Source organism: Streptomyces sp. NPDC031064, assembly GCF_055570965.1.
In genome coordinates this window covers 562,991-608,589 of the sequence record NZ_JBVIGF010000005.1, presented here as the reverse complement: position 1 = coordinate 608,589, position 45,599 = coordinate 562,991, and the positions used below count along the sequence as shown (strand labels likewise).

The window sequence follows — 45,599 nt, the reverse complement described above, 5'->3', positions numbered from 1 at the left end:
GGTTACATTCCGAACCCGGAAGCTAAGCCTTTCAGCGCCGATGGTACTGCAGGGGGGACCCTGTGGGAGAGTAGGACGCCGCCGAACAATTATTGTGGGAGAGCCCCGCACCTTATGGTGCGGGGCTTTTCTGCGTTCTAGGAAGGGCTCACCAGGCGGGCGTCGTACGCCAGGATGACCGCCTGGACGCGGTCGCGCGCGCCCGTCTTGGCGAGGATGCGGCTCACGTGCGTCTTCACCGTCGACTCGGCGAGATGGAGGCGCTCGGCGATTTCCGTGTTCGTCCAGCCCTGGCCGATGACCGTGAGGATCTCCCGTTCCCGGTCGGTGAGCCGGGCCAGGCGAGGGTCGGGGGTGACCGGGGCCGGAGCGCCGGGGGTGGGCGGGAGATGGTGGACGTAGGCGTCGAGGAGGCGGCGCGTGAGGGCGGGGGCCACGACCGCGTCGCCGCTCGCGACCGCGCGGATGCCCGAGAGGAGCTCGCCGGGCAGGGCGTCCTTGACGAGGAAGCCGCTTGCTCCGGCGCGGAGGCCCTCGTACGCGTACTCGTCGAGGTCGAAGGTCGTGAGGATCAGGACCCGGGTGCGGTCGCCCGTGGCGACGATGCGGCGGGTGGCGTCGATGCCGTCCATGCCCGGCATGCGGATGTCCATGAGGGCGACGTCCGGGTGGAGTTGGGCGGCCAGGCGTACCGCGTCAGTGCCGTTGCCGGCTTCGCCGACGATCGTCATGTCGTCCTGGCTCTCCAGCAACATGCGGAAGCCGAGGCGTTGCAGGGGTTGGTCGTCGACGATGAGCACGGTGGTCACTGGGGGCTGTCCTTCGGTATGTGCAGGTGGACGCGCCAGCCGCCGGGCGGCTGGGGCAGGGGGCCGGCGTGGAGGGTGCCGTTGTAGAGGGCGGTGCGTTCGCGCATGCCGGTGAGGCCGCGGCCTCGGCCGGTCGCGGGGCCGCCGTGGCCGCCGTGGCCGGTGTCGGTCACCGTGACGGTGACACCGTCCTCGTACACGAGGTCCACGGTGGCGGTGGCGGTCGGGCCGGCGTGCTTGAGGGTGTTGGTGAGGGCTTCCTGGATCACGCGGTACACGGTGAGCTGTTGCCCGGCCGGGAGGGCGTCCGGGGTGCCGTGGATGGCGAGGCGGACGGGGAGGCCGGCGGCCCGGACGCCGTTCACGAGGTGGTCCAGGTCGGTGAGGGTGGGCTGCGGGGAGCGGTCGGGGGCGGTGCCCGGAGGCTCGTCGCGGAGGACGTCCAGGAGGCGGCGCAGTTCCGTGAGGGCCTGACGGCTCGTCGTGGCGATGGCGCCGAGGGCCTGGGCGGCCCGCTCGGGGGACTTGGCCGCCGCGTAGGCGCCGCCGTCCGCGAGGCCGGTGATGACGGACAGGTTGTGGCCGATGATGTCGTGCATCTCCCGGGCGATACGGGTGCGTTCGGCGGCCGCGGCCAGCCTCGCCTGCTGGTCGCGTTCGATCTCCAGGCGGTGGGCGCGCTCCACCAGGGAGGCGGTGTACTCCTGGCGCGTACGGACGACGATGCCCAGCAGCGTGACGAGCGTGAAGGTCCACAGGGACGGCACGATCTGCTGGTCCCAACTGCCTTGCGGGTAGCGGATCGCCGCCAGCAGGTTGGGCCCCGTCACCAGGGCGGCGGCCCACCACAGCATCTTCGGCGGCAGCCGCAGCGCGATGTTGAAGACGACGATGTGGACGATGAGGCCGGCCTGGAGCATCGCGCCCGTCCAGCCACTGGCCAGGATGACCGGGGCCATGACCGCGAGGACGCGGACGGGGTGGCTGCGGCGCCACAGCAGGGGAACGGTGAAGCCGAGGCTCATGGTGAGGATGAGCCACTGCGGTACGTCGGTGTTCCGGGCGATGTTGCGCCATCCGCCGCCCGCGTCGACCAGCGCGGCCACCGTGAAGAACCCGGTCAGCAGCAGGTCCCAGACCGCCGGGTGGCGCCGGTCGACGTCCCGGACGCGCTGCACCGCGCCCTGGACGAGCGCGGTGAGCGGCTGCTGCGGCGTGGTCATGCGGTCATCCTCGTACGGGAAGTGCTCATACGTCCCGGCGTTTCAGCAGCAGCACGGCCGTGACCAGGGACGCGCCCGCCCAGAGGCACAGGGCGAGGAGCGCTTCGCCGGGGGCGGCCGCCCCGGGGAGCGGGGTGGCGGAGCCGAGGGCGCCGAACGCCTGGGTGGGGAAGTAGGCGATGGCGGTGTCGACGGCTTCGTACGGGAGCATCGCCAGGATCTCCGGGACGATCATCACGCCGCCGACGAAGGCGCCGATGCCGCCGGGGATGGAGCGCAGCGATGCGCCGAGGCCGAGGGCGATCAGGCTGATGAGGGTGAGCCCGGCGGAGTTGCCGGCGATCGCGCGGAGGACGCCCGGGTCGGTGAGGGAGGCCGCCTGGTCGGTGTCGGAGAGGAAGAGCTGGGCGGCGAGGAAGGTGGCCAGGGCGGTGGTGAGGCTGAGCGTGAACACCGTGGCCGCGAAGACCGCCGCCTTGGCCCACAGGACGGGCGAGCGGCGCGGTACCGCGGTGAGCGAGGCGCGGATCATGCCGGTCGCGTACTCGCCCGCGGTGACGAGGATGCCGAGGACCGCGAGGCAGATCTGGGACAGCATCGTGCCGTAGAGGGTGAGGACGACCGTGTCGATGTCGGAGTCGCCGCCGTCGGCCGTGTACGTCGCGCCCATGATGAGGCCGACGCCGAGGACCAGGACGCTCGCGGAGAGAGCGGTGATCCATGTCGAGCGCAGCGTCCACAGTTTGTGCCACTCGGAGCGCAGGACGCGGACCGGGGTCACCGCGTAGGTGTGGGTCGTCATGCCGCGGCTCCCGTGAATTCGACCGCGTCATGGGTGAGGTCCATGAAGGCCTGCTCCAGGGAGGCGGTCTGCGGCGTCAGTTCATGGAGGGGGATGGCGTGGGCGGCGGCCACGCCGCCGATGTGCGGGGCCTCCACGCCACGGATGTGGAGCGTGTCGGGGGCGTCGGAGGTCAGCTCCACCCCGGGTGACGCGGCGAGGAGGGCGCGCAGCTCGTCCGCCCGTGGCGTGACCACCTTGACGCTCGCCGCCCCCTTGTCCCGTACGAGGTCGGCGACCGTCGTATCGGCGAGGAGGCGGCCCCGGCCGATGACGATCAGGTGGTCGGCGGTGACGGCCATCTCGCTCATCAGGTGGGAGGAGACGAGGACCGTACGGCCTTCGGCGGCCAGCGACTTGAGGAGGGTGCGGATCCAGAGCACGCCGTCCGGGTCGAGGCCGTTGACCGGCTCGTCGAGGATGACGGTGGCCGGGTCGCCGAGGAGGGCGGACGCGATGCCCAGGCGTTGGCCCATGCCGAGGCTGAAGCCCTTGACGCGCTTGTGGGCCACGTCGGTCAGGCCGGTCATGGCGAGGACGCCGGTGACGCGGCCGCGCGGGATGCCGTGGGTGTGGGCCAGCGCCATCAGGTGGTTGAAGGCGGTGCGGCCGGGGTGGATGGAGCGGGCCTCCAGCAGCGCGCCGACCTGGGTGAGGGGCGCGGGGTGGGCGGCGTACGCGCGGCCGCCGATGGTGGCGCGGCCCCGGGTGGGGGCGTCCAGGCCGAGCAGCATGCGCATGGTGGTGGACTTTCCGGCGCCGTTGGGGCCGAGGAATCCGGTGACGGTGCCGGGGCGGACGGTGAAGGTCAGGTCCTGGACGACGGTTCGGCCGCCGTACCGCTTGGTGAGTTCGTGGGCGCGGATCATGCCGTCGACGCTACGGAGCGGGGCGCGGGCGGGCGTCCGACCGGGGACGGGAGGTGGGGGAGGGGCGTAGTACCGGGGTACGACGCGGAGGCGTGGCCTCACGGAATTGCGTTGACCGGCGTGAGGGTGGCACTGGACGATCTGGTCATGGAACACGTGATACGCCCCGTGCGCGCCGACGAGTGGCGCAAGGCCCGTGAGATCCGGCTCGCCGCCCTCCAGGACCCGGCCGCGCCCCTCGCCTTCCTCGACACGTACGAGGCGGCCGTCGCCCGGCCCGACGAGCACTGGCAGGAGCGGACCGCCGGGGCGGCGGAGGACAGCGAGAGCGCCCACCAGTTCGTCGCCGAGGCACCGGACGGGTCGTGGGACGGCACGGTGACCGTGCTCGTGGAGCGCCCGGGCGGGGAGATCCGGTTCGGTGAGGCGCCGGTGGTCGACCAGACGCACGTGGTCGGCGTGTACGTACGGCCCGGGGCGCGGGGCGCCGGGCTGGCCGACGCGCTGTTCCGGGCGGCCGTGGAGTGGTCCTGGTCGCTGCCCGGCGACCCCGTCCAGCGCGTACGGCTCTATGTGCACGAGCGGAACGGGCGGGCCGAGGCCTTCTACCGGAAGGCCGGTTTCGTGCCGACCGGGGAGAGCCTGCCCGTGGAGGGTGACGCCAGCGGGGCGCGCGAGGTGGAGTTCGAGGTACGGCGGCCCGTCACGGTGTGAGCGGCCGGTCCGGCCAGCGGGCGCGGCCCTGCTCGGCCGAGCGGAGCAGGACGTGGGCCGGCAGGCCCCGTTCGTGGCCGTCCGCCAGCAGCTCCGGGAGCCGGGGCAGCGGCGCCACGGCCGCGACGTCGTCGAGGACGAGCGTGAGTGGTGGGTCGAGCCGACCGTCGGATGACCGTGCGGCCATGCGGCGGCCGTGCTCGACCACGTCTGAGGCGAGCGCGGTCAGCAGGGGCATCGCGCCCGGGTGGGTCCTCGGGTCTTCGATCGGTTCACCCACCACATAAAGGGTGCCCCCTTCGGCGATGAATGATTCCAGCGCCAGCGAATCCGTTCGATTCGGTGTGCAGGCCTCGCGGATGTGGACCGAGGACAGCGACGACAGCGCCCGTACGGTCAACTCCTGGGCGACCTCGCGCCGTTCCGGGTACGCCGTGAGCGCCGATTCGAGCAGGCCCGCGTGGCTGTTGGTGGCCTTGGGGTGCGTACGGAGTATGCGTACCGGCTCGTGGGCGCCGTTGTTCTGCGCCCAGCGCTGGACCTGCTTGAAGGGGCGCCCGTCCACGGCCGCGGCGTGCAGCCAGCAGCGGAGCAGCGTTTCGGCGGTGTCGGCGACGGCGGCGTCCATCCGGGCCCGGGGGCGTACGGGCGCGAGGAGCGCGGCGGCCCGGGCGGCGGCCGTGGCGGTGTCCTCGCAGCCGTGCGTGGGGGACCAGTGCAGCCGGGCGGGCGTGTCGCACAGGTGGCCGGGGTCGTAGACGAGGACGGGGCCGAGCTTGGCGCGGGCGTCCTTGGTGTCGGCCCACACCGCCGGGTCGGACGTGACGACGAGGGCGGGGCCGTCGGCCTCCTCGATGGCCTGGCGGGCCACGGGGTGGCGGGCGGCGGCGTTGCCGTACAGGAGCCGGGGGACGGGGGCGGGTTCCGGGAGGGGCTGCGGCGCGGGAGCGGCGTCCGGACCGGGCGGGGCTGCGGGGACGGGCTGCGGCCCGGGAGTGGGGGCGGTTCCGGGCGTGGCATCCGGGCCGGGCGCGGGCTGTTGCTGTGGGGCCGGGTGCGGGTGTGCGTCCGGCTGTGAGTGCGGGGCCGGTTGGGGCGCCGTGGCGGCCGGCGCGGGCGCCTGGGCGGGGACCGGCGTACCGGCCTGGGCGTGGGCGTGGGCGTGGGCCTGACCCTGAGCCTGGCCCTGGGACGGCACCGGCGCCTGGACCGGCGCCTGCACCGGCCCCCTGAGCAGGCCCCGCCGTACCGCGCCCGTACCCGCGCCCGCGCCCCCGCCCGTACCCGTCGCCTGGGCCGCCCGTGCCTTCCCCGCCGCGCGCACCGCACGCCAGCGGGCCAGCGTGCCGAGCACGAAGACGGCCAGCACCACCAGCACCAGCAGCTCGCCGATGAACAGGCCCCAGAACAGCCCGTACCCCGACAACTGCCCAGCCGGTGTGGCCGGCCACGCCCCGGCCAGGTCGTGCGGCTCCGAGACCAGGCTCCGTATCGCCAGCGGCGCCTGAGAGAACGTCACCCCGTCCGGCCACGCCCCGTGCGCGAACAGCCCCGCCAGCCCGGTCGCCGTCCACACCAGCAGCGTCACGCCCAGCAGGAACCCCAGCAGTCCCACCAGCAGTCCGTCGGGGATGCCGCGCTCCGCACCACGTGCCTCGGTCCTGCGGTCCATGTCACGCCACCGTCGACTGAGAGGACTCGTTCATCTGCTGCTCGATGAGGGCCGCGCGCTGCTCCGCCTCCCATTCCGCGGCCTGGATGTCCTCCGGTACGTCCGGTGCCGACGACTCCGTCATCGCCCGGTCGGTGTAGACCAGCGGCCGTTCCGCCTCGGTGACGAGGTGTTTGACCACCTGCACATTGCCGTTGACGTCCCAGACCGCGATACCGGGCGTGAGCGTGGGGATGATCTCCACCGCCCAGCGCGGCAGGCCGAGCACCCGGCCCGTCGCCCGTGCCTCGTCGGCCTTCTGGGCGTAGATCGTCCGGGTGGAGGCCATCTTCAGGATCGCCGCCGCTTCCCGCGCGGCCGCCCCGTCCACGACGTCGGAGAGGTGGTGCACCACCGCCACGAACGACAGGCCGAGCCGTCGCCCGAACTTCAGCAGCCGCTGGAAGAGCTGCGCGACGAACGGGCTGTTGATGATGTGCCACGCCTCCTCCACCAGGAAGATGCGCTTCTTGCGGTCCGGCCGGATCCAGGTGTGCTCCAGCCACACGCCGACGATCGCCATCAGGATCGGCATCGCGATCGAGTTGCGGTCGATGTGGGAGAGGTCGAAGACGATCAGCGGGGCGTCCAGGTCGATGCCGACGGTCGTCGGGCCGTCGAACATGCCCCGCAGGTCACCGTCGACCAGCCGGTCCAGGACCAGGGCGACATCCAGGCCCCAGGCCCGTACGTCGTCTATGTCGACGTTCATCGCGGCCGCCGACTCCGCCTCCGGGTGGCGGAGCTGCTCGACGATGTCGGTGAGGACGGGCTGCCGGTCGGTGATGGTCTCGTTGACGTACGCGTGCGCGACCTTGAGCGCGAAGCCCGACCGCTCGTCCAGGCCGTGCCCCATGGCGACCTCGATGATCGTCCGGAGCAGCGCGAGCTGACCGGTGGTGGTGATCGCCGGGTCGAGCGGGTTGAGCCGGATGCCGTCGTCGAGGGCGGCCATGGGGTCGAGGCGGATGGGAGTTATCCCCAACTGCTGTGCGATCAGGTTCCACTCGCCCACCCCGTCCTCGCCCTGCGCGTCGAGGACGACGACCTGGCGGTCACGGAAGCGCAGTTGGCGCAGGACGTACGTCTTCTCCAGCGCCGACTTGCCGTTGCCGGACTCGCCGAGGACCAGCCAGTGGGGGGCCGGGAGCTGCTGCCCGTACAACTGGAAGGGGTCGTAGACGTACCCCTTGCCGCTGTACACCTCGCGCCCGATGATCACGCCGGAGTCGCCGAGACCGGGCGCGGCGGTCGGCAGGTAGACGGCCTGGGCCTGGCCGGTCGACGTACGGACGGGAAGCCGGGTCGTCTCGACCTTCCCGAAGAGGAAGGAGGTGAAGGCCTCGGTGAGGACTGACAGCGGGTCTCGCATCAGAATCAGGCGCCCCTATCGGCGGATGCCGGTCGCGAACGGCAACGTGTTCACAAAGGCCCGGTGGTGCTCGCGGTCGCACCACTCCAGCTTCAGATACGACTTGCCGGCCGAGGCCCTGATCGTCCGCTTGTCCCTGGCCAGGGCTTCGGGCGTACGAGACGACACAGTGATGTACCCGACGAGGTTCACTCCTGCCGCGCCGCTGGCGAGATCTTCACCCCGCTGGTCGAGCCTGCCGTGGGCGGCGATGTCCCGCGGGTCGACGGTGCGGTTCAGCTTGGCGGCCCGGCTGGCCTCCGCCTCGTCGTTGGTCTTCTCGGTCAGCATGCGCTCGATGGCGACCTCGGTGGGCTCCAGGTCCATGCAGACGGCGACCGTGCGGATGACGTCGGGGGTGTGGACGAGGAGGGGCGCGAGGAAGTTGACGCCGACGGGGGTCATCGGCCACTCCTTCACCCAGGCGGTGGCGTGGCACCAGGGCGCGCGGGTCGACGACTCCCTCGTCTTCGCCTGGAGGTACGTCGGCTCGACGGCGTCCAGCTCGGCGGGCCAAGCGTTTCGTTTCGTCATCGCCTGGATGTGGTCGATGGGGTGGTCCGGGTCGTACATGGAGTGCACGAGGGACGCGAGCCGGGACTGCCCGAGGGGCTGCCGGACCCGGATGTCCGCCTCGGCCAGCCGGGCGCAGATGTCGGTGAGCTCGCGGGCCATGACGACCGCGAGGCCGGCGTCCTTGTCGAGCTTGCGGCCGCCGGTGGCCTGGCGGGCGGCGCGGGCCATGGCGTGGGCCTCGGCGGCCAGTTCGCGGGTGTAGTGCATGCAGGCGACGAGGTACGCGCGGTGCTGCTCGCTGGAGGTCGACACCATGGACTGGAGCTGCTCGTAGGAGTCGCGGAGCCAGGCGGGGGCGTTCGGGTCGCCGCGCTGGGCGACGTCCTTGGCGTGGGCGTCGGGGTCGGCGGGGAGGGTGCGGGCGAGCATCTGGAGGCGGGTCACGAAGCCGTCGCCGTTGGCCACGTGCTTGAGGAGGGTGCCGAAACGGTCCACCAGGGCTTCCTGGTCCTCGCTGTCGCGCAGGCCGACGCCGGGCCCCTCGATTTCGATGGCGGCGGTGACGGTACGGCGGTCGGCGTGGAGGAGTACGGCGATCTCGTCGGGCCCGAAGGGCGCGGAGAGCCAACTGATGCGGCCGATCCCGGGCGGCGGGCCCACCTCGACCTCACGGCCGTCGAGCCTGGTGCCCGCCTCCATGGCGCTGGAGCGGTACGTGGTGCCCTGGCGCAGCGTGCGCTTGTAGGTGCGGTTGATCTCGAACCACTTGTAGAAGGTGCGGCCCTTGTACGGGACGTACACGGCGGCCAGCGCGAGCATGGGGAAGCCCATGAGCGTCACGATCCGCAGGGACAGGACGGGGACCAGCAGCCCGCTCATCATGCCGAGGAACGCGCCGGCGATGATCAGCGCGATCTCGCCGGTCTCGCGGTTCTTGCCGACGATCGCGTTCGGCCGGGCCCGGCCGATGAGATACGTGCGGCGGGGCGTGATCGGGTGGGACTGGGTCGTCAACGCCCTCCACCTCCTGTGTTTCCTGTGCTGCTGCCTGTGCCTGTGTTGCTCTTACGGTGGGTGTGCGGCGTGCCGCTCGTACCCGGGCTGCGGGGCGGGGGTGCGGCGGAGGGGACGGATCCGCCGCCGGCCCCGCCACCGGTGCCGCCGCCGGACGGCTGGTTGCGGGAGCTGTGGGCCGCGACGCCGCCGGAGACGGCGTTCGCGGGCTGGGCGCTGCCGCCGCCCCTCTGGTGGCCGCGGCTGCTGTGGGTCTTGATGCCCTGCGAGACGAGCGCGGCCGGGGACGAGATGACGGCTGCGGCCTGGGCGCCGTCGGTGGCCTGCTTGCGGTTCGTACGGGCGGAGGCGATCTCGTCGCCGAAGCCGGGGACGAAGCGGTAGATCATCGCGGAGGCGAAGATGGCCAGCAGGATGATCGCGAGGCCGGACACGACGGCCGAGAAGGCGTCCGGCCCCTCCTCGGAGGACAGCGCCCCGGCGAGGCCGAGGACGATGACGATGACCGGCTTCACCAGGATCACCGCGATCATGATCCCGGCCCAGCGGCGGACGTGGCCCCACATGTTCTTGTCGACCAGCCCGGCGTACACGACGGTGCCGAGCAGCGCGCCGACGTAGAGCAGGGCGGCCCGGATGACGAGCTCCAGCCACAGGATGCCGGCGGCGAGGATCGACACGAGCGACACGACGATCAGCATGATCGGCCCGCCGCCGATGCCCTCGCCCTTCTTGAGCGCCTCGGCGAACGTCCCGAAGAACGCGTCCGTCTGCCCGCCGCCGCCGCTGGCGATCACCTCGGTGACGCCGTCGGTCGCGGAGACGACGGTGTAGAGGACGAGCGGAGTGAACGCGGACGCGAGCACGGTGAGCCACAGGAACCCGATGGCCTCGGAGATCGCCGTCGCCAGCGGCACGCCCCGGATGGCCCGCTTGGCGACGGCCAGCAGCCACAGGACGAGGGTCAGGATGGTGGAGGCGGCGAAGACGACGGCGTACTGCTTGAGGAACGTGGGGTTGGTGAAGTCCACCTCGGCGGTGCTCTTCACGGCCTCGCTGAGCTTGGTCACGATCCACGCGGCGGCGTCGGCGCAGCCGCGGGCGAGGGAAGCGAGCGGGTCGAGGGCGGTGGTGGGGTCGGCGGGGGTGGAGCGTCCACCCCCGCCGCCGTTGGCGGCCTTCTCGCCGTCTTCGCAGTAGTCCCTCGCGAGACCGACCACCAGGTCGCACGGGTTGTTGCTGCCACTGGGGGACGGCGAGGGCGCGGCGGGCGTGGGCGTGGGCGCCGCGGCGGCGCGTGCCGCGAAGAGCAGGAGCGCCGTCTGTACGGCCGCGAGTGCCGCGACGGCGGAGCGGGTGCGACGGCTACCGTGCATAGGTGAAGCCTCCGTAACCGGCGACGGCACCGGCGATCTCGTCTGCGGTGGAGGCCCGATTGTCGCCGTTCACCGGCGTCGGCCCCTCCTTCTGGCTCGATGACTCGATCTTCCAGTCGTTGCCGGTCCACTTGAGCTTCTCGGTGATCGTGAACCACGTCTCCGTCACGGGCTTCGTGGAGCCCTCGCCCGCGAGCCCCACGAGGCCGGTGCACCAGACCTCGACGGTCGCCGCGTCCCCGCTTGCCGCGATCACCTTGGTGCCGACGGGAACTGTGCGGGAGACGAAGGTGAGCCCCTGGGGCGCGGAGCCGTCTTCGTTGAGGCCCACGTTCTTGAGGAACGCGCCCGAGTACGCCGTGTCCAGCCTGCTCAGTAGGCCGTCGACAACGGCGGGATCGTGCACGGCACGCACGATGGCGTGCCGTGTGTCCTGCCTGAACATCCCGTCAGACCCCAGCGCCACCGCGTAATTCGCCGCCGCGCTCTGCGCCCCCTGCTCGTCCCGCGCGTACCCCGACGGGATCGTGCCGTTCTTGCCCGTCACCGGCTTGACGCCCGTCGCGGCTGTCGGGGCGGCGGCTTCGCGGCCCGAGGGCGCGTCCGAGGAGGAGTCGTCGCCGCTTCGGTTCGCGAAGGCGATGGCGGCGATCAGCAGCACCACCACGCCCACCACCGTGATCAGCGAGCGCGAGTTGCGGGCCGGGCGGCGGGCGCCGCCGTAGACGCCGCCGTAGACGTCGCCGGCGCCGCTGTCGGGCAGGCGGGTACGGGTCTGGCCCGTACCGCCGCCTCCCGTGCTGCTGGCGCCGTCGTGCTCGTCGCCGAGGCTCATGACGGGTACGCCCCCTCAACCGGTTGCTGATCTGTATGGTGACTGGACATCAGGTGACGCGCCTCAAGGGGAGCCGGGGGTGGAGCGCTGACGGAGGGTTAGACGGCCATCCCGTACACGATGGTGAACAGCGTGCCCAGTGAACCGATGATGAAGACACCGGTCAGCCCGGCCACGATCAGCCCCTTGCCCTGTTCGGCACTGAACGTGTCCCGGAGGGCGGTGGCGCCGATGCGCTGTTTGGCCGCTCCCCAGATCGCGATGCCGAGGCACAGCAGGATGGCCACGGCCATCACCACCTCGATCATCACGCGGGCCTCGTTCCCCAGGCTCCCGAAGGGCCCCCAGTTGGGGGCGATTCCGCCAATGATGGTGGTGATGTCGCCTTTTTCGGCCGCCAGGTACATGTAACTCACCGCCCCTGTTGGGTAGTTCGACACCCCTGCCCCATGGCACGGGTCACCGCACTATCTTCGCTGATGAAACCGCCCATGTGCGCCGACTTGGCTGGTCTCTTTACCCGATCCCCGCACCTTTGACCGGTCCGGGCGCCCTGACCTGCGCAGGCGGCGAATCGGGTGTATGCGAGTGCGCGCATCGTCACTCTGTGTATCACGGAGGGTGACTCCGGGCAATGACTGTCGTTGGTGCACTCTTGGGGCGGAACGGACAGAGGAACGGGCCGAGGAACGGACTCCCCGTCAGCGGTACGTGGCGACCAGCCGCGCGAGCTGGCGGCCCGCCTGGAGCAGGGGCTCCTCGCTGCGGGTGACCTGGGCCGTCACCTCGGCGCCCTCCAGGGCGCTGATCACCGTGCCGGCCAGTTCGCGGGCGTCGGCGGCGGCGAGGCCGGCGGCCAGCAGCTTGGCGGCGACCAGGTCCTGCCAGTTCCGCAGCGCGGCGGCGCACGCGCGCTGGATCTCGGAGTCGGTGCCCAGTGTCTCCAGGGCGGTGGCCGTGACGGGGCAGCCGTCCACCCAGCCCGACTCGCGCAGTGCCGTGGCGAGCAGGCGGGCGCAGGCGTCGACGGCCGTGGCGGGGTCGTCCTCGCCGTCCAGGGCCTCGCGCAGCAGCGCCGCGAACTCCTCGTCGCCGTGCTGGATCGCGGCGACCGCCACGGCCTCCTTCCCGCCGGGGAAGAAGTGGTAGACGGAGCCGAGTGTGGCGTCCGCCTCCTTGGCGATCTGCTTGATGCCCGTGCCGACGTATCCCTGCCGCTGTACGAGGCGGGCGGCGGTGACGACGATCCGGTCGCGGGTGCCGAGGGCGCTGGTCTGCATGGGGCCGATCCTACCGAGCCATTGAGTAGAGCGTTCGTTCTAGAGCTGTGCTACGGTCGGGTCCGTGCTCTGGATAGAGCGTTCGTTCTAGTCCATCGGGAGACCCCATGCCCAGCAACGCCCCCGCGCCCGTCACCGTCATCGGCCTCGGCCCCATGGGCCACGCCATGGCGAGCACCTACCTCGACCGCGGCCACCGCGTCACCGTCCACAACCGCACGGCCTCCCGCGCCGACGCCCTCGTCGCGCGCGGCGCCCACCGCGCCGCGACCGTCGAAGAGGCCCTGACGGCGGCCGAACTGGTGGTGCTGAGCCTCACCGACTACGACGCGATGTACGCCGTGCTGGGCGACGCCGACCCCGCCGCCCTCTCCGGCCGCGTCCTGGTCAACCTCAGCTCCGACACCCCCGACAAGGCGCGCGCCGCGGCCGCCTGGGCCGCCGAGCGGGGCGCCACGCAGCTCACCGGCGGGGTGCTCACGCCGCCCTCCGGGATCGGCGACCCCGCCACCACGTCCACCTTCTACAGCGGCCCCCGCGACGCCTTCGACGCCCACCGCGCCACCCTGGAGGTCCTGACCGGTGCCGATTACCGGGGCGAGGACCCTGGCCTGGCCGCGCTGCTCTACCAGCTCAACATGACGATGTTCTGGACCGCCCTGACGAGCTATTGGCAGGCCGTCGCCATGGCCGGCGCCCACGGGCTGAAGGCCGCCGACGTCCTGCCCTTCGCGGTCGACGCGCTGAACCTGACGCAGTTCCTGGAGTTCTACACACCCCGCGTCGACGCAGGCGACCACAGCGGCGACGTCGACCGGCTCGCCATGGGCGTGGCCAGCGTCGAGCACGTCCTGCACACCGCGCGCGACTCGGGCGTCGACACCGCGCTGCCCGCCGCCGTGCTCGACGTCTTCCGGCGCGGCGTCGCGGCCGGGCACGGCGCGGACAGCGCCTCCAGTCTGGTCGAGGTGCTGAAGAAGCCTGCCGCGTAAGGAGTTTGGCCCTACGTTGGTGGCGTGACCGACATCGAATCGAGGATCGACACCAGCCGGCCCCACACGGCCCGCATCTGGAACTACTGGACCGGCGGCAAGGACAACTATCCCGTCGACCGGGAGGCCGGCGACCGGATCAAGCAGCTCCACCCCGGGATCGGCGAGTACGCCCGCGCCGACCGGCTCTTCCTGGGGCGGGCCGTGCGGCACCTGGCGGCGGAGGAGGGCATCCGCCAGTTCCTGGACATCGGCACCGGACTGCCCAGCGCCGACAACACCCACGAGGTCGCCCAGCGCGTCGCCCCGGACGCCCGCGTCGTGTACGTCGACAACGACCCGCTCGTCCTCGCCCACGCCCGCGCGCTCCTGGTCGGCACCCCCGAGGGCCGCACCGACTACCTGGACGCCGACCTCCGTGACGTCGACACCATCCTGGAGGCGGCCGCCAAGACCCTCGACCTGGACCGGCCGGTCGCGCTGATGCTGCTCGGCGTCGTCATCTTCATCGAGGACGACGCCGAGTCGTACGCCGTCGTCCGCCGTCTCATGGACGCCCTCGCGCCCGGCAGCCACCTCGTGCTCTCCCACACCGTCGTCCACCCCTCGATGCCGGAGGTCGACGCGGCGGTCGCCTTCTGGAACGAGCACGGCACCCCCAGGCTCACCCAGCGCACCCCGGAGGCCATCACCCGCTACTTCGACGGCCTGGAGCTCCTCGAACCCGGCGTCGTCTCCTGCTCCCGGTGGCGCCCCGAGACCCCGGCGGCCGAGGTCGCCATGTACGCGGGTGTCGGACGCAAGCCGTAGCGGCCGGATCAGCCCCTGACCGGGGCACCCGCCACTTACACTGTCGCTCGGTGGACTGCCATGTCGTTTAGGGGTGGTTGACGGTGCGTAAGGCGTGGCTGGTCGCCGGGGTGTCCGTAGGGGCGTGCCTGAGCTTCGTCGCGCTGCTCGTCGTCGGCACGTACTCCGCCGCCGCCGGGCTGCTCGGCGGGGCCGGGGGCGCCGTACGCGGGGTGGTCGGGCTGGCGAAGGGGGCCGTGCCGGCGGCGTACCAGCCGCTCGTGCAGAAGTGGGGCAATCTGTGCCCGGCCATCAACCCCGCGCTGCTCGCCGCGCAGCTCTACCAGGAGAGCGGGTGGAATCCCAGGGCGGTGAGCCCCGCCGACGCGCGCGGCATCGCGCAGTTCATCCCCGGGACGTGGGCGACGCACGGCATCGACGGAGACAAGGACGGCGACCGGGACATCTGGGACCCGGCGGACGCCATTCCGTCGGCCGCCTCGTACGACTGCGAGTTGGCCGGGTACGTGAAGAACGTGCCCGGCGACCGGACGAACAACATGCTCGCCGCCTACAACGCCGGTGCGTACCGGGTGATAAAGGCCGGCGGGGTGCCCGGGATCAGCGAGACGCAGAACTACGTCCGGATCATCCGCACCCTGGAGAAGAGCTTCGCGCGGCCCGTCGGCCGGGTCGAGCCCTCGCGGCAGGCGGCCGGGGCGATCTACTTCGCGCAGAAGAAGCTCGGCACGCCCTATCTGTGGGGCGGGAACGGGACGCCGGAGCAGCAGGGGCGGTTCGACTGCTCGGGGCTGACGCAGGCCGCGTACCGGACCGTGGGCATCGAGCTGCCGCGCGTGGCCAACGACCAGTACAACGCCGGTCCGCACCCGTCGCGGGACGAGCTGCTGCCGGGGGATCTCGTTTTCTTCTCGGATGACTTGAACAATTCGCGTGCCATCCGTCACGTGGGGCTGTACGTCGGTGGCGGATACATGATCAACGCCCCGTACACCGGGGCCGTCATCCGTTTCGACAAGATCGATACGCCGGACTACTTCGGGGCCACGCGCGTCACCGAGGATGGCGCGAAAGCGCTCCCCACGGCCCGGCCCTGAGCTGCGCGTACGCATCACTCTTCGATAACGTCATGGTGATCGTTCCGTGGAGAGTGGAACGTACCCCTCCTGTGGGTCGTTCCCTGGACTGACGATGACGACACCGACGGACGACGACACCAGACGACGACACTGACCGGGTGACACAAGGCAAGGGGCCGCAGCAGATGGCTGGACTCGCATCGGATGGTTCGAACCCCGATGTCGGCCTGCTCTACGACATCAACGGCCTGGCGAAGGACGCCCCTTCGTGGCTCGACCGTGTCATGGAGTTCACCGGCGAGTACGGGATCATGCTCGCGATGGTGCTGGTCGTGCTCTGGTGCTGGTGGAGCGTGCGCCGGCGCGGCACGGCCGAGGACTCGGTGGCGGCCGTCGCGGGGCTGGTGTGGGCGCCGCTGGCCGCCGGAATCGCCCTCCTGGTCAACATCCCGATCCGTGGCTTCGTGGAGCGGCCCCGGCCGTTCAACGACCACGAGGGCCTGGAAGTGCTGGTGCAGGGCAAGACGGACTTCTCGTTCGTGTCCGACCACGCCACCATGGCGATGGCCATCGGCGTCGGGGTCTTCGTCGCCAACCGCCGCTTCGGCCTCGCCGCGATCGGCCTCGCCCTCGTCGAGGGCTTCTGCCGCGTCTACATGGGCGTGCACTACCCGACGGACGTCGTCGGCGGCTTCGCCCTCGGTACGGCGGTGGCGCTGCTCCTCGCCCCGGTCGCGCTCGCGCTCCTGACGCCGCTGGTGTCGGCGGTGGCCCGCTCCGGCCGGGCCGGCCGGCTCGTACGGTCGCGGAAGGCGCCCGTGCGGGAGCGGCACGAGACGCTGGACATCCCCGAGTCCCAGCTCGGCTCCGGCTCCGCGTCCGGCTCGGACGAGAACGACCTGGCCGCCTAGGGCCTCACCGGCGGCTGCGCCATGTGCGCGGCCGCGTCCAGCCGTGCCCGGTCCCGCGAGCGTCTCGCGGGCCCCGCCCAGCCGCAGGAGCAGCGGGCGACGGCGAACGAACCCCGCTCGGTGGTCGTGGCGTTGTGGATGTTTCCGGCGTTGTCTCCGGCGTTGCTTCCGACGTCCGGGACGGCGGGCGTCTGGTCATGCGCGTGCACAGCTCCACGGTACCGGCGTGACGGTGCGCCCGTGCGGTCGTTATTCGAGGCGAGTGGGGGTCTCGGGCAGCCAGCGGCACAGTGTTGGGGGTTGGCAGGCGATGGTGGTGCAGCAGCATTGGCGCAGGAGCGGCGCGTTCGCCGTTGCGGCCGCCGTGGTGGGCGCGATGGTCACCGGATGTTCCGCGGCGGCCGACGCCTCGCCCGGTGTGGACCCGGGCGACGCGGTACGCGGGGCTCCCGACGCGCTGACGCGGGCGGGCACGTCCAAGGCGCGGACGTCCATGGAGATGGCGACCGGCGGGACGCGGGTCACCATCCGGGGCGAGGGCGCGTACGACTTCGTCAAGCGGCACGGGCAGCTCAAGGTCGTCCTGCCCGAGGACCCGTCCGGGGCGGACGGGCACCGTCCGATCACCGAGCTCCTCGCGCCCGGCGCGCTCTACATGAAGAACCGGGGCGCCGGCGTCCCCGCCGACAAGTGGGTCCGCGTCGACACCACCACCCTGGAGGACGGCAACCTCGTCACGGGCGGGGCCACCGATCCGGCTGCCGCCGCCGAGCTGCTGCGCGGCGCGCAGGAGGTGACGTACGTGGGCGAGGAGGAGCTCGCGGGCGTGCCGGTCGTCCACTACCGGGGGGTCAGCGACCTGGGGCGGGCCGCGCGGGCCGCGTCACCGCAGGTGCGCGGGGCGCTGGCGGCGGCGGCGAAAGGGTTCGCCAAGGACGCGGTTCCGTTCGACGCGTACCTGGACCGGGAGGGGCGGCTGCGCAAGGTGCGCCACCAGTTCAGCTTCGCCAACCAGGGGCGTACGGTCGCGGTCGCGTCGACGACGCTGCTGTACGGGTTCGGCGTCCCCGTCGTCGTACAACTGCCGCCGCGTAAGGACATCTACGCGGGGAAGGTCAAGGCCTGACCATCGCGAGAATGGTCCGGACGTGCCATGCGCGGTGCGTGCAGCGCTCCCTACGCTAGGAAGCCGACACCGGCAGGAAGAGGTGATGCGCGTGGCCCCGCCCACTCCGACGACAGTCCAGGACCACGTGGCCCTCGCCGAGATCGAGCTGTGCGGTGAGTTGATGATCGCGGCGTCCGCCGCGGACGGGGAGCGGCTCAGCGCGGACCTCATCGACGAGGTGCTGAAGGTCATACCCGAGGGGCGCGGCGGGTCTGCCGCGCCCCGGTGAGCAGCCGAGGGGACGGTCAGGTCCGCATCATGCGGGCGATCGCCTTCGTCGCCTCCTCGACCTTCGCGTCGATCTCGTCACCGCCCTTGACGGCGGCGTCGGCGACGCAGTGGCGGAGGTGCTCCTCCAGGAGCTGGAGGGCGAAGGACTGCAGGGCCTTCGTGGACGCGGAGACCTGCGTGAGTATGTCGATGCAGTAGACGTCCTCGTCGACCATGCGCTGAAGGCCCCGGATCTGGCCCTCGATGCGGCGCAGGCGCTTGAGGTGCTCGCTCTTCTGCTTGTGGTACCCGTGCACGCCGTGGTCGTGGTCCATGCCCTGGTCCACGTCCTGCCCTTCGACCGGAAGGCCGGCCGCCTCGGTGGTCGTCATCGCGTCCTCCCGTTGTCACGTAAGGGGCATGTATACCCCTCGTGGGTATATGGTACCGATCCTTGGCCGAAGGTGGCGGGGCCCGGTTCTGTTCACTGTGCCTGATGGGCGACACTGAATGACGCCGGTTAGCCGTGGCCGGATGATGCGCCTAGCATCAGCCTGACCGAAACCCATGCACCTAGAGGACCCCACGTGCGATTTCGTCTGACCCCCAGGGAGACGAGCTTCTACGACATGTTCTCCGCGTCCGCGGACAACATCGTCACGGGCTCCAAGCTCCTGATGGAACTGCTCGGAGCGGAACCCTCCGCCCGGGCCGAGATCGCGGAGCGGATGCGGGCAGCGGAGCACGCGGGCGACGACGCGACCCACGCGATCTTCCACCAGCTCAACTCCTCCTTCATCACGCCGTTCGACCGCGAGGACATCTACTCCCTCGCGTCGTCGCTCGACGACATCATGGACTTCATGGAGGAGGCCGTCGACCTCGTCGTCCTCTACAACGTGGAGGAGCTGCCGAAGGGCGTGGAGCAGCAGATCGAGGTGCTGGCGCGGGCGGCCGAGCTGACCGCCGAGGCCATGCCCCACCTGCGCACGATGGACAACCTCACCGAGTACTGGATCGAGGTCAACCGGCTGGAGAACCAGGCGGACCAGATCCACCGCAAGCTGCTCGCCCACCTCTTCAACGGCAAGTACGACGCCATCGAGGTGCTCAAGCTGAAGCAGATCGTGGACGTGCTGGAAGAGGCCGCCGACGCGTTCGAGCACGTGGCCAACACGGTGGAGACCATCGCGGTCAAGGAGTCCTGAGCTTCGTGGACACCTTCGCACTGGTCGTGACCATCGGTGTCGCGCTCGGCTTCACGTATACGAACGGCTTCCACGACTCGGCGAACGCCATCGCCACGTCCGTCTCCACCAGGGCGCTGACCCCGCGCGCGGCGCTCGCCATGGCGGCGGTGATGAACCTCGCCGGTGCCTTCCTGGGCAGCGGCGTCGCCAAGACCGTCAGCGAGGGCCTGATCGCCACGCCCGAGGGCCAGCGCGGCATGGGCATTCTCTTCGCGGCCCTGGTCGGCGCGATCGTCTGGAACCTGATCACCTGGTACTTCGGCCTGCCCTCGTCGTCCTCGCACGCGCTGTTCGGCGGCATGGTGGGCGCGGCGCTGGCGGGCGGTACCCAGGTCATCTGGTCGGGCGTCGTCGACAAGATCGTCATCCCGATGTTCGTGTCGCCGGTGGTCGGCCTGGTGGTCGGCTACCTGGTGATGTGCGGGATCATGTGGATCTTCCGCAAGGCGAACCCGCACAAGGCCAAGCGGGGCTTCCGTATCGCGCAGACGGTCTCGGCGGCCGGCATGGCGCTCGGCCACGGTCTCCAGGACGCCCAGAAGACCATGGGCATCGTGGTGATGGCCCTGGTCATCGCCGACGTCGAGCAGGCCGGAGACCCGATCCCGGTGTGGGTGAAGGTCGCCTGCGCGGTGATGCTGTCGCTGGGTACGTACGCGGGCGGCTGGCGCATCATGCGGACGCTGGGCCGCAAGATCATCGAACTGGACCCGCCGCAGGGGTTCGCCGCGGAGACCACGGGGGCGTCGATCATGTTCGGCTCGGCGTTCCTGTTCCACGCGCCGATCTCGACGACGCACGTCATCACGTCCGCGATCATGGGCGTCGGCGCGACGAAGCGGGTGAACGCGGTGCGGTGGGGCGTCGCGAAGAACATCATCCTCGGGTGGTTCATCACGATGCCGGCGGCGGCGCTCGTCGCGGCGGCGAGCTTCTTCGTGGTGCGGTTGTTCTTCGGGTAGACGGGGGCGCTGCGCGGGGCTGTTGTGCTGGGGGTCCGGGGGTTATCCCCCGGGGGATGCAGTATCACGATGCCGGCGGCGGCGCTGGTCGCGGCGGCGAGTTTCTTCGTGGTGCGGTTGTTCTTCGGGTGACGGGTTCGCTGCGCGGGGCCTTTCCGCACCCCTCCCCCTACGCCCTGGCGGGCGTGGGGGGACGTCCACTTTCCGGACTGGGGCTCTGCCTCCGGGCCCCCGCGCCCGAAGTGCCCCGCGGCAGGTAAACGGATGGGCCCGCCCCCTGGGAGAAGGGGCGGGCCCTTTGCCTTGCGGTGGCACCGCCATGCAGCACCGCAAGGAGTTCCGGAAGGTGCTTATCCGAAGCGGCCCGAGATGTAGTCCTCGGTCGCCTGGACCGACGGGTTGGAGAAGATGCGCTCCGTGTCGTCGATCTCGATCAGCTTGCCCGGCTGGCCGACGGCCGCCAGGTTGAAGAAGGCCGTGCGGTCGGAGACGCGGGCGGCCTGCTGCATGTTGTGGGTGACGATGACGATCGTGAACCGTTCCTTCAGCTCGCTGATCAGGTCCTCGATGGCGAGCGTGGAGATCGGGTCGAGCGCCGAGCAGGGCTCGTCCATCAGCAGGACGTCCGGCTCGACCGCGATCGCGCGGGCGATGCACAGCCGCTGCTGCTGACCGCCGGAGAGGCCGGAGCCGGGCTTGTTCAGCCGGTCCTTGACCTCGTTCCAGAGGTTGGCGCCCTTGAGGGAGCGCTCGACGACCTCGGCGAGCTCGGCCTTCTTGTACTTGCCGTTCAGGCGCAGACCCGCCGCCACGTTGTCGAAGATCGACATCGTCGGGAAGGGGTTCGGGCGCTGGAAGACCATGCCGACCGTGCGGCGCACGGCGACGGGGTCGACGTCCTTGCCGTACAGGTTCTCGTCGTCCAGCATCACCTTGCCCTCGACGCGGCCACCCGGGGTGACCTCGTGCATGCGGTTCAGGGTGCGCAGGAAGGTGGACTTGCCGCAGCCGGACGGGCCGATGAAGGCCGTCACGGAGCGGGGCTCGACGGTCATGGAGATGTCGTCGATCGCCTTGTGGGAGCCGTAGTAGGCGGTGAGGCCGCTGACGTCGATTCGCTTGGCCATTTCAATCACTTCCAGGTGGCCTTAGCGGCCGGTCTTCGGGGCCTTCCAGCGGGCGATGCCGCGGGCCACCAGGTTGAGGAGCATGACGAAGGCGATCAGGACGAGGGCGGCGGCCCAGGCGCGGTCGTACGACGCCTCACTGCCGACCTTGTACTGCTCCCAGATGTAGAAGGGGAGCGAGGACTGGGCACCTTCGAAGGGGTTGGTGTTGATGAGCTGGCTGCCGAAGACCAGCAGCATGATCGGGGCGGTCTCGCCGGCGATGCGGGCGATCGCGAGCATCACACCTGTGGTGATACCCCCGACCGCGGTGGGGATGACCACCTTGAGGATGACGCGCCACTTCGGTACGCCGAGGGCGAGCGCGGCCTCGCGCAGCTCGTTCGGCACGAGCTTGAGCATCTCCTCCGTGGAGCGGACCACGACCGGGATCATCAGGATCGCCAGCGCCAGCGCGCCCATCAGGCCGGACGGTGCCAGGCCCGCGATCAGCATGATCGAGAGGATGAACAGGCCGGCGACGATCGAGGGGATGCCCGTCATGACGTCGACGAAGAAGGTCACGGCCTTGGCGAGCGCGCCCTTGCCGTACTCGACGAGGTAGACGGCCGTCAGCAGGCCGATCGGCGCCGAGACGAGGGTGGCGAGGCCGACCTGCTCCAGCGTGCCGATCAGCGCGTGGTACACGCCGCCACCGGGCTCGAAGCCGGGGACACCGGCCATCGAGTGGGTGAGGAAGTACCCGTCGAGGACCTTGACGCCCCGGCTGACCGTCACCCAGATCAGGGACAGCAGCGGTACGACGGCGAGGATGAAGCACACCCAGACGACGCTGGTGGCGAGCCGGTCCTTGGCCTGGCGCCGGTTCTCGACGGCCGAGGTCGCCACGTAGGAGATGACGACGAACAGGGCGGCCGCGATCAGGCCCCACTGGATGCGGCTGTGCAGGCCGGTGGCCGTGCCGATGCCCACGCCGAGGGCGATGGACACGGCCGCGAAGCCGACCGGCGCCCAGCGCGGCATACGGCGGTGGCTCAGGCTGTCGTGGCGCGGCACGGTCTGGGTGGGGGCCGCGTCCTGGATTGCGTTGCTCATCAGGCGTTCGCCCCCGAGTACTCCTTGCGGCGCGCGATGATCAGGCGGGCCGCGCCGTTGACCAGCAGGGTGAGGACGAAGAGCACCAGGCCGGAGGCGATCAGGGCGTCCCGGCCGAGCTCATTGGCCTCGTCGAACTTCGCGGCGATGTTCTGGGCGAACGTACCGCCGCCCGGATTGAGCAGGTGCAGCGAGATCACGAAGCTCGGGGAGAGGACCGTCGCGACGGCCATCGTCTCGCCGAGCGCGCGGCCGAGGCCCAGCATCGAGGCGGAGATGACGCCGGAGCGGCCGAAGGGCAGCACGGAGAGGCGGATGACCTCCCAGCGGGTGGCGCCGAGGGCCAGGGCGGCCTCCTCGTTCATGCGCGGCACCTGGAGGAAGACCTCGCGGCTGACGCTGGTCACGATCGGCAGGATCATGATCGCGAGCAGGATGCCGACGGTGAAGAGGGAACGGGCGACGCCGACCTCGGTCTTCTCGAAGACGTACGTCCAGCCGAGGACCTGGTCCAGCCAGAGGTTCAGGCCCTCCAGGTACGGGACGAGGAAGAGGGCGCCCCAGATGCCGTAGATGATCGACGGCACGGCGGCCAGCAGGTCGACGACGTACGCGAGCGGCGCGGCCAGCTTGCGGGGCGCGTAGTGCGAGATGAACAGCGCGATGCCGACGGCGATCGGGACCGCGATCACCATCGCGATGATCGAGCTCACGACCGTGCCGAACAGGAGGACCGCGATGCCGAAGACGGGCGGCTGCCCGGCCGGGTTCCAGTCGAAGGTGGTGAGGAAGTTGCCCTCGTTCTCGGAGAGGGCGAGGGAGGCGCGGTAGGTGAGGAACACGGCGATCGACGCCATGATCACCAGGAGCAGGATGCCCGAGCCCCGGGAGAGCCCGAGGAAGATCTTGTCGCCCGCGCGGCCGGTGGAGGTGCTGCCCGGCTTCCCGGCGACCGGCGGAGCCGGTGCGTTGTCAGTCGTTATAGCCATGATCTTTCCGGTCTGTGTGGGGGAGTCCACGGTGGGCGGATCCCCTGGCGGCGGTGCACCGGATGGGTGGGGGCCGGCCCGGCGAACGGCCGGGCCGGCCTTGCGGGTGATTAGGACAGGCCCTTGACCGTCTCGCGGACCTTGGCGTTGATCTCGGCCGGGATCGGGGCGTAGTCGGCGTCGGACAGGACCTTCTGGCCCTCCTCGGAGGAGGTGTAGGTCAGGAAGGACTTGACCGTGCCCAGGGTGTCGGCCTTGTTGCCCTTGTCGCAGACGACCTCGTAGGTCACCAGGACGATCGGGTACGCGCCCTCGGCCTTGGTGGTGTAGTCGAGGTCGAGCGCCAGGTCCTTGCCGGTGCCCTTCACCTTGGCGGCGGCGATGGCCTTGGAGGCGTTCTCCGAGGTGGCCGCGACCGGGGCGGAGGCGCCGGTGTTGATCTGGACGGTCGGGATGCTCTGCGAGGTGGCGTAGCTGAGCTCGAAGTAGCCGATGGCGCCCTCGGACTGCTTCACCTGGGCGGCGACACCGGAGGAGCCGGACGCGGCCTGGCCACCGGGGGCGGGCCACTTCTTCTCGGCCTCGTACGGCCAGTCCGCCTTGGCGGCCTTGCCGAGGTACTTGCCGAGGTTCTGGGTGGTGCCGGAGTCCTCGGAGCGGTGGAAGGCCTGGATCGCGGTGCTCGGGAGCTTGGCGTTCGGGTTGAGCTTGGCGATCGCCGGGTCGTCCCACTTCTTGATCTTGTCGTTGAAGATCTTGGCGATGGTGGGGGCGTCGAGGACGAGGTCCTTCACGCCGGGCAGGTTGTAGCCGATGGCGATCGGGCCGCCGACCATCGGGAGGTTGATGCCCTGGCCGGTCTTGCAGATCTTCTTGGACTCGGCGACCTCGTCGGGCTTCAGCGCGGAGTCGGAGCCGGCGAAGCCCACGGTGCCCTGGTTGAAGGCGATGATGCCCTCACCGGAGGAGGACGACTTGTAGTTGATCTCCACGCCCGGGCAGGCGGCCATGTAGTTCTTGACCCACAGGTCCATGGCGTTCTTCTGAGCGGAGGAGCCGGAGGCCAGGAGCTGGCCCTTGGCGTCGTCGCACTTGATGTTCGAGGTGGCACCGGTCTTCTTGCCGCCGTCGGCAGCGCCCGTGTTGTCGTCCGAACCACACGCCGTGAGGACCAGGGCGCCGGAGACGGCGAGGGCGCCGAGCGCGGTGGCGCGAAGCCCGTTCTTGCGCTGAAGCTTCACTTTCGGGTGTTCCTTCCAGAAGCCGCCGGTCCGTGGTGGTGTCGTACGGCGGCGTGTGTCGGGGAGTGGATGGTGGACGGCGCCTGTGCGGAGCGGTGCCGTTCACCGGGTAAGGCCGAAATTAGGCAGAACAGGTGACGTGGCCGACGGGGGAGAGTGAACGACAGGTGAACCGTGACGGAAGCCGTGGTGAGCCCATTGTCGTGCGCGCGACGCCCGGGGGCCGGGGCCTCTTGTGCGGGGGCGCGGCGGTGTGCTGCGGGCGGGCGGGGCGGCGGGACGCGGTGGAACGGGGTCGTGCGCCGGTGCGCACCCGGCCCGGTGCCGCACCTGGGCCACCCCCGTGGGTGGCGTACGCGGAGGCCCGATTTAGCCCGCGGGGGTGAAGAGGCGGCGGGGGCTTGGCCTGGCGGGTGGGGTGTGGCGGGGTGTGACGGGGGCCTTGGCCTGGGGGCGGGTGTGGCGGGGCGTTTGGCCGAAAGTATCGCCGTGGCGGTGGTGCGCGGGGTGCGTACGCGGGGTGCGGTGGCCGGTGCGGTGGGTGCGCGCGGCGTGGTGGCCGGGCGAGGGTGCGGTGAGCCCCGGTGGGAGTGCGGGGGCGGGTGCCCCGGCAGGGGCGTTGCTGTGCCGGGGCACGGGGCACGGGGCATGAGGCGCCAGGCCCCGGGCCCGGGGCCTACCGGGCGGGGGTGGAGCGCATCGGCGGGAGCTGGGCGGACATCAGGGCGCGCCTCGACGCCTCGGCGGCAGGGGCGCCGCCGTCGCCGGAAGGCGCGCCCAGGGAGACGGTCTCCAGCTCCTAGGTCCGCGACATCAACTGCATCAACGGAATCCACGTCGGTGACAAGGGCTCGCAGCACAACGCCGTGGAGGCGGCCTGCGGCAAGCTCGGCGCCACCGAGCGCCAGTACCCACCCCGCACGGCGTCCCCGGCCCCCGGTCGGGGACGCCCCCGTGCGCGGGTGCGGTCAGTCCGCGGCGTGCGCGGTGAGGAAGGCCGCCACCAGTTCCTTGTCCTGGTCGTAGGTCAGCCGCGCCCGGGCCGCCGACGGGGGCAGCCAGACCAGGTCGTCCACCTCGTGGTTGGGCTCGAAGGTGCCGCCGGTCGCCTCGGCCGCCCAGTAGCGGACCTCCTTGGCGCGGCCGTCGGGGACCTCGTACCGGGCGGTGGGCAGCTCCGGTCCGGTGACGCACGTCATGCCGGTCTCCTCCAGCACTTCGCGGACCGCCGCCTCCCGCGCGTCCTCCCCGTCCTCCAGCTTGCCCTTGGGCAGCGACCAGTCGGCGTGCTTGTGGCGGTGGATCACCGCGAGCTCGATCCCCTCCCCGGAGGGGGCGCGGCGCCACAGCACGCAGCCGGCGGCGCGGATCACGTCGTCACCGCCGTGCGCTGCCAGGCGCGGTGGAAGGCGTGCCGCGCCGCCTCCACGTCGTGCCGCTGGTCCGCGTGCAGGACCCCGAGCGCGTACGCCGTCGCGGGGGCGATGCGCGGCGTCCGTGCGGCGGTCGCGGCGGCGGCGGCCGCCTCCGCGGCGTCCCGGTGGCGGTCCAGCGCCCGGCCCGCCTCGTACAGCACGGGTTCCGCGCCCCGGACCTCGCCCGCGTACCGGTGCAGCCGCAGCAGGAGCCGCACCTGGTGCCACGGCCCGTCGAGCTGCTCACCGCCCACCGCCGGGGCCATCGGCAGGGCCGCCACCGCGTCCAGCAGGCGCCGCTCGACGACCTCCGCGGGCGGCCCGAGCACCTCGGCGGCCGGCGCGGCCGCGGCGGGGCCCAGCGGCACCTCCGAGGCGAGCAGCGCGACCGCGTCGGCGACCGCGTGGAACCGGGAGGAGCCCAGCGCCTGGAGCGCGGCGGAGTGGGCGCGGGTCCTGGCCAGGGTGAGCTGCCGCTCCAGCAGCGCCCCCGCCCGCGCGGCGCCCACGGCCAGGGCTTCCGCACCGGAGCCGCTCGAGCCACCGGAGCCGCCCGAGCCGCCGCGCCTGGGTGCCGGGACGGTCGCCGCGCCGCCCGTGAGCCGGGCCAGCGCGTCGACGAGCCGGACGAGCCGTGACGTGCAGGCGTGCTCGGCCGCCAGGGTGCCCGACAACCACGCCAGTTCCGTACGCAGTTGGTCCGCCCACGCGGCGTCCAGCAGCGGCCGGAAGGTGTGCAGCGTGCCGCTGATGCGGCGGGCGGCGGCGCGCAGCGCCCGGGTGGCGTCCTCGGCGCCCGCCGTGTCCGCGCCGCACTCGCCGTGCAGCCGCAGGCTGCGGAGGAATTCCGCCGCCCTGGCGTGGAGGTAGGGCGCCAGGACCTCGCCCGCGGAACCGGCCGGGATGTGGTCAGGGTTGAGCACGTCGGCGCCTCCGCGCGTCGATCAGCATCTGCTGGACGTGCCGCAGCGGCTGGCCGTCCTGGTCCGTCGCGTGGCGCGTCCATTCCCCGTCCGGGCCGAGGTGCCAGGAGGCGGTGGTGTCGGCCATGCCGGTGTCCAGCAGTTGGTTGAGGGCCGCGCGGTGGGACGGGTCGGAGACCCGTACCAGCGCCTCTATGCGGCGGTCGAGGTTACGGTGCATCATGTCGGCGCTGCCGAACCAGACTTCGGGCTCGCCGCCGTTCCCGAACGCGAAGATCCGGGAGTGTTCCAGGAACCGTCCGAGGACCGAGCGGACCCGGATGTTCTCCGACAGGCCCGGCACCCCCGGCCGTACGGCGCAGATGCCGCGCACCCAGATGTCCACCGGCACGCCCGCCTGCGAGGCCCGGTAGCAGGCGTCGATGACGGCCTCGTCGACCATCGAGTTGACCTTGATGCGGACGTAGGCGGGCCGCCCGGCACGGTGGTGGACGACCTCCTTGTTGATCCGTGAGACCAGGCCGTCGCGCAGCGACTTGGGCGCGACGAGGAGGCGGCGGTACGTCTCGCGGCGCGAGTAGCCCGACAGCCGGTTGAACAGGTCGGACAGGTCGGCGCCGACCTGCGGGTCGGCGGTCAGCAGGCCGAGGTCCTCGTACAGCCGGGCGGTCTTGGGGTGGTAGTTGCCGGTCCCGACGTGGCTGTAGCGGCGCAGCGTCTCGCCCTCCTGGCGGACGACGAGCGACAGCTTGCAGTGGGTCTTCAGGCCGACGAGCCCGTACACGACGTGACAGCCGGACTCCTCCAGCTTGCGCGCCCACTTGATGTTGGCCTGCTCGTCGAAGCGGGCCTTGATCTCGACGAGGACGAGGACCTGCTTGCCGGACTCGGCGGCGTCGATGAGGGCGTCGACTATCGGGGAGTCGCCGGAGGTGCGGTACAGGGTTTGCTTGATCGCCAGGACGTCGGGGTCGCCGGCCGCCTGCTCCAGGAAGGCCTGGACGGAGGTGGAGAAGGAGTCGTAGGGGTGGTGCAGCAGCACGTCCCGCTCGCGCAGCGCGGCGAAGATGTCGGGCGCGGACGCCGACTCGACCTCGGCCAGGTCGCGGTGCGTCCCGGCGACGAACTTGGGGTACTTCAGCTCGGGCCGGTCCAGGGCGGAGATCCCGAACAGGCCGGTCAGGTCCAGCGGCCCGGGCAGCGGGTACACCTCGGCGTCGGAGACCTTCAGCTCGCGGACGAGGAGGTCGAGGACGTACGGGTCTATCGACTCCTCGACCTCCAGGCGCACCGGCGGCCCGAAGCGGCGCCGCATGAGCTCCTTCTCCAGGGCCTGCAGGAGGTTCTCGGCGTCGTCCTCCTCGACCTCCAGGTCCTCGTTCCTGGTCACCCGGAACATGTGGTGCGCCAGCACCTCCATGCCGGGGAACAGCTCCTCCAGGTGCGCGGCGATGACGTCCTCCAGCGGGACGTAGCGCTGCGGCGACGCTTCGAGGAAGCGGGAGAGGAGCGGTGGCACCTTCACGCGTGCGAAGTGGCGGTGGCCGCTGACCGGGTTGCGCACGACGACGGCCAGGTTGAGGGAGAGGCCGGAGATGTACGGGAAGGGGTGCGCGGGGTCGACGGCGAGGGGGGTGAGGACGGGGAAGATCTGCTGGCGGAACAGCGTGAAGAGCCGCGCCTGCTCCTTCTCGGTCAGCTCGGGCCAGCGGATGAGGTGGATGCCCTCGTCAGCCAGGGCCGGGGCGATGTCCTGCTGGAAGCAGGCCGCGTGCCGGGCCATGAGCTCGCGCGACCGCGTCCAGATCAGGTCGAGGACCTCGCGGGGCTGGAGCCCGGACGCGGAGCGGGTGGCCACGCCGGTGGCGATCCGGCGCTTGAGGCCGGCGACCCGGACCATGAAGAACTCGTCCAGGTTCGAGGCGAAGATCGCGAGGAAGTTCGCTCGTTCGAGGAGGGGCGTCGCCGGGTCCTCGGCGAGCTCCAGCACCCGTTCGTTGAACGCCAGCCAGCTTCGCTCCCGGTCCAGGAACCGGCCGGCGGGCAGCTCGGCGCCGGTGCCGTCCTCTTCGTACGAGTCGAGATCGGCGTCGAGATCCCGCGCCAGATCGGACACGGGCACGTGCGCCACGGTGTGCGGCCGGTGCGCGGCTATGGAGCCGACGGACGGCTGGGAGTGCGGGACCTGGACCTCGGCGGGCTGCTGGCTCATGGCACCATTCTTCCGCGCGATGGGCTGGTCAAGCGCGTCGGAGCGGGCCGCGGACACGGCGGGCTTCATTGGCCGAGCTTCGCAAGCGTGTCTGAATGGTTGGTAACGGCGACGTGACGTGCCGGGGGGGGGGGGGGGGGGGCCCCCCCCCCCCCCCCCCCCCCCCCCCCCCCCCCCCCCGGCCCGCTCACGCGTGCCGCCGCCGCAGCACGCGGAACGCCAGCAGGGTGGCCAGGGCGGCGAGGGCGAGGAGGATGCCGGTCTCCACGAGCTGGAGGGGCCAGAAGTGGGAGGCGGGGTGGTAGTCGAGGTAGTGGGTCGTCTCCCCGCCCAGGGCGTTGCACCCGGCGGGTTGCGCCGTGAGTTCCCCGTGGCAGTCCAGCGCGCGCAGACGCTCACCGGAGGGCGTGAGGATGCCCGAGTCGACCCGCCAGACCTCCGAGATTCGGACGTCGGGCCCAGCGGCGCTGGTCATGGTCCTCAGCGGCCACAGGTACGCACGTACCTGTGCCATGACGAGCAGCACCGCGCCGATGGTCAGCGCGGTCGCGCTCATCGCGAGGACAGTACGTCGTACGAGCAGGCCCACCAGCGCCCCCAGGGCGACGCCCAGCGCCACTGAGGCGACCGGGACGATCCCGATCGAGGCGTACATCGTCGGCTCGTACCAGTACGTGGGGAAGTCGTGGGCCGGCCCCGCCGACCACGCCCAGTGGAAGAGCAGCGTGAGCAGCGCCGTGCCCGTGACGACGGCCGCCAGGGGGATGGTGAGCTTGGCGACCAGCCAGCGGGAGGGGCTGACGGACTGACTCCATGCCACCTTGTACGTTCCCGTCTCCAGTTCCCGGGCGATCACCGGTCCCGCCACGAAGGCCCCGACCAGGCCGGGCAGCACCATCAGACCCAGTGCGGTGTACTCGATGAGGTGCCTGGCGTTCCAGGTGGCGTCCGTGTAGTCGCGCGCCGGCTGGAAGCAGCGCTGCTCCGTGCTGCGGAGCGTGCAGTCCACGGCCCGGAGGCCCTCCTCCGCACTGTTCGCCCACAGGTGGGAGGCGACCATCATGGCGACGGCGGTCACGACCAGGCCCAGCAGCACCCACAGCGCCTGCCGGTGCTGGCGCAGCACCACCCAGCGGGGACCCGTCACAAGCTGCCCGCTCACGCCGCCACCACCCCGTCCACGCCGAAGGCCGCGCTCGGGGTGAGGAGGGGTGGGGCGTCCGGGGAGCGGAGATGGGCGAGCAACAGGTCCTCCAGGGACGGTTCCGTGGTCTGCCAGGACGTGCGGTCGACCGGGCCGTCCCCGCGGACGAGCGCGGTGAGCTGGCGGCCGGTGACGCGGGACTCCACGACCGTGTGCGGGGCCAGGTCGGCGACGGGGCCGGTGACCAGGGTGTGGGCGGCCAGGATGTCGTCGATGTCGCCGCCGAGGCGGACGCGGCCGCCGTCGACGAGCAGCAGGAAGTCGCAGGCGCCCTCCAGTTCGCTGAGGATGTGCGACGACATCACGACGCTCGTGCCGCGCTCGGCCGCGTCCGCCATGAGCGTGCCCATCAGTTGGTGGCGGGCGAGAGGGTCGAGGTCGGCCATCGGCTCGTCGAGCAGGAGCAGCTCGGGGCGCTTGCCGAGCGCCAGGGCGAGCGCGACGCGGGTGCGCTGGCCGCCGGAGAGGCCGCGGACGCGGGCGGCCGGGTCGAGCGGGGCGACGACACGGTCCGCCGCGTCGGCGTCCCAGCGTCCCGGGTTGAGTTCGGCGCCCATGCGGAGCGTCTCGGCGACGGTGAGCTGCGGGTACAGGGGCTTGTCCTGGGCGACGTACGCCACCCGCTCGCGGGCGGATGCCGGATCGGTGCCGAGGACCCGGACCGTGCCGGCGGTCGGCCGTATCAGTCCGGCGGCCAGGGCGAGGAGCGTGGACTTGCCGGCGCCGTTGGGGCCGACGAGCGCGCAGATCCGGCCGGCGGGGAGCCGGAAGGCGCAGTCCTGTAGCGCGGCGGCCCGCCGGCCGTAGCGTTTGGCGAGGCCCTGGGCCTCCAGCGCGCTGGTCATGAGTCGTCCCCCTCGTAGAGCTGTTCCAGTACGGCGGTGAAGAGCGCCGTCACGTCGTCCCGCTCCAGTCCGGCCGCGCGGGCGCGGGCGGCCCAGTCGGCGAGCTCGCCGCGCAGCGGGGAGTCGGCCGGGGCCGCGCTGCCCAGGGTCTTCCGTACGAAGGTGCCGAGGCCGCGGCGGGCCTCGACGAGGCCCTCCCGTTCCAGCTCGCGGTAGGCCTTGAGCACCGTGTTCGGGTTGATGGCGGTGGCTTCGACGACCTCGCGTGCCGTGGGCAGTCTGTCGCCGGGTTCCAGCAGCCCCAGGCGGAGGGCCTGTTTGGTCTGCTGGACGATCTGGAGGTAGGTGGCGACACCGCTGCGCCGGTCGATCCGGTACTCGACCACGTTCTTGCACCACCCTTTCACTAATCAAGTAGTGAAAGGGTGGTGCAAGAGAGGGCGGGTGTCAACCGGGAAGGGTCGACGGCCCGCCCTGCTCAGCCGTGCCGGCTCACGTCTCCGAGCGGTACATCAGGTCCACCTCGTGCGTGGTGAAGCCCATCCCCTCGTACACCCGCACCGCCGCCGTGTTGTCCGCGTCCACGTACAGCATCGCCGTCGGCAGGCCCTGCGCCGCCAGGTGCCGCAGCCCGATCGCGGTCAGCGCCTTGCCGAGGCCGCCGCCCTGCGCATCGGGGCTGACGCCGACGACGTACACCTCGCCGAGCTGCTCCTCGGCGTGCACCTTCGTCCAGTGGAAGCCCACGAGCTCGCCGTCCGACTCCCGTACGGCGAGGAAGAAGCCCTTGGGGTCGAACCACGGCTCGGCCTTGCGGTCGTCCAGGTCCCGCTGGGTCAGCGAGCCCTGCTCGGGGTGGTGCGCGAACGCGGCGGCGTTGACGGCCAGCCAGGCGGCGTCGTCCTGGCCGGGCACGAAGGGGCGCACGGCGATGCCGGGCGGCAGCACCGGCTCGGGGATGTCCGCGAGGTCGGTGAGCGGCCGGCGCATCTGCCGCAGCTCCCGGAACAGGGTCAGCCCGAGCACCTGGGACAGGTGGCGGGCGGCCGACTTGCCGCCGTGCGCCCACACCCGCAGCCGCTTGCCGGACGCGGCCAGCAGCGCGGAGCCCAGCGCCCGGCCGTGGCCGCGGCCCCGGTGCGCGGGGTGGACGACCAGCTCGGCCGCCGGGGCCTCGACGGGGTCGGTGTCCTCTAGCTGGGCGTAGCCGACGAGGTCGCCGCGCACGGTGAGCAGCAGGTGCGACACCCCTTCGCGCCGCCCGCCGCGCAGTTGGAGCCGCCCCTGTTCGGACACGGCCTGCATGCCGTCCACGCGGGCGGCCTCGGCGAGGAGGGCGAGGACGTCCTGGGCCTGCTCGTGGCTGAGCTCGTCGAAGGTATCGATACGGCGGCCGGGCTCAAGGGCCGGTACGGGGGCGTCAGTCGTCATGTGTACGAGCCTACGGCGACCGGCAGCAACGCTCTTGTAACCCGCCACCCCCTGTTGCGCTACGCGCGTTGACCCTAGGCTGCGCCTGGCCGTACACGACTTGTTGACCAACGAGGGGACAGATGTCAGTCACACCCAAGAAGAACCGGGCGGGGCGGCGGATACTCGCCGCGGCCGCCGGACTGGCCACCGCCGGGGCGATGGTCGCCGCCCTGCCCGCCGGCGCCGACGACCGGGGCAGGCCCGCCGGGCACCACCCGGGCCGCACGGTCGACATCCAGCTCCTCTCCTTCAACGACCTGCACGGCAACCTGGAGCCGCCGGCCGGCTCGTCCGGGGAGGTCACCCACACCCACGCGGACGGCACGACCGAGAAGATCAAGGCGGGCGGCGTCGAGTACCTCGCCACGCACCTGCGCACCGCGCGCCAGGGCAACCCGTACTCCATCACCGCCGCCGCGGGCGACATGATCGGTGCCTCGCCGCTGATGTCGGGGCTCTTCCACGACGAGCCGACCGTCGAGGCGCTGAACAAGCTGAAGCTGGACGTCTCGTCCGTGGGCAACCACGAGTTCGACGAGGGCGCCAAGGAGCTGGCCCGCATGCAGGACGGCGGCTGCCACCCGACCGGCGGCTGCTACGAGGAGGGCAAGACCTTCCCCGGCGCCGCCTTCCCGTACCTCGCCGCGAACGTCACGGACGAGAAGACGGGCAAGCCGATCCTCGACCCGTACTTCATCTGGGAGCGCAAGGGCGTCAAGATCGGTTTCATCGGGGTGACCCTGGAGGGCACGCCGAACATCGTCACCGCCGAGGGCGTCAAGGGCCTGAAGTTCGGCGACGAGGTCGAGACGATCGACAAGTACACCAAGGTCCTGGAGCGCAAGGGCGTCAAGTCCATCGTCGCGCTCATCCACGAGGGCGGTGCGCCGGCCTCGTCCTCGTACAACTACAACTGCGACAGCCCGGGCCCCGGCGACGGCGTCTCCGGCCCGATCGTCGACATCGCGAAGAAGCTGAACCCGCAGGTCGACGCGCTGGTCACGGGGCACACCCACCAGGCGTACGTGTGCACCATCCCGGACCCGTCCGGCAAGCCGCGCATGGTCACCTCGGCGTCCTCGTACGGCAAGCTCTACACCGACACGACGCTGACGTACGACCGCCGGACCAAGGACATCGTCCGTACGGCGGTGGAGTCCGCGAACCACGTCGTATCGCGTGACGTGCCCAAGGCCGCCGACATGACCTCGCTGATCGAGCGGTGGAACGCGCTCGCCGCGCCGATCGCCAACAAGCCGCAGGGCTACATCTCCGCCGACATCAACGGCCGTGGCTCGACCGACTACGAGAAGCCGCTCGGTGACCTGATCGCCGACGCGCAGCTCGCCGGGCTCGCGCCCGCCGACAAGGGCGGCGCGCAGATCGCGCTGATGAACCCGGGCGGCATCCGCTCCGACCTGGTCTACAAGGCGTCCGGCTCCGAGGGCGACGGGGTGGTGACCTACGGCGAGGCGTTCACCGTGCAGCCGTTCACCAACATGATGAACGTGGTCGACCTGACCGGCGCGCAGCTCATCGCGGGCCTCCAGCAGCAGGTCAGCGGCTCGAACGAGGTCTCCCCGAAGATCCTCCAGGTCTCCAGGGGCTTCACCTACACGCTCGACATGACGAAGACGGGCGCGGCCCGGGTCGTGGACGGCTCGGTGAAGCTGAACGGTGAGCCGATCGACCCGGCGAAGACCTACCGCGTCGCGATGAACGAGTTCCTCGCGGGCGGCGGCGACGGCTTCCCGGCCCTCGCGCAGGGCAAGAACAAGCTGGTCGGCGCGTCCGACCTGGACATCTTCAACGCCTACCTGGCGGCCAACTCGTCGGCGACCGCGCCGATCGCGCCGCCGAAGGCGGACCGGATCACGGTCATCAAGTAGTCCCTGACGGGCGGGCGGCGGGCCGGTGAACGGTTCCGCCGCTCGCCCGTTCTCTCTGGCGCAGTTGTCGTGTACGCGCCATACTCCGGCCCATGAGCCTGGACTTGAGCCGCCGGAGTCTGCTCGCGGGTGCCGCCGCCGTATCCGCCACCGCCCTCCTGGGAACCCCCGCCCGCGCCCGCACCCGGGTGCTCGGCACCCAGGACTGGATGGCCCGCTTCCCCGGCGACACCCCGCTGCGGGCGCTGACCATTCCCGGGACGCACAACTCCGGCGCGCCCGCCGGAGGGCTGTGGGTGGCCTGCCAGAACACCACCGTGGCCCAGCAGCTCGACAGCGGCATCCGCTTCCTGGACGTCCGCTGCCGGGTCACCGGCGACGCGTTCGCGATCCACCACGGCGCGTATTACCAGAATCAGATGTTCGGCGATGTCCTCATCGCCTGCCGCGATTTCCTCGCCGCGCACCCCTCCGAGACGGTGCTGATGCGCGTCAAGCAGGAGTACTCCGAGGAGCCCGACGCCACCTTCCGGTGGGTCTTCGACCTCTACCTGGACGCCAAGGGCTGGCGCCCCCTCTTCCGCATCGGTGACGGCCTGCCGTCGCTCGGCGAGGCACGCGGCAAGGTCGTCCTCCTCGCCGACAACGGCGGGCTGCCCGGCGTGCGGTACGGGGACGGCGCGCTGTTCGACATCCAGGACGACTACATGGCCGAGCCCTTCGCCAAGTACCCGAAGATCGAGGCCCATTTCCGCAAGGCCGCCGCCCAGCCCGGCAAGCTGTACGTCAACCACGTCTCCACCGCCGCGCTGCTCCCGCCCCGCTGGAACGCCGACCGGCTCAACCCGCGCGTCCACGGCTTCCTCGACGGCGCCGAGGCGAGCGGCTGGAAGGGGCTCGGCATCGTCCCGATGGACTTCCCCAACACCCGGGCGGGGCTCGTCGAGTCCCTGATCCGCCACAACGCATGACGCGACGCATGACGGCACATGACGCGGCACATGACGCGGCGCATGGGATTTTCCGGTCCGGGGTTCCCTCCGACCCCGGTGAAAAACGTCATGGCGAGTTCAGGCCACTTCAGTTTGCGCCACGAGATCGTGGCCGGATAGCTATGGACGCACCCGGTCGGGGCCGAGGGGGAACCGGCCCCGGCCGGGCGTCAGGCCGCCTCCGGAGACGACGGTGGCGGCGTCGGCGCGCCCGGCAGCCGGATCACCGCGCGCGTGCCGCCGCCCTCCGCCGCCGTCAGCGCGACCTCGCCGCCCGCCTGCCGCACCGTGCGCGCCACGATCGACAGGCCGAGCCCCGAGCCGGGCAGGCTGCGCGCCGACGGTGAGCGCCAGAACCGCTCGAAGACGTGCGGCAGCTCCTCGGGCGCGATGCCCGGCCCGTGGTCCCGCACGGACAGCTCGCCGTCCACCAGCGCCACCTCCACCGTGCCGCCGGGCGGGGAGAACTTCACCGCGTTGTCCAGCACGTTCACAAGTGCGCGCTCAAGCCCGGCCGGCTCCGCGCGCACGTACCAGGGCCGCACGTCCTCCGCCGAGACCGTCAGCTCCGGGCCGCGCAGCCGTGCCCGCGCGAGCGCCGTACCGAGGAGGTCGTGCAGCGCGACCACCTCCAGCCGCCCCGGGGCCGCCGCGTCCGGCCGGGACAGCTCCTGCAAGTCGCCGATCAACGCGGCCAGTTCCGTCATCTGCGCCTTGACCGACGCCATCAGGGCCCGCCGGTCCCCGGGCGGGATCGCCCGGCCCGTCTCCTCGCTGCGCGCCAGCAGTTCGATGTTCGTCCGCAGGGACGTCAGCGGCGTACGCAGCTCGTGCCCCGCGTCGGCGATGAGCTGCGCCTGCCGGTCCCGGGAGGAGGCGAGCGCGGCCGTCATCGCGTTGAACGACCGCGACAGGCGGGCGATCTCATCCTCGCCCTCCACGGGGATGCGGACGGTCAGGTCCTCCGTCCGCGCCACGTGCTCCACCGCCCCGGTCAGCCGGTCCACCGGCTTGAGTCCGGTCCGCGCCACCCACAGCCCGGCGGCGCCGGCCCCGAAGACCCCGATGCCGGCCAGCGCGGTGAGCACCAGCGCGAGCTGGTTCAGCGCGCCGTCGACCTCCGTCAGGGGCCGGGAGATGGACACGGTGTACTGCGTCTCGGCGTCGGTGCGGGTGAGGACCCGCACGGGCTGCCCGCTGGTGGTGACGCCGTCGTGCAGCGACTCGCGCCGCAGCCCCGCCGCGACCTCGGCGTCGGACCGCTCGACGACCACGGGCGGGGTGCCCGGCCCCACGCAGCGGCTGCCGTCCGGCCGCACGATCTGCACGTACGCCGTGCCCGGCGCCGTGTTGCCCTGGTCGGGGCCGCCGGACGGCCGGCAGGCGAAGGCGAGCAGCCGCTGGTAGTCGTCCGGCGCCGACAGGCTGTACAGCGAGTTGTCCAGCTCGTCCCGCAGCTCCGCCCGGGTCAGCAGCCAGCACGCCACCGACACCGCCGCCACCGCCACCGCCACCGCCGTGGCCGTCAGCAGGGCGAGCCGTGAGCGCAGCGGCAGCGCGCGGAAGCGGGCGACCGGTCCCGTCGTCACCCGTCGCCCCCGCCCCGCAGCACGTACCCCACGCCCCGCACCGTGTGCACCAGGCGCGGTTCGCCCGCCGCCTCCGTCTTGCGGCGCAGGTACATCACGTACACGTCCAGGGAGTTGGAGCTCGGCTCGAAGTCGAAGCCCCACACCGACTTCAGGATCTGCTCCCGCGTCAGCACCTGCCGGGGGTGCGACAGGAACATCTCCAGGAGCGTGAACTCCGTGCGGGTCAGCTCCACCGGCCGCCCGCCCCGCGTCACCTCGCGCGTCGCCAGGTCCATCCGCAGGTCCGCGAACGTCAGGGCGTCCGCCTCCGGCTGCTCACCGAGGGTGCGGGCGTACGAGCTGCGCCGCAGCAGCGCCCGGATGCGGGCGAACAGCTCGTCCAGCTCGAACGGCTTGACCAGGTAGTCGTCCGCGCCCGCGTCCAGCCCGGTCACGCGGTCGCCGACCGTGTCGCGGGCGGTGAGCATCAGGATCGGGACGGTCGAACCGGCGGCGCGGATGCGCCGGGCGGCGGTCAGGCCGTCCATCCGGGGCATCTGGACGTCGAGGACGACGAGGTCGGGGGCGTACGCGTCCATCTTCGCCAGCGCGTCGGCGCCGTCGACGGCGACATCGGTCCCGTACCCCTCGAAGGCGAGGCTGCGCTGGAGCGCCTCGCGGACGGCGGGCTCGTCGTCGACGATCAGGATGCGGTCGGCAGCGTCAGCGGTGGTGTTCATGGGGTCAGCGTCGCACGCGTCACGATCCCGACCGGAGGTTGTCCAGGTCGGCCTTGACGGTGTTGATGGGGATGGCGAAGCCCAGGCCCACGCTGCCGGCCGTGGAGCCGGTGGCGGCGCTCGGCGAGTACATGGCGGAGTTGATCCCGATGATCTCGCCGGCCATGTTGATCAGCGCGCCGCCGGAGTTGCCGGGATTGAGCGAGGCATCGGTCTGGATGGCCTTGTACGTGGTCTTCGAGTCGCCCGTGTCGCCGTTGAACTCCTGCCCGCCGAACTCGAAGGGCCAGCCCTGCCGTGGGTCGGGCTGCCGGCGTCCCTCGTCCTTGGCGACCGTGACGTCACGGTCGAGCGCGGAGACGATGCCGCTGGTGACGGTGCCGGTCAGGCCCTCCGGGGACCCGATGGCCACGACCTGGTCGCCGACCCTGACCTTGCCCGAGTCGCCGAGCGTGGCGGCCTTCAGCCCGGAGGCGCCCTGGAGCTTGATCAGCGCCAGGTCCTTGTCCGGATCGGTGCCGACGACCTCGGCGTCGTACGTCCTGCCGTCACTCAGCCGGACCTTGATGCCGGAGGCGCCGGAGATCACGTGGTTGTTGGTGACGATCTCGCCGTCGCCGGTGATGATCACGCCGGAGCCGGTGGACTTGCCGGAGCCGGTCGTCGCGTTGATCTCCACGATGCTCGGCGACACCGCCTGGGCGACACCGGCGACGGTGCCCTTGCCGGACTGGGACACATTGGTGCCGGTCACGGCGCCGGTGCCGGTGACCGGGTCGCCCTGGGCGAGTTCCTGGACGAGGGCGGAGGCACCCCCGCCGACCAGGGCGGCGGCGATGGCGACGGCGGCGACGAGGGCCACCGGCCGCTTGGCCCGGCGGTGCGCGGTGGGCGGGTGCGCCGGGGGCGGCGGATACGCGAACGTGGGCTGCTGCTGGTCACCTGGGGAGTGGTCCGTCATGGACACAACTCTCGGAGCCGTACATGAGAGCCGTCTGAGGACGTCCTGAGAGTCCGGGCAAAGTCTTGTATGCCCCAAATAAACGCGCGGGACTACTGGCCGTCGCAGCCGCAGGACCGGCGCACTATCAGCGCCGACGGGAACTGCTTGACCCGCTCCCGCCGCGACCCCGCGACCCGCAACCCGTCGTCGAGGACCAGGTCCACCGCCGCGCGGGCCATCGCCGGGCGGTCGGAGGAGACCGTGGTGAGCGGCGGGTCCGTCAGCGCGGCCTCCTTGACGTCGTCGAAGCCCGCCACGGCCAGGTCGCCCGGCACGTCCAGGCGCAGTTCGCGCGCCGCGCGCAGGACGCCGATCGCCTGGTCGTCCGTGGAGCAGAAGATCGCCGGCGGCCGGTCGGGGCCGGACAGGATCTTCAGGGCCACCTGGTAGGCGTCGTAGCGGTTGTACGGGGCCTGGAACAGCCGGCCCTCGACCGAGCGGCCGGACTCCAGCATCGCGCGGCGCCAGCCCTCCTCGTGGTCGGCCACCGGGTCACCGACGGAGGGGGTGTCCTCGACGCCACCGAGGCAGGCCACGTACTCGTGGCCGTGCTCCAGGAGGTGACGGGTGGCGAGCTGCGCGCCGCCGATGTCGTCCGTGACGACCGCGACGTCGTCGATGGCCTCGGGCCGCTCGTGGAGCAGCACCACGCGCGCGTCCCACGCCTCGATCTCCTGCGCGGCACGCTCGCTGGGGCCCTGGCTGACCAGGATCAGCCCGGCGACCCGCATCCCGAGGAAGGCCCGCAGGTAGTGCACCTCGCGCTCGTCGCGGTAGTCGGAGTTGCCGACGAGGACCATCTTGCCGCGGTCGGCGGCGGCCCGTTCGACCGCGTGTGCCATCTCGGCGAAGAACGGCTGCCGGGCGTCGGGGACGATCATGCCTATGAGGTCGGTGCGCCGCGAGGCCATGGCCTGCGCGACGCGGTCGGGCCGGTAGCCCAGCTCCTTGATCGCTGCGAGAACGCGCTCGCGCGTGGCCGGGGCGACCGGCCGGGGTCCGTTGTTGATGACGTAGCTCACGACCGCGGTGGAAGTACCCGCCAGTCGCGCCACGTCGTCCCGCGTCACCTTGGCCACGCGCGGCAGTCTACGCGGGGTGACCTACCTCTGGGCAGGTCGTACGGCGGCTTCCTGCGCCTCTTCGGAGTCGTCGTCGCGCGCGGGGGCGGACGTTTTGGCCTCTTTCGTACGGGCTTCCTCGGCCGCCCGCTCGACCTTCTCCGGGGTGACGAAGCGGTATCCGACGTTGCGCACGGTGCCGATCAGGGACTCGTGCTCGGGGCCGAGCTTGGCGCGCAGCCGCCGTACGTGGACGTCGACCGTGCGCGTACCGCCGAAGTAGTCGTACCCCCAGACCTCCTGGAGGAGCTGGGCGCGGGTGAAGACCCGGCCAGGGTGCTGGGCGAGGTACTTCAGCAGCTCGAACTCCTTGAAGGTCAGGTCCAGGACCCGGCCCTTGAGCTTGGCGCTGTACGTCGCCTCGTCGACCGACAGGTCGCCGTTGCGGATCTCCATGGGGGAGTCGTCGGCGGTGATCTGCTGGCGGCCCATCGCGAGCCGCAGCCGTGCCTCGACCTCGGCCGGACCGGCCGTGTCCAGCAGGACGTCGTCGATGCCCCAGTCGGCGGTGACGGCGGCGAGGCCGCCCTCGGTGACGACGAGGATCAGCGGGCAGCCGGGCCCGGTGGAGCGCAGGAGCTGGCACAGCGACCGCACCTGCGGCAGGTCGCGGCGGCCGTCGACGAGGATCACGTCCGCGCCGGGGGTGTCCACGAGGGCCGGGCCCTCGGCGGGGGCCACGCGCACGTTGTGCAGCAGCAGTCCGAGGGCGGGGAGCACCTCCGTCGACGGCTGGAGGGCATTGGTCAGGAGCAGCAGAGAGCTCATCGCGCCCCCCATGCCCGGGTCGTCCTATGGTCGTGCACGGTTCGCTGGCCCATAACGTCGGTTCCTCCTCGGTCCCTGCGAGGACGTTGCGGCACTGTTGCGGCACTGCTTCGTACGAGGCTCCCCGCGCCCTGAGAGCCTTTGTTCACCTGCCTGTAACAACGGGCGGAAAACACAAAAGGATCCGGGGGCTGCGTCGCCCGGATCCTCTGCCGAGCAGAATAGCCCACATGAGTTCCGAGGCAGAGGGCGCATTTCACATCGTGGATGTTCCCTCGATCACGCGCGGCCCTCTGCGCGCCACCCTCCGTACACCGGACGGGGTGCGCATCGAAGCGGTCCATTCGCCGCACAAGCCGAACAAAGCACCGCATACGGACAGTGTTGCGGATACGGCCATCGTTGTCGCCCATGGGTTCACGGGCTCGGTGGACCGGCCGGCGGTACGGCGCGCGGCGCGGGTGTTCGGGCGCCGTACCGGGGTGGTGACGTTCTCCTTCCGCGGGCACGGCCGGTCCGGCGGGCGCTCCACGGTCGGCGACCGGGAGGTGCTGGACCTGGCGGCGGCGGTGCGGTGGGCGCGTGAGCTGGGCTACGCGCGCGTGGCGACGGTCGGGTTCTCGATGGGCGGCTCGGTGGTGCTGCGACACGCGGCGCTGTACCGGGACGCGGGGGAGGCGCGCACGGACGCCGTGGTCGCCGTGAGTGCTCCCGCGCGCTGGTACTACCGGGGCACGGCTCCGATGCGGCGGCTGCACTGGGTGGTCACCCGGCCCGCCGGGCGCCTGGTCGGCCGCTACGGGCTGCGCACCCGCATCCACGACCGTGCCTGGGACCCGGTGCCGATGTCGCCGGTCGAGGCGGCGCCGCTGATCGCCCCGGTGCCGCTGCTGGTCGTGCACGGCGACCGCGACCCGTACTTCCCGGTCGACCACCCCCGGATGCTCGCGGCCGCCGGACCCGCCGAACTGTGGCTGGAGGCAGGCATGGGCCACGCCGAGAACGCGGCGGACGACGCCCTGCTCGCCCGCATCGCGGACTGGGTGTCGGCGCCATAGCCCATGATGGATGCCGACGAGGCCGACGAAAGGAGTGCCGCTATGGCAGCGGGGACCATCCGCTACTGGGCCGCGGCCAAGGCCGCCGCGGGGATCGCCGAGGAGCCGTACGCCGCGGAGAACCTGGCAGAGGCGCTGGACGCCGTGCGCGAGCGGCACCCGGGCGAGTTGGTCCGGGTACTCCAGCGGTGTTCCTTCCTGGTCGACGGTGACCCCGTCGGGACCCGGAGCCATGAGACCGTACGCCTTGCCGAGGGCGGCACGGTCGAGGTGCTCCCGCCGTTCGCAGGAGGGTGAACCGCACAGCATGAGCAGCGATCAGCAGTACCCGTACGGAAACGGGTACGAGTACCAGGACCCGAACGTCGCGCAGACGTGGGAGGGGCAGACCTGGGACACCCAGTACCAGCCGGCCGTCCAGCCCGGGCAGCAGCCGCAGCAGCAGCCCGCTCAGCCCATGACCGCCGCCGCCGACACCGCCTACCTCCCGGCGCAGGGCGTCCCGGCCGCCTACCCGCTGCCCCCCGAGGTCCCGTACGACACCCCGACCACGCACCTGCGGCCGGTCGCCCCGGACCCCGCACCCGCCCAGGCCCAGGCCCCGGCGCCCGCACCCGAGTACGCGGCGCCGGGGTACAGCGCGCCCACCACCTCCGGCCACGTGCGGATGACCGACGCCCAGCGGGCCCGCGCCGAGGGCCGCTCGCCGATCATCGAGCCGGGCATGCAGCCGGCCGTGCTGACCGCCGCCCTCGGCGGTCTCCTGGCGGCGGGCGCCGCCCTCGGGCCGTACGGGCTGCTGGTCCCGCTGGTCCTGCTCCAGGCCGTCACCGCCGCCGGCTGGTTCCGGCTCAACGGCATGTGGCCGGCCCGCCAGGGCATCGCGCTCGCCTTCGCGGGCGGCCTGACCGCGGACGTCGCGCTGCTCGCCGCGGGCACGGAGCACGCGCCCGCCGCGATCCTCGGCACGCTCGGGGTGTGGGTGCTGCTGGTGCTGGTCCTCCAGCTCCGCAGCCACGCGGGCTCCGACGAGCGCCAGTACGGCCTGATGGCCACGGTCGCCTCGTCCGCGCTCGCCGTCCTCGCGGCCGGGCACCTGGCCGCCGCCTCCGACGCGGTCGTCGTGGGCGGCCTCGCGGTCGCCGTCACGGTGGTGGCCCGCGCGCTGCCGCTGCCGGGCGCCGTGACGCTCGTGGTGGCGCTGCTCGCGGCCGCGGGCGCCGGTGTCGCCGCCGGCGGGATGACCGGCATCGGGGCGCAGGGCGCGCTGCTGGGGCTGGGCGCCGGGGTGTGCGCCCTGGTCGGGCACCGGGTGGCGAGCTACGACTACCCGTCGCGCTTCGTCCACATGACGGCCGGGGTGGCGCTGCCGCTCACCGCCGCCGCGCCCGCCGTGTACGTGCTGGGGCGTGCGCTGACGTGAGTGGCGTACGCGAGTGACGTACGCGACCGGGGGAACCAATGAGTAACCCCGCACGTCGATCATGAGGGGTACGGGGAGCCGGTCGCGAACAGGGTGGGGGAACACCGAGCAATGCGAGCACTGCGAATACTGCTGATCACCGCTGTGATCCTCGGTGGTCTGTTCACCATCGGCGACCGCCTGGCGGTGAACTACGCCGAGTCCGAGGCCGCCGAGCGAATAGCCGCCAACCAGGGCCTGGCGGCCGGGTCCGCGAACGTCTCGATCAAGGGCTTCCCGTTCCTGACGCAGGTCATGGGCAAGGAGCTGGACCAGGTCGACGTGACCCTCACCGGCGTGGAGGCGTCGGCCGGCGGCCGCAAGGTCCGCGTCAGCGAAATGGACGCGGCGCTGAAGAACATCCGGCTGGAGAACAACTTCTCCACCGCCGTCGCCGCCTCCGCATCCGGCACGGCGCGCATCTCCTACGCCGATCTCGCCAAGGCGTCCGGCGAGGACGTCACCCTCGGCCACGGCGGCAACGGCAAGGTCAAGGTCACCGGCAGCGTCGAGCTCCCGGTCCTGGGCAGCGTCACGCGCAGCGTCCTGTCCTCGGTCAGCGTCGTGGGCGGCGACACCATCCGGGTACGTGCGGACAAGGTGCCCGGCGAGGGCATCCCGGGGCTGGAGGACCGCATCCGTGAGCGCACCGACTTCGACCGGCAGGTCGGCGGTCTGCCGGCCGGGCTGAAGCTGACGAAGGTCGAGGCGACCCCCGACGGCCTCGCGGTCACCGTCACCGGCACGGACGTCGTGCTGGCGGGCTGAAGCACCCGTCCCGGACCCTTTTCGGCCACATCGTGAGACAGGGCCGTCCGCTCCGCAGATGGCGAGCGGCAAAGCCCCGCCCGGCGGTCGGCCGTCCCTCCTGCGGGGGATCTTCCATCTCGTATCGCGGACGATCGCGTCTCATCATGCGACACGCCGGTGACACGGCCGCCCGACCGTCCCTACGATCGGCTGCATGAAGCGACAGGCGGATCTCACGAAGCGGCGGGCAGTAGACCTGTGCCGCGTCGCCGCCATGCTCTGTCGCTCCGTCTGAGCGGGAGCCCGACCTCCCGTATCCCAGGGCCCTTGAGCACCTCGGGCCCATCCCCCGTGCCGACCGCAGCCACGCACGCGCTCCCACCGCCGTACCCCCGTACGCGAAGAGCACCGGCACCACCCCGCCATACCCCGCCGCACACTGCCCCGGAGGAGAAACAGACATGAGCCGCAGCGACGTCCTGGTAGACGCCGACTGGGTCGAGGCCCACATCGACGACCCGAAGGTCGTCATCGTCGAGGTCGACGAGGACACCTCGGCCTACGACAAGAACCACATCAAGAACGCCGTCCGGATCGACTGGAAGAAGGACCTCCAGGACCCGGTCCGCCGCGACTTCGTCGACCAGGAGGGCTTCGAGAAGCTCCTCTCCGCGAAGGGCATCGCCAACGACGACACCGTCGTCCTCTACGGCGGCAACAACAACTGGTTCGCGTCGTACGCCTACTGGTACTTCAAGCTGTACGGCCACGAGAGCGTCAAGCTCCTCGACGGCGGCCGCAAGAAGTGGGAGCTCGACTCCCGCGACCTGGTCGACGGCTCCGAGGTCCCGAGCCGCCCGGCCACCCAGTACAAGGCCAAGCCGCAGGACACTTCGATCCGCGCCTTCCGCGACGACGTCGTGGCCGCGATCGGCAGCCTGAACCTGGTCGACGTGCGTTCCCCCGACGAGTTCAGCGGCAAGCTGCTCGCTCCGGCGCACCTCCCGCAGGAGCAGTCGCAGCGCCCCGGCCACGTGCCGAGCGCCCGCAACATCCCGTGGTCGAAGAACGCCAACGACGACGGCACCTTCAAGTCCGACGAGGAGCTCAAGGCGCTGTACGCCGAGGAGCAGGTCGACCTGTCGAAGGACACGATCGCCTACTGCCGCATCGGTGAGCGCTCGGCCCTGACCTGGTTCGTCCTGCACGAGCTGCTCGGCCAGGAGAACGTCAAGAACTACGACGGCTCGTGGACCGAGTACGGCTCCCTCGTCGGCGTGCCGATCGAGCTCGGCGCCAACAAGTAATCCCGGACCTCCCGTCCCCTCCCCCTCGACCCCTCAGGAGTACCCATGTGTGGAGCACAGGCCGGCGGCCCGGACGCTTCGACGATCAAGCCCGGTGAGACCACCATCCAGGGCCAGGTGACCAAGGACGGCGAGCCCGTCGTCGGTTACGTGCGCCTGCTGGACTCGACCGGCGAGTTCACCGCCGAGGTCCCGACCTCCGCGACCGGCCAGTTCCGCTTCTACGCGGCCGAGGGCACGTGGACCGTCCGCGCCCTCGTCCCGGGCGGCACGGCCGACCGCACGGTCGTCGCCCAGCAGGGCGGCCTGGCCGAGGTCGCCATCGCCGTGTGACGTAGCGGCACGCATACCGGCCGAAGGGCCGCACCTCCTGGGGGTTGGACGCTTACCGGGACCGAGGTGCGGCCCTTCGGTCGTACCCCCGTCGTACGCT

Annotated in this window: 47 protein-coding genes and 1 rRNA gene; 19 read left to right on the top strand and 29 right to left on the bottom strand. The window is 71.6% G+C overall.

Annotation, left to right across the window (positions count from 1 at the left end):
- Positions 1 to 87, top strand: a 5S ribosomal RNA gene (gene rrf, locus ACZ46W_RS21685); the annotation flags it as partial.
- A gap of 50 nt (positions 88 to 137) precedes the next feature.
- Here rrf and ACZ46W_RS21680 read toward each other — a convergent pair.
- Genes ACZ46W_RS21680 through ACZ46W_RS21665 form a run of 4 tightly spaced genes read right to left on the bottom strand, consistent with a single transcriptional unit; the run spans position 138 to position 3,742 of the window.
- Entirely contained in the window at positions 138 to 809 is a 672-nt protein-coding gene (locus ACZ46W_RS21680; RefSeq protein ID WP_468339820.1) for a response regulator, read from the bottom strand.
- The gene (locus tag ACZ46W_RS21675) at positions 806 to 2,032 is read right to left on the bottom strand and encodes a sensor histidine kinase (protein WP_468339818.1); all 1,227 of its coding nucleotides are present in this window, start codon (positions 2,030 to 2,032) and stop codon (positions 806 to 808) included. The genes ACZ46W_RS21680 and ACZ46W_RS21675 overlap by 4 nt, the downstream gene beginning before the upstream one ends.
- A gap of 25 nt (positions 2,033 to 2,057) precedes the next feature.
- Complete coding sequence (locus ACZ46W_RS21670) at positions 2,058 to 2,834, bottom strand: ABC transporter permease (RefSeq protein ID WP_468339816.1); 777 nt, start codon at positions 2,832 to 2,834, stop codon at positions 2,058 to 2,060.
- The gene (locus ACZ46W_RS21665; RefSeq protein WP_468339814.1) at positions 2,831 to 3,742 is read right to left on the bottom strand and encodes an ATP-binding cassette domain-containing protein; all 912 of its coding nucleotides are present in this window, start codon (positions 3,740 to 3,742) and stop codon (positions 2,831 to 2,833) included. The genes ACZ46W_RS21670 and ACZ46W_RS21665 overlap by 4 nt, the downstream gene beginning before the upstream one ends.
- A gap of 147 nt (positions 3,743 to 3,889) precedes the next feature.
- Here ACZ46W_RS21665 and ACZ46W_RS21660 point away from each other — a divergent pair, with 147 nt between their 5' ends.
- Positions 3,890 to 4,456, top strand: a complete 567-nt coding sequence (locus ACZ46W_RS21660) for a GNAT family N-acetyltransferase (RefSeq protein WP_468339812.1) — start codon at positions 3,890 to 3,892, stop codon at positions 4,454 to 4,456.
- Here the strand turns inward: ACZ46W_RS21660 and ACZ46W_RS21655 are convergent.
- The 7 genes from ACZ46W_RS21655 to ACZ46W_RS21625 all read right to left on the bottom strand — a co-directional run bounded on the left by ACZ46W_RS21655 (position 4,446) and on the right by ACZ46W_RS21625 (position 12,599).
- Positions 4,446 to 6,128 carry a type IV secretory system conjugative DNA transfer family protein gene (locus ACZ46W_RS21655; RefSeq protein ID WP_468339810.1) on the bottom strand — a complete coding sequence of 561 codons (1,683 nt, stop codon included), beginning with the start codon at positions 6,126 to 6,128 and terminating at the stop codon, positions 4,446 to 4,448. The two genes, ACZ46W_RS21660 and ACZ46W_RS21655, sit on opposite strands and share 11 nt — an antisense overlap.
- 1 nt (position 6,129) lies before the next feature.
- Entirely contained in the window at positions 6,130 to 7,539 is a 1,410-nt protein-coding gene (locus ACZ46W_RS21650; protein ID WP_468339808.1) for an ATP-binding protein, read from the bottom strand.
- A gap of 15 nt (positions 7,540 to 7,554) precedes the next feature.
- On the bottom strand, positions 7,555 to 9,108 hold the full coding sequence (locus ACZ46W_RS21645; RefSeq protein WP_468339806.1) for an SCO6880 family protein: 1,554 nt from the start codon (positions 9,106 to 9,108) through the stop codon (positions 7,555 to 7,557).
- Positions 9,105 to 10,484 (bottom strand): hypothetical protein, encoded by a 1,380-nt coding sequence (locus ACZ46W_RS21640; RefSeq protein ID WP_468339804.1) that lies wholly within the window; start codon positions 10,482 to 10,484, stop codon positions 9,105 to 9,107. Before ACZ46W_RS21640 ends, ACZ46W_RS21645 begins: the two co-directional genes overlap by 4 nt.
- Positions 10,474 to 11,319, bottom strand: a complete 846-nt coding sequence (locus ACZ46W_RS21635) for a hypothetical protein (RefSeq protein ID WP_468339802.1) — start codon at positions 11,317 to 11,319, stop codon at positions 10,474 to 10,476. Before ACZ46W_RS21635 ends, ACZ46W_RS21640 begins: the two co-directional genes overlap by 11 nt.
- Before the next feature lie 98 nt (positions 11,320 to 11,417).
- On the bottom strand, positions 11,418 to 11,726 hold the full coding sequence (locus ACZ46W_RS21630) for a hypothetical protein (RefSeq protein WP_017945892.1): 309 nt from the start codon (positions 11,724 to 11,726) through the stop codon (positions 11,418 to 11,420).
- 294 nt (positions 11,727 to 12,020) lie between these two features.
- Positions 12,021 to 12,599, bottom strand: coding sequence for a TetR/AcrR family transcriptional regulator (locus tag ACZ46W_RS21625; protein ID WP_468339800.1), 579 nt, complete (start codon positions 12,597 to 12,599; stop codon positions 12,021 to 12,023).
- A gap of 107 nt (positions 12,600 to 12,706) precedes the next feature.
- Here ACZ46W_RS21625 and ACZ46W_RS21620 point away from each other — a divergent pair, with 107 nt between their 5' ends.
- From ACZ46W_RS21620 to ACZ46W_RS21605, 4 genes are all read left to right on the top strand, one after another.
- Positions 12,707 to 13,591: an NAD(P)-dependent oxidoreductase gene (locus ACZ46W_RS21620; protein WP_468339798.1), complete on the top strand. Its 885-nt coding sequence runs from the start codon at positions 12,707 to 12,709 to the stop codon at positions 13,589 to 13,591.
- A gap of 24 nt (positions 13,592 to 13,615) precedes the next feature.
- On the top strand, positions 13,616 to 14,401 hold the full coding sequence (locus ACZ46W_RS21615) for an SAM-dependent methyltransferase (RefSeq protein WP_468339796.1): 786 nt from the start codon (positions 13,616 to 13,618) through the stop codon (positions 14,399 to 14,401).
- Between the two features lie 83 nt (positions 14,402 to 14,484).
- A complete protein-coding gene (locus tag ACZ46W_RS21610; protein WP_468339794.1) occupies positions 14,485 to 15,498 on the top strand; it encodes a C40 family peptidase in 1,014 nt (337 codons plus the stop codon).
- A 167-nt stretch (positions 15,499 to 15,665) separates the two neighbouring features.
- Positions 15,666 to 16,391: a phosphatase PAP2 family protein gene (locus ACZ46W_RS21605; protein ID WP_468339792.1), complete on the top strand. Its 726-nt coding sequence runs from the start codon at positions 15,666 to 15,668 to the stop codon at positions 16,389 to 16,391.
- On the opposite strand, the gene ACZ46W_RS21600 is transcribed toward ACZ46W_RS21605, so the two are convergent.
- A complete protein-coding gene (locus ACZ46W_RS21600) occupies positions 16,388 to 16,600 on the bottom strand; it encodes a hypothetical protein (RefSeq protein ID WP_468339790.1) in 213 nt (70 codons plus the stop codon). The two genes, ACZ46W_RS21605 and ACZ46W_RS21600, sit on opposite strands and share 4 nt — an antisense overlap.
- Positions 16,601 to 16,701: 101 nt before the next feature.
- Here ACZ46W_RS21600 and ACZ46W_RS21595 point away from each other — a divergent pair, with 101 nt between their 5' ends.
- On the top strand, positions 16,702 to 17,517 hold the full coding sequence (locus ACZ46W_RS21595; RefSeq protein WP_468339788.1) for an SCO4651 family lipoprotein: 816 nt from the start codon (positions 16,702 to 16,704) through the stop codon (positions 17,515 to 17,517).
- 85 nt (positions 17,518 to 17,602) lie between these two features.
- Positions 17,603 to 17,788: a hypothetical protein gene (locus ACZ46W_RS21590; protein ID WP_366129059.1), complete on the top strand. Its 186-nt coding sequence runs from the start codon at positions 17,603 to 17,605 to the stop codon at positions 17,786 to 17,788.
- Positions 17,789 to 17,804: 16 nt separating this feature from the next.
- Here ACZ46W_RS21590 and ACZ46W_RS21585 read toward each other — a convergent pair whose 3' ends face one another.
- Positions 17,805 to 18,161 (bottom strand): metal-sensitive transcriptional regulator, encoded by a 357-nt coding sequence (locus ACZ46W_RS21585; protein ID WP_468339786.1) that lies wholly within the window; start codon positions 18,159 to 18,161, stop codon positions 17,805 to 17,807.
- 195 nt (positions 18,162 to 18,356) lie between these two features.
- Between ACZ46W_RS21585 and ACZ46W_RS21580 the strand changes: the two genes are divergently transcribed.
- Positions 18,357 to 18,977: a DUF47 domain-containing protein gene (locus tag ACZ46W_RS21580; protein ID WP_366129056.1), complete on the top strand. Its 621-nt coding sequence runs from the start codon at positions 18,357 to 18,359 to the stop codon at positions 18,975 to 18,977.
- Positions 18,978 to 18,982: 5 nt separating this feature from the next.
- The gene (locus ACZ46W_RS21575) at positions 18,983 to 19,981 is read left to right on the top strand and encodes an inorganic phosphate transporter (RefSeq protein ID WP_468339783.1); all 999 of its coding nucleotides are present in this window, start codon (positions 18,983 to 18,985) and stop codon (positions 19,979 to 19,981) included.
- Positions 19,982 to 20,331: 350 nt separating this feature from the next.
- Here ACZ46W_RS21575 and pstB read toward each other — a convergent pair whose 3' ends face one another.
- The 11 genes from pstB to mshD form a co-directional block, all read right to left on the bottom strand.
- Positions 20,332 to 21,108 (bottom strand): phosphate ABC transporter ATP-binding protein PstB, encoded by a 777-nt coding sequence (pstB, locus tag ACZ46W_RS21570; protein WP_468339781.1) that lies wholly within the window; start codon positions 21,106 to 21,108, stop codon positions 20,332 to 20,334.
- A gap of 21 nt (positions 21,109 to 21,129) precedes the next feature.
- Positions 21,130 to 22,203 carry a phosphate ABC transporter permease PstA gene (gene pstA, locus ACZ46W_RS21565; protein ID WP_468339779.1) on the bottom strand — a complete coding sequence of 358 codons (1,074 nt, stop codon included), beginning with the start codon at positions 22,201 to 22,203 and terminating at the stop codon, positions 21,130 to 21,132.
- Complete coding sequence (gene pstC / locus ACZ46W_RS21560; protein ID WP_468339777.1) at positions 22,203 to 23,192, bottom strand: phosphate ABC transporter permease subunit PstC; 990 nt, start codon at positions 23,190 to 23,192, stop codon at positions 22,203 to 22,205. Before pstC ends, pstA begins: the two co-directional genes overlap by 1 nt.
- Positions 23,193 to 23,302: 110 nt before the next feature.
- The gene (gene pstS, locus ACZ46W_RS21555) at positions 23,303 to 24,433 is read right to left on the bottom strand and encodes a phosphate ABC transporter substrate-binding protein PstS (protein ID WP_468339775.1); all 1,131 of its coding nucleotides are present in this window, start codon (positions 24,431 to 24,433) and stop codon (positions 23,303 to 23,305) included.
- Positions 24,434 to 25,401: 968 nt separating this feature from the next.
- Positions 25,402 to 25,806, bottom strand: coding sequence for an NUDIX hydrolase (locus ACZ46W_RS21550; protein ID WP_468339773.1), 405 nt, complete (start codon positions 25,804 to 25,806; stop codon positions 25,402 to 25,404).
- Positions 25,803 to 26,771 carry a CHAD domain-containing protein gene (locus ACZ46W_RS21545; RefSeq protein WP_468339771.1) on the bottom strand — a complete coding sequence of 323 codons (969 nt, stop codon included), beginning with the start codon at positions 26,769 to 26,771 and terminating at the stop codon, positions 25,803 to 25,805. The genes ACZ46W_RS21550 and ACZ46W_RS21545 overlap by 4 nt, the downstream gene beginning before the upstream one ends.
- Complete coding sequence (locus ACZ46W_RS21540; protein ID WP_468339769.1) at positions 26,758 to 28,983, bottom strand: RNA degradosome polyphosphate kinase; 2,226 nt, start codon at positions 28,981 to 28,983, stop codon at positions 26,758 to 26,760. Before ACZ46W_RS21540 ends, ACZ46W_RS21545 begins: the two co-directional genes overlap by 14 nt.
- Before the next feature lie 187 nt (positions 28,984 to 29,170).
- Positions 29,171 to 30,145 (bottom strand): hypothetical protein, encoded by a 975-nt coding sequence (locus tag ACZ46W_RS21535; RefSeq protein ID WP_468339767.1) that lies wholly within the window; start codon positions 30,143 to 30,145, stop codon positions 29,171 to 29,173.
- A complete protein-coding gene (locus ACZ46W_RS21530) occupies positions 30,142 to 31,032 on the bottom strand; it encodes an ABC transporter ATP-binding protein (protein ID WP_468339765.1) in 891 nt (296 codons plus the stop codon). The genes ACZ46W_RS21535 and ACZ46W_RS21530 overlap by 4 nt, the downstream gene beginning before the upstream one ends.
- A complete protein-coding gene (locus ACZ46W_RS21525; protein ID WP_468339763.1) occupies positions 31,029 to 31,418 on the bottom strand; it encodes a GntR family transcriptional regulator in 390 nt (129 codons plus the stop codon). The genes ACZ46W_RS21530 and ACZ46W_RS21525 overlap by 4 nt, the downstream gene beginning before the upstream one ends.
- Before the next feature lie 106 nt (positions 31,419 to 31,524).
- Positions 31,525 to 32,463 (bottom strand): mycothiol synthase, encoded by a 939-nt coding sequence (mshD, locus tag ACZ46W_RS21520; RefSeq protein WP_468339761.1) that lies wholly within the window; start codon positions 32,461 to 32,463, stop codon positions 31,525 to 31,527.
- 122 nt (positions 32,464 to 32,585) lie between these two features.
- Between mshD and ACZ46W_RS21515 the strand changes: the two genes are divergently transcribed.
- Positions 32,586 to 34,394 (top strand): bifunctional metallophosphatase/5'-nucleotidase, encoded by a 1,809-nt coding sequence (locus tag ACZ46W_RS21515; RefSeq protein WP_468339759.1) that lies wholly within the window; start codon positions 32,586 to 32,588, stop codon positions 34,392 to 34,394.
- Between the two features lie 92 nt (positions 34,395 to 34,486).
- Complete coding sequence (locus tag ACZ46W_RS21510; RefSeq protein ID WP_468339758.1) at positions 34,487 to 35,365, top strand: phosphatidylinositol-specific phospholipase C; 879 nt, start codon at positions 34,487 to 34,489, stop codon at positions 35,363 to 35,365.
- 191 nt (positions 35,366 to 35,556) lie between these two features.
- Here the strand turns inward: ACZ46W_RS21510 and ACZ46W_RS21505 are convergent, their stop codons facing one another.
- The 5 genes from ACZ46W_RS21505 to ACZ46W_RS21485 all read right to left on the bottom strand — a co-directional run bounded on the left by ACZ46W_RS21505 (position 35,557) and on the right by ACZ46W_RS21485 (position 40,589).
- Positions 35,557 to 36,975, bottom strand: a complete 1,419-nt coding sequence (locus ACZ46W_RS21505; protein ID WP_468339756.1) for a sensor histidine kinase — start codon at positions 36,973 to 36,975, stop codon at positions 35,557 to 35,559.
- On the bottom strand, positions 36,972 to 37,697 hold the full coding sequence (locus tag ACZ46W_RS21500) for a response regulator transcription factor (RefSeq protein ID WP_366129036.1): 726 nt from the start codon (positions 37,695 to 37,697) through the stop codon (positions 36,972 to 36,974). Before ACZ46W_RS21500 ends, ACZ46W_RS21505 begins: the two co-directional genes overlap by 4 nt.
- 19 nt (positions 37,698 to 37,716) lie before the next feature.
- Complete coding sequence (locus ACZ46W_RS21495; protein WP_468339753.1) at positions 37,717 to 38,658, bottom strand: S1C family serine protease; 942 nt, start codon at positions 38,656 to 38,658, stop codon at positions 37,717 to 37,719.
- Between the two features lie 92 nt (positions 38,659 to 38,750).
- Positions 38,751 to 39,779: a LacI family DNA-binding transcriptional regulator gene (locus ACZ46W_RS21490; protein WP_468339751.1), complete on the bottom strand. Its 1,029-nt coding sequence runs from the start codon at positions 39,777 to 39,779 to the stop codon at positions 38,751 to 38,753.
- Positions 39,780 to 39,803: 24 nt separating this feature from the next.
- Complete coding sequence (locus ACZ46W_RS21485) at positions 39,804 to 40,589, bottom strand: response regulator transcription factor (RefSeq protein WP_468339749.1); 786 nt, start codon at positions 40,587 to 40,589, stop codon at positions 39,804 to 39,806.
- 230 nt (positions 40,590 to 40,819) lie between these two features.
- Here ACZ46W_RS21485 and ACZ46W_RS21480 point away from each other — a divergent pair, with 230 nt between their 5' ends.
- The 7 genes from ACZ46W_RS21480 to ACZ46W_RS21450 all read left to right on the top strand — a co-directional run bounded on the left by ACZ46W_RS21480 (position 40,820) and on the right by ACZ46W_RS21450 (position 45,499).
- The gene (locus tag ACZ46W_RS21480) at positions 40,820 to 41,647 is read left to right on the top strand and encodes an alpha/beta hydrolase family protein (protein ID WP_468339747.1); all 828 of its coding nucleotides are present in this window, start codon (positions 40,820 to 40,822) and stop codon (positions 41,645 to 41,647) included.
- Between the two features lie 42 nt (positions 41,648 to 41,689).
- A complete protein-coding gene (locus ACZ46W_RS21475; RefSeq protein WP_073757168.1) occupies positions 41,690 to 41,944 on the top strand; it encodes a MoaD/ThiS family protein in 255 nt (84 codons plus the stop codon).
- A gap of 10 nt (positions 41,945 to 41,954) precedes the next feature.
- A complete protein-coding gene (locus ACZ46W_RS21470) occupies positions 41,955 to 43,070 on the top strand; it encodes a hypothetical protein (RefSeq protein ID WP_468339744.1) in 1,116 nt (371 codons plus the stop codon).
- Between the two features lie 111 nt (positions 43,071 to 43,181).
- On the top strand, positions 43,182 to 43,877 hold the full coding sequence (locus tag ACZ46W_RS21465) for an LmeA family phospholipid-binding protein (protein WP_468339742.1): 696 nt from the start codon (positions 43,182 to 43,184) through the stop codon (positions 43,875 to 43,877).
- 196 nt (positions 43,878 to 44,073) lie between these two features.
- A complete protein-coding gene (locus tag ACZ46W_RS21460) occupies positions 44,074 to 44,154 on the top strand; it encodes a putative leader peptide (RefSeq protein ID WP_350497993.1) in 81 nt (26 codons plus the stop codon).
- Between the two features lie 166 nt (positions 44,155 to 44,320).
- The gene (locus tag ACZ46W_RS21455; protein ID WP_468339740.1) at positions 44,321 to 45,166 is read left to right on the top strand and encodes a sulfurtransferase; all 846 of its coding nucleotides are present in this window, start codon (positions 44,321 to 44,323) and stop codon (positions 45,164 to 45,166) included.
- A gap of 45 nt (positions 45,167 to 45,211) precedes the next feature.
- Entirely contained in the window at positions 45,212 to 45,499 is a 288-nt protein-coding gene (locus ACZ46W_RS21450) for a DUF1416 domain-containing protein (protein WP_064067594.1), read from the top strand.
- Positions 45,500 to 45,599 lie beyond the last annotated feature (100 nt).

Excerpts from the sequence above, each read along its gene's own strand:
- ACZ46W_RS21675 (WP_468339818.1), bottom strand. The coding sequence starts at position 2,032 with ATGACCACGCCGCAGCAGCCGCTCACCGCGCTCGTCCAGGGCGCGGTG.
- ACZ46W_RS21670 (WP_468339816.1), bottom strand. The coding sequence starts at position 2,834 with ATGACGACCCACACCTACGCGGTGACCCCGGTCCGCGTCCTGCGCTCC.
- ACZ46W_RS21665 (WP_468339814.1), bottom strand. The coding sequence starts at position 3,742 with ATGATCCGCGCCCACGAACTCACCAAGCGGTACGGCGGCCGAACCGTC.
- ACZ46W_RS21660 (WP_468339812.1), top strand. The coding sequence starts at position 3,890 with ATGGAACACGTGATACGCCCCGTGCGCGCCGACGAGTGGCGCAAGGCC.
- ACZ46W_RS21655 (WP_468339810.1), bottom strand. The coding sequence starts at position 6,128 with ATGGACCGCAGGACCGAGGCACGTGGTGCGGAGCGCGGCATCCCCGAC.
- ACZ46W_RS21650 (WP_468339808.1), bottom strand. The coding sequence starts at position 7,539 with ATGCGAGACCCGCTGTCAGTCCTCACCGAGGCCTTCACCTCCTTCCTC.
- ACZ46W_RS21640 (WP_468339804.1), bottom strand. The coding sequence starts at position 10,484 with ATGCACGGTAGCCGTCGCACCCGCTCCGCCGTCGCGGCACTCGCGGCC.
- ACZ46W_RS21635 (WP_468339802.1), bottom strand. The coding sequence starts at position 11,319 with ATGAGCCTCGGCGACGAGCACGACGGCGCCAGCAGCACGGGAGGCGGC.
- ACZ46W_RS21630 (WP_017945892.1), bottom strand. The coding sequence starts at position 11,726 with ATGTACCTGGCGGCCGAAAAAGGCGACATCACCACCATCATTGGCGGA.
- ACZ46W_RS21625 (WP_468339800.1), bottom strand. The coding sequence starts at position 12,599 with ATGCAGACCAGCGCCCTCGGCACCCGCGACCGGATCGTCGTCACCGCC.
- ACZ46W_RS21620 (WP_468339798.1), top strand. The coding sequence starts at position 12,707 with ATGCCCAGCAACGCCCCCGCGCCCGTCACCGTCATCGGCCTCGGCCCC.
- ACZ46W_RS21605 (WP_468339792.1), top strand. The coding sequence starts at position 15,666 with ATGGCTGGACTCGCATCGGATGGTTCGAACCCCGATGTCGGCCTGCTC.
- ACZ46W_RS21595 (WP_468339788.1), top strand. The coding sequence starts at position 16,702 with ATGGTGGTGCAGCAGCATTGGCGCAGGAGCGGCGCGTTCGCCGTTGCG.
- ACZ46W_RS21590 (WP_366129059.1), top strand. The coding sequence starts at position 17,603 with ATGCGCGTGGCCCCGCCCACTCCGACGACAGTCCAGGACCACGTGGCC.
- ACZ46W_RS21585 (WP_468339786.1), bottom strand. The coding sequence starts at position 18,161 with ATGACGACCACCGAGGCGGCCGGCCTTCCGGTCGAAGGGCAGGACGTG.
- pstB (WP_468339781.1), bottom strand. The coding sequence starts at position 21,108 with ATGGCCAAGCGAATCGACGTCAGCGGCCTCACCGCCTACTACGGCTCC.
- pstA (WP_468339779.1), bottom strand. The coding sequence starts at position 22,203 with ATGAGCAACGCAATCCAGGACGCGGCCCCCACCCAGACCGTGCCGCGC.
- pstC (WP_468339777.1), bottom strand. The coding sequence starts at position 23,192 with ATGGCTATAACGACTGACAACGCACCGGCTCCGCCGGTCGCCGGGAAG.
- ACZ46W_RS21540 (WP_468339769.1), bottom strand. The coding sequence starts at position 28,983 with ATGAGCCAGCAGCCCGCCGAGGTCCAGGTCCCGCACTCCCAGCCGTCC.
- ACZ46W_RS21530 (WP_468339765.1), bottom strand. The coding sequence starts at position 31,032 with ATGACCAGCGCGCTGGAGGCCCAGGGCCTCGCCAAACGCTACGGCCGG.
- mshD (WP_468339761.1), bottom strand. The coding sequence starts at position 32,463 with ATGACGACTGACGCCCCCGTACCGGCCCTTGAGCCCGGCCGCCGTATC.
- ACZ46W_RS21515 (WP_468339759.1), top strand. The coding sequence starts at position 32,586 with ATGTCAGTCACACCCAAGAAGAACCGGGCGGGGCGGCGGATACTCGCC.
- ACZ46W_RS21510 (WP_468339758.1), top strand. The coding sequence starts at position 34,487 with ATGAGCCTGGACTTGAGCCGCCGGAGTCTGCTCGCGGGTGCCGCCGCC.
- ACZ46W_RS21500 (WP_366129036.1), bottom strand. The coding sequence starts at position 37,697 with ATGAACACCACCGCTGACGCTGCCGACCGCATCCTGATCGTCGACGAC.
- ACZ46W_RS21495 (WP_468339753.1), bottom strand. The coding sequence starts at position 38,658 with ATGACGGACCACTCCCCAGGTGACCAGCAGCAGCCCACGTTCGCGTAT.
- ACZ46W_RS21485 (WP_468339749.1), bottom strand. The coding sequence starts at position 40,589 with ATGAGCTCTCTGCTGCTCCTGACCAATGCCCTCCAGCCGTCGACGGAG.
- ACZ46W_RS21480 (WP_468339747.1), top strand. The coding sequence starts at position 40,820 with ATGAGTTCCGAGGCAGAGGGCGCATTTCACATCGTGGATGTTCCCTCG.
- ACZ46W_RS21475 (WP_073757168.1), top strand. The coding sequence starts at position 41,690 with ATGGCAGCGGGGACCATCCGCTACTGGGCCGCGGCCAAGGCCGCCGCG.
- ACZ46W_RS21470 (WP_468339744.1), top strand. The coding sequence starts at position 41,955 with ATGAGCAGCGATCAGCAGTACCCGTACGGAAACGGGTACGAGTACCAG.
- ACZ46W_RS21465 (WP_468339742.1), top strand. The coding sequence starts at position 43,182 with ATGCGAGCACTGCGAATACTGCTGATCACCGCTGTGATCCTCGGTGGT.
- ACZ46W_RS21460 (WP_350497993.1), top strand. The coding sequence starts at position 44,074 with ATGAAGCGACAGGCGGATCTCACGAAGCGGCGGGCAGTAGACCTGTGC.
- ACZ46W_RS21455 (WP_468339740.1), top strand. The coding sequence starts at position 44,321 with ATGAGCCGCAGCGACGTCCTGGTAGACGCCGACTGGGTCGAGGCCCAC.
- ACZ46W_RS21450 (WP_064067594.1), top strand. The coding sequence starts at position 45,212 with ATGTGTGGAGCACAGGCCGGCGGCCCGGACGCTTCGACGATCAAGCCC.